Source organism: Streptomyces sp. NPDC096012, from assembly GCF_040426375.1.
Lineage (GTDB): Bacteria > Actinomycetota > Actinomycetes > Streptomycetales > Streptomycetaceae > Streptomyces.
In genome coordinates this window covers 137131-192802 of the sequence record NZ_JBEOTD010000011.1, presented here as the reverse complement: position 1 = coordinate 192802, position 55672 = coordinate 137131, and the positions used below count along the sequence as shown (strand labels likewise).

Annotated in this window: 39 protein-coding genes (1 of these 39 cut by a window edge); 13 read left to right on the top strand and 26 right to left on the bottom strand. The window is 71.2% G+C overall.

What is annotated here, in order from left to right; genetic code table 11:
• Positions 1-211: 211 nt before the first annotated feature.
• Positions 212-1711 carry a type VII secretion integral membrane protein EccD gene (gene eccD / locus ABVB68_RS14475; RefSeq protein WP_353601390.1) on the bottom strand — a complete coding sequence of 500 codons (1500 nt, stop codon included), beginning with the start codon at positions 1709-1711 and terminating at the stop codon, positions 212-214.
• Positions 1712-2011: 300 nt separating this feature from the next.
• Here eccD and eccCa point away from each other — a divergent pair, with 300 nt between their 5' ends.
• The 4 genes from eccCa (at position 2012) to ABVB68_RS14455 (ending at position 8949) form a co-directional block, all read left to right on the top strand.
• Entirely contained in the window at positions 2012-5977 is a 3966-nt protein-coding gene (gene eccCa, locus ABVB68_RS14470; protein ID WP_353601382.1) for a type VII secretion protein EccCa, read from the top strand.
• A 154-nt stretch (positions 5978-6131) separates the two neighbouring features.
• Entirely contained in the window at positions 6132-6602 is a 471-nt protein-coding gene (locus tag ABVB68_RS14465) for a hypothetical protein (protein WP_353601381.1), read from the top strand.
• A gap of 204 nt (positions 6603-6806) precedes the next feature.
• Positions 6807-8291: a hypothetical protein gene (locus ABVB68_RS14460; RefSeq protein WP_353601380.1), complete on the top strand. Its 1485-nt coding sequence runs from the start codon at positions 6807-6809 to the stop codon at positions 8289-8291.
• A gap of 31 nt (positions 8292-8322) precedes the next feature.
• Positions 8323-8949, top strand: coding sequence for a hypothetical protein (locus ABVB68_RS14455; protein ID WP_353601378.1), 627 nt, complete (start codon positions 8323-8325; stop codon positions 8947-8949).
• A gap of 24 nt (positions 8950-8973) precedes the next feature.
• On the opposite strand, the gene ABVB68_RS14450 is transcribed toward ABVB68_RS14455, so the two are convergent.
• The 8 genes from ABVB68_RS14450 to ABVB68_RS14415 form a co-directional block, all read right to left on the bottom strand.
• Complete coding sequence (locus ABVB68_RS14450) at positions 8974-11067, bottom strand: protein kinase domain-containing protein (protein ID WP_353601377.1); 2094 nt, start codon at positions 11065-11067, stop codon at positions 8974-8976.
• A 34-nt stretch (positions 11068-11101) separates the two neighbouring features.
• The gene (locus ABVB68_RS14445; RefSeq protein ID WP_353601376.1) at positions 11102-13327 is read right to left on the bottom strand and encodes a serine/threonine-protein kinase; all 2226 of its coding nucleotides are present in this window, start codon (positions 13325-13327) and stop codon (positions 11102-11104) included.
• Positions 13328-13337: 10 nt separating this feature from the next.
• Complete coding sequence (locus tag ABVB68_RS14440) at positions 13338-14303, bottom strand: serine/threonine-protein kinase (protein ID WP_353601375.1); 966 nt, start codon at positions 14301-14303, stop codon at positions 13338-13340.
• Between the two features lie 141 nt (positions 14304-14444).
• Positions 14445-14747, bottom strand: coding sequence for a WXG100 family type VII secretion target (locus tag ABVB68_RS14435; protein WP_353601374.1), 303 nt, complete (start codon positions 14745-14747; stop codon positions 14445-14447).
• A 37-nt stretch (positions 14748-14784) separates the two neighbouring features.
• Positions 14785-15126 carry a WXG100 family type VII secretion target gene (locus tag ABVB68_RS14430; RefSeq protein ID WP_353601373.1) on the bottom strand — a complete coding sequence of 114 codons (342 nt, stop codon included), beginning with the start codon at positions 15124-15126 and terminating at the stop codon, positions 14785-14787.
• Between the two features lie 112 nt (positions 15127-15238).
• Complete coding sequence (locus ABVB68_RS14425) at positions 15239-16333, bottom strand: S8 family serine peptidase (RefSeq protein ID WP_353601372.1); 1095 nt, start codon at positions 16331-16333, stop codon at positions 15239-15241.
• Positions 16334-16531: 198 nt separating this feature from the next.
• A complete protein-coding gene (locus tag ABVB68_RS14420; RefSeq protein WP_353601371.1) occupies positions 16532-18295 on the bottom strand; it encodes a hypothetical protein in 1764 nt (587 codons plus the stop codon).
• Positions 18292-18753, bottom strand: a complete 462-nt coding sequence (locus ABVB68_RS14415) for a DUF2563 family protein (RefSeq protein WP_353601370.1) — start codon at positions 18751-18753, stop codon at positions 18292-18294. The genes ABVB68_RS14420 and ABVB68_RS14415 overlap by 4 nt, the downstream gene beginning before the upstream one ends.
• Before the next feature lie 504 nt (positions 18754-19257).
• On the opposite strand from ABVB68_RS14415, the gene ABVB68_RS14410 reads away from it, so the two are divergent.
• The 3 genes from ABVB68_RS14410 (at position 19258) to ABVB68_RS14400 (ending at position 22804) form a co-directional block, all read left to right on the top strand.
• Positions 19258-19776, top strand: coding sequence for a hypothetical protein (locus ABVB68_RS14410; protein ID WP_353601369.1), 519 nt, complete (start codon positions 19258-19260; stop codon positions 19774-19776).
• A 72-nt stretch (positions 19777-19848) separates the two neighbouring features.
• Positions 19849-22176 (top strand): hypothetical protein, encoded by a 2328-nt coding sequence (locus ABVB68_RS14405; protein WP_353601368.1) that lies wholly within the window; start codon positions 19849-19851, stop codon positions 22174-22176.
• 4 nt (positions 22177-22180) lie between these two features.
• Positions 22181-22804: a hypothetical protein gene (locus ABVB68_RS14400; protein WP_353601367.1), complete on the top strand. Its 624-nt coding sequence runs from the start codon at positions 22181-22183 to the stop codon at positions 22802-22804.
• Between the two features lie 407 nt (positions 22805-23211).
• On the opposite strand, the gene mycP is transcribed toward ABVB68_RS14400, so the two are convergent.
• Positions 23212-24483 carry a type VII secretion-associated serine protease mycosin gene (gene mycP / locus ABVB68_RS14395; RefSeq protein ID WP_353601366.1) on the bottom strand — a complete coding sequence of 424 codons (1272 nt, stop codon included), beginning with the start codon at positions 24481-24483 and terminating at the stop codon, positions 23212-23214.
• A 32-nt stretch (positions 24484-24515) separates the two neighbouring features.
• Entirely contained in the window at positions 24516-26045 is a 1530-nt protein-coding gene (gene eccB, locus ABVB68_RS14390) for a type VII secretion protein EccB (protein WP_353601365.1), read from the bottom strand.
• Positions 26046-26242: 197 nt separating this feature from the next.
• Here eccB and eccE point away from each other — a divergent pair, with 197 nt between their 5' ends.
• The 3 genes from eccE to ABVB68_RS14375 all read left to right on the top strand — a co-directional run bounded on the left by eccE (position 26243) and on the right by ABVB68_RS14375 (position 32588).
• Entirely contained in the window at positions 26243-27580 is a 1338-nt protein-coding gene (eccE, locus tag ABVB68_RS14385; protein ID WP_353601364.1) for a type VII secretion protein EccE, read from the top strand.
• Positions 27577-28365 carry a hypothetical protein gene (locus tag ABVB68_RS14380; protein ID WP_353601363.1) on the top strand — a complete coding sequence of 263 codons (789 nt, stop codon included), beginning with the start codon at positions 27577-27579 and terminating at the stop codon, positions 28363-28365. The genes eccE and ABVB68_RS14380 overlap by 4 nt, the downstream gene beginning before the upstream one ends.
• A 308-nt stretch (positions 28366-28673) precedes the next feature.
• Entirely contained in the window at positions 28674-32588 is a 3915-nt protein-coding gene (locus ABVB68_RS14375) for an SCO5717 family growth-regulating ATPase (protein ID WP_503006110.1), read from the top strand.
• A gap of 301 nt (positions 32589-32889) precedes the next feature.
• Here ABVB68_RS14375 and ABVB68_RS14370 read toward each other — a convergent pair whose 3' ends face one another.
• From ABVB68_RS14370 to rimP, 9 genes are all read right to left on the bottom strand, one after another.
• A complete protein-coding gene (locus tag ABVB68_RS14370; protein ID WP_353601362.1) occupies positions 32890-33837 on the bottom strand; it encodes a bifunctional riboflavin kinase/FAD synthetase in 948 nt (315 codons plus the stop codon).
• A 377-nt stretch (positions 33838-34214) separates the two neighbouring features.
• The gene (locus ABVB68_RS14365) at positions 34215-38252 is read right to left on the bottom strand and encodes a trypsin-like peptidase domain-containing protein (RefSeq protein ID WP_503006109.1); all 4038 of its coding nucleotides are present in this window, start codon (positions 38250-38252) and stop codon (positions 34215-34217) included.
• A gap of 1031 nt (positions 38253-39283) precedes the next feature.
• Positions 39284-40189 carry a tRNA pseudouridine(55) synthase TruB gene (truB, locus tag ABVB68_RS14360; protein ID WP_353601361.1) on the bottom strand — a complete coding sequence of 302 codons (906 nt, stop codon included), beginning with the start codon at positions 40187-40189 and terminating at the stop codon, positions 39284-39286.
• The gene (gene rbfA, locus ABVB68_RS14355) at positions 40186-40641 is read right to left on the bottom strand and encodes a 30S ribosome-binding factor RbfA (protein WP_353601360.1); all 456 of its coding nucleotides are present in this window, start codon (positions 40639-40641) and stop codon (positions 40186-40188) included. Before rbfA ends, truB begins: the two co-directional genes overlap by 4 nt.
• Positions 40642-40681: 40 nt before the next feature.
• On the bottom strand, positions 40682-40975 hold the full coding sequence (locus ABVB68_RS14350; RefSeq protein ID WP_353601359.1) for a DUF503 domain-containing protein: 294 nt from the start codon (positions 40973-40975) through the stop codon (positions 40682-40684).
• A gap of 187 nt (positions 40976-41162) precedes the next feature.
• The gene (gene infB / locus ABVB68_RS14345; protein WP_353601358.1) at positions 41163-44258 is read right to left on the bottom strand and encodes a translation initiation factor IF-2; all 3096 of its coding nucleotides are present in this window, start codon (positions 44256-44258) and stop codon (positions 41163-41165) included.
• Between the two features lie 145 nt (positions 44259-44403).
• Positions 44404-44700: a YlxR family protein gene (locus ABVB68_RS14340; RefSeq protein ID WP_353601357.1), complete on the bottom strand. Its 297-nt coding sequence runs from the start codon at positions 44698-44700 to the stop codon at positions 44404-44406.
• Positions 44701-44814: 114 nt separating this feature from the next.
• On the bottom strand, positions 44815-45801 hold the full coding sequence (gene nusA / locus ABVB68_RS14335; RefSeq protein ID WP_353601356.1) for a transcription termination factor NusA: 987 nt from the start codon (positions 45799-45801) through the stop codon (positions 44815-44817).
• A 2-nt stretch (positions 45802-45803) separates the two neighbouring features.
• Positions 45804-46313, bottom strand: a complete 510-nt coding sequence (gene rimP / locus ABVB68_RS14330) for a ribosome maturation factor RimP (RefSeq protein WP_353601355.1) — start codon at positions 46311-46313, stop codon at positions 45804-45806.
• A 205-nt stretch (positions 46314-46518) separates the two neighbouring features.
• Here rimP and ABVB68_RS14325 point away from each other — a divergent pair, with 205 nt between their 5' ends.
• From ABVB68_RS14325 to ABVB68_RS14315, 3 genes are all read left to right on the top strand, one after another.
• A complete protein-coding gene (locus ABVB68_RS14325) occupies positions 46519-47016 on the top strand; it encodes a hypothetical protein (RefSeq protein ID WP_353601354.1) in 498 nt (165 codons plus the stop codon).
• Complete coding sequence (locus ABVB68_RS14320) at positions 47013-47507, top strand: ferritin-like domain-containing protein (protein ID WP_353601353.1); 495 nt, start codon at positions 47013-47015, stop codon at positions 47505-47507. The genes ABVB68_RS14325 and ABVB68_RS14320 overlap by 4 nt, the downstream gene beginning before the upstream one ends.
• Before the next feature lie 398 nt (positions 47508-47905).
• Positions 47906-48814, top strand: coding sequence for an aminoglycoside phosphotransferase family protein (locus tag ABVB68_RS14315; RefSeq protein ID WP_353601352.1), 909 nt, complete (start codon positions 47906-47908; stop codon positions 48812-48814).
• A 114-nt stretch (positions 48815-48928) separates the two neighbouring features.
• Here ABVB68_RS14315 and ABVB68_RS14310 read toward each other — a convergent pair whose 3' ends face one another.
• The 6 genes from ABVB68_RS14310 to dxr all read right to left on the bottom strand — a co-directional run.
• Positions 48929-50632, bottom strand: a complete 1704-nt coding sequence (locus ABVB68_RS14310) for a proline--tRNA ligase (protein ID WP_353601351.1) — start codon at positions 50630-50632, stop codon at positions 48929-48931.
• Between the two features lie 125 nt (positions 50633-50757).
• The gene (locus ABVB68_RS14305) at positions 50758-51288 is read right to left on the bottom strand and encodes a GNAT family N-acetyltransferase (RefSeq protein WP_353601350.1); all 531 of its coding nucleotides are present in this window, start codon (positions 51286-51288) and stop codon (positions 50758-50760) included.
• A 20-nt stretch (positions 51289-51308) separates the two neighbouring features.
• The gene (locus ABVB68_RS14300) at positions 51309-52157 is read right to left on the bottom strand and encodes a GNAT family N-acetyltransferase (protein ID WP_353601349.1); all 849 of its coding nucleotides are present in this window, start codon (positions 52155-52157) and stop codon (positions 51309-51311) included.
• A gap of 172 nt (positions 52158-52329) precedes the next feature.
• Positions 52330-53487, bottom strand: a complete 1158-nt coding sequence (gene ispG / locus ABVB68_RS14295; RefSeq protein ID WP_353601348.1) for a flavodoxin-dependent (E)-4-hydroxy-3-methylbut-2-enyl-diphosphate synthase — start codon at positions 53485-53487, stop codon at positions 52330-52332.
• A 169-nt stretch (positions 53488-53656) separates the two neighbouring features.
• Positions 53657-54961 (bottom strand): M50 family metallopeptidase, encoded by a 1305-nt coding sequence (locus tag ABVB68_RS14290; protein ID WP_353601347.1) that lies wholly within the window; start codon positions 54959-54961, stop codon positions 53657-53659.
• Positions 54958-55672 carry the 3' portion of a 1-deoxy-D-xylulose-5-phosphate reductoisomerase gene (dxr, locus tag ABVB68_RS14285; RefSeq protein ID WP_353601346.1) on the bottom strand. It continues 557 nt past the right edge of the window, so 715 of the gene's 1272 nt are visible here — the last part of the coding sequence; the start codon falls outside the window, past its right edge; the stop codon is at positions 54958-54960. Before dxr ends, ABVB68_RS14290 begins: the two co-directional genes overlap by 4 nt.

Below are 55672 nucleotides of genomic sequence, written 5' to 3'. Positions count from 1 at the left end.
AGCTTTGTCCGGCACAAGCCGGTCGTGTGTCTTCAGCTTTGTCCGGCACAAGCCGGTCGTGTGTCTTCAGCTTTGTCCGGCACAAGCCGGTCGTGTGTCTTCAGCTTTGTCCGGCACAAGCCGGTCGTGCTCGCGGGTGCCGAGCCGGTCGTCCTGCCCGGGTGCCGGACCTGTCGTGCCCGCGGCTTCCCGGCCGGTCGTGCCCGCGGGTCTAGCTGGTCATGGCGCGGGCTTTCGCGTACACGTCGAAGACGGCCAAGGTGACCGGGATCAGGGTCAGCAGGACGAAGCCCTCGCAGATCTCCAGGAAGCGTCCCCAGAAGGGGGTCAGTCCGCCGCGCGGCAGGATCAGGCCCAGGGCCGTCACCAGCGCCGTGGCCAGGGCGATGGCCGCCACCATCCAGACGGTACGGACGTCGAGGTCGGTACGGTGGCCGGCCAGCGCCGCGCGCATGATGTGCTGCGGCGGGTTGAGGGCGAGGCCGAGACCGAGCAGGACCAGGGCGGCGAGGCCGGCGACCAGCACGGAGGCGACCTGGGCGGTGTAGCGGAAGAGGCCGGCGCGCATGAGCAAGGCGACTCCGGTGACGAACGCGAGCAGCTGGGCCCAGACGTCGTCGGAGAAGCCCAGCACGGCCGAGGCGCCGACGGCGAGCAGCGCACAGCCGCCGACCAGTCCGACGAGGAGTTCGTGGCCGCGCCGCGCCTGCGCCTCGATGCGCACGATGTCCACCGGCTCGTGCGTCGCGGTCTCGGTGCCGTACGCCGAACGGGGGGCTCCGCCGCTGGGGTTCTCGAAGCCGATCGGCAGCCGGGCGAATCGCATGGACATGCCGGGCAGGAAGGCGAGCGCGCCGACGGCGACCGGTGCGCACAGGCCGGCCATCTCCCTGGGGGCCCAGTCGGTGAGGGTCGCGACGAAGACGACGACCAGGGCGATCGTCGAGGCGAACACGAAGGCGACGAAGGGGCTGTCGCCGTGCGGTGAGCACAGGGCGAGGATCAGGGCGGCGACGAGGACGGCGGCGCACGCCAGGAGGAACTGGAGTCTGCCGACGCCCTCGCCGTCACTCAGCGGCAGCAGCCCGCTGCCCGCGACGCCGATGTTGGGCAGCGCGCCGAGGCCGAGGGCGACGGCCGAGCCACGGTCGTCGTAGACGCGGGCGCGCACCGCGGAGAGCACCACCAGGAGGACGCCGGTGACGGCGGCGAGGATGCCGGCCAGGCCGTGCATGTCGTGCCGCGGGTCGGCCGTCCAGGCGACGAAGGCGAGCAGGGCGGGCAGCACGCCGCCGCCGGCGAGGCCCGCGGCGCGGGTCAGGTCGTCGCTCCACAGCTTGTGCTGCTTGGTGACGGAGGCGGCCACGGCCTCGGCGACGTCGTCGAAGACGGCCGGCGGCAGGGACTCCGCGAACGGGCGCAGGGTGAGGAGTTCGCCGTCGAGGATGCGCTGGGCGGCGAAGGAGCGGGCGCTGTCCAGCACGGTGCCGTCGGTACGGACGAGGTGGTAGCCGACCGGGGCGCCGGCCGATGGGCTCTGCTGGGACAGCCGGAGGATCTCCGGGTAGAGGTCGGCGACCGGAACGTCGTCGGGCAGTGCCACGTCGATACGGCTGTCGGGCGCGACGATGGTGACCCGGCAGAAGCCGAGTCCGGTGCCGGACCCGGAAGGGGCTCCCGTCCCGGGTCCGCCGGTGGCGGCGGCCGTCATGCTCACCTGCTGCTCCCCCTCAGTGGTGGTGGTGCGTCTATGTCGTGAAGGTCCCGTGCCGGTTCGCCCGGGGCGCGGCGGCGCGGGTGCCGCACGGCCGTTTTCCGGGGTCTCACCGCCTCTCTATGGAGGGGTTTGCCCCGGTGTGTCCGGCCTGCTCGGCGTGTGCTCACGCGAACATCCGGCACCCTACCGCTCACCCGCGCCGGACGAACTCAGTAGGATCACGCGGCGGCCTGCGCTCGCCGAACACGGGGCGGCGGGCGGAACGCCTGGGTCGGGCAAGGGAATTGGTGAGCGGTGAGCCAGATTGTCGTAAAGCGCCCCCCCAGGGCGCTTCCGTCCGAAGTGCCCACGGAAGAGGTCGCTGTCCAGCCACCGCCCGAATTGCCGCGGGGGCCCCAGGAGAGCGTGCTGATGCAGCTCCTGCCCACGCTGGGCATGGGCGGTTCCGTGGTCTTCTTCTTCACGAACGGTCAGCCGTTCATGAAGATCATGGGCGTGATCATGATCGCCTCCACGGTGGCGATGTCCGTCGCGATGGTCGTGCGCTTCCGCCGCGGTTCCCAGGGACAGCTGGCCGACATGCGCCGCGACTACCTCAGCTACCTGTCGCAGACGCGCAAGTCCGCCGTGACCACCGCGAGGACGCAGCGGGACGCGCAGTACTACCTGCACCCCTCCCCCGAGCAGCTCTGGGCGCTCGTCGCCGAGGGCAGCCGGGTGTGGGAACGGCGGCCCGGCGACGAGGACTTCGCGCACGTGCGCATCGGCCTGGGCCCGCAGCCGCTGGCGACCCCGCTCATCGCTCCCGAGACGGGTCCCGTCGAGCAGCTGGAACCGCTGACGGCGGGCGCGATGCAGCGTTTCCTCGCCGCCCACGGCACCGTCGGCGACCTGCCGATGGCGGTGTCGCTGCGCGCCTTCTACCACGTCACGGTCAGCGGCGAACCGCAGTCCGTACGGGCCACCGCCCGCGCCCTGGTCGGCTCGCTGGCCTCGTTGCACTCCCCGCAGGACCTGGTCGTCGCGGTGGCCGCGGGCCGGGAGGCGCTGCCCGAGTGGGACTGGGCGAAGTGGCTGCCGCACGTCCAGCTGACCGGGGCGGTGGACGGCGCGGGCTCGCGCCGGCTGATGGGCACCGACCCGCGCGAACTGGAGGACCTGCTGACCGCCCGGCTGTCCGGCCGGCCGCGCTTCCACCCGGGTGCCGCGCCGCTGCTGGACGAGCCGCACATCGTGCTCGTACTGGACGACGTGTCCCTGCTGCCGGACTCGGTGCTCGCCAATCCGGAGGGCCTCCAGGGCGTCACCGTGCTCGAGGTGGTGCCGGGCGAGCTCACGACGACGGGCGGCGACCTGTCCATCGTCGTACAGCCCGGTCTGCTGCGCCTGGAGTCCGGGCACGGCGAGGTGTACGAGGGCAGTCCGGACGTCCTGTCCTACGAGTCCGCCGAGGCGCTCGCCCGGCAGCTGGCGCCGCTGCGCGTGGCGTCGGGCGGTGACGACGACGAACCGCTGCTCGCCAACCTGGAGTTCACCGACCTGCTGGGCCTCGGTGACGCCGCGTCGGTCGACACCAAGCGGACCTGGCGCCCGCGCGCGCTCGCGGAACGCCTGCGGGTGCCGATCGGTCTGGGCGAGGACGGCCGGCCCGTGATGCTCGACCTGAAGGAGGCCGCGCAGGAGGGCATGGGCCCGCACGGCCTGTGCGTCGGCGCGACCGGTTCCGGCAAGTCGGAGCTGCTGCGCACGCTGGTGCTGGGGCTGGCGGTCACCCACTCCTCGGAGACCCTGAACTTCGTCCTCGCGGACTTCAAGGGCGGTGCCACCTTCGCCGGCATGGCCCAGATGCCGCACGTGGCGGCCGTCATCACCAACCTCGCCGACGACCTCACCCTGGTCGACCGCATGGGCGACTCCATCCGCGGTGAGCTCAACCGCCGCCAGGAGATGCTCCGCGACGCCGGCAACTACGCCAACATCCACGACTACGAGAAGGCGCGCGCGGCCGGTGCCCCGCTGCAGCCGATCCCCTCCCTGGTCCTGGTGATCGACGAGTTCAGCGAGCTGCTGACCGCCAAGCCCGACTTCATCGAGATGTTCGTCCAGATCGGCCGTATCGGCCGCTCGCTGGGCGTGCACCTGCTGCTGGCGTCGCAGCGCCTGGAGGAGGGCCGGCTGCGGGGCCTGGAGACGTATCTGTCGTACCGGATCGGTCTGCGGACGTTCTCGGCCGCGGAGTCCCGCGCCGCGCTGGGCGTCCCGGACGCCTACGAGCTGCCGAACGTCCCCGGTTCCGGCTTCCTGAAGTTCGGTACGGACGAGATGGTCCGGTTCAAGGCGGCGTACGTCTCCGGCGTGTACCGCACGGGGGCGCGGCGGACGGCCCTGCCCGGCGGGCAGCTGCCGGTGGACCGGCGACCGGTGCTCTTCACGGCCGCCGAGGTGCCGGTGCAGTACACCGCGATCCCGCAGCAGCGCACCGAGTCCGAGCCCGAGGTGGACGAGGCACTGGCCGACACGGTCCTCGACGTGATCGTGCGCCGGCTGGAGGCGCAGGGACCGGCGGCGCACCAGGTGTGGCTGCCGCCGCTGGAGAGCCCGCCGTCGCTGGACGCGCTGCTGCCGGGACTGGCGGCGGTGCAGGGCCGCGGTCTGACCCAGCCGAACTACGAGGGCGCGGGCCGCCTGGTGGTCCCGGCGGGTCTGGTCGACAAGCCGTACGAGCAGCGCCGCGACCGTCTGATGCTCGACTTCTCGGGCGCGGCCGGCCACATGCAGGTCATCGGCGGTCCCCAGTCCGGCAAGTCCACGTTCCTGCGCACGCTGATCTGCTCCTTCGCACTGACGCACACCCCGCACGAGGTGCAGTTCTACGGCCTCGACTTCGGTGGTGGCGGTATGGCCGCGGTGGACGGCCTGCCCCATGTCGGCGGCGTCGCCTCACGCCTGGACCCGGAGCGCGTACGCCGTACGGTCTCCGAGGTGTACGGCGTCCTGACCCACCGTGAGGAGTACTTCCGCACGGCCGGCATCGCCTCGATCGCCGACTTCCGCGCCCGGCGCGCCCGTGGCGACATCTCCGTCACGGACCAGCCCTGGGGTGACGTCTTCCTCGTCATCGACGGCTGGGGCAACTTCCGTACGGACTACGAGGGTCTGGAGCCGGCGGTCCTGGACATCGCCGCGCGCGGACTCGGCTACGGCATCCACCTCGTTCTGACGGCGTCCCGCTCGATGGAGGTCCGGGCGAACCTCAAGGACCACCTGATGAACCGCCTGGAGCTGCGGCTGGGTGACGTGATGGACTCGGAGATCGACCGCAAGGTGGCGGTGAACGTCCCCGCGGGCGTTCCCGGCCGCGGCCTCTCCCCCCAGAAGCTGCACTTCATGGCGGCGGTGCCGCGTATCGACGGTCTCACCTCCGACACGGACCTGGCCGAGGCGACGGCCGCGCTCACCACCGAGGTGGGGCGCCACTGGCAGGCGCCGGGCGCCCCCAAGGTGCGGCTGCTGCCGCGCCGGCTGGAGGCGGTCGGGCTGCCGCCGGGCGACCGCTTCCGGGAGCGGGGCATCGCCTTCGCGCTGGACGAGGAGAACCTGGAGCCGGTGTTCCTCGACTTCGAGCAGGACCCGTTCTTCCTCGTCTTCGGCGAGAGCGAGTCCGGCAAGTCCAACCTGCTGCGGCTGCTGATCAGGCAGCTGTCGCTGCGGTACACCGGCGACGAGGCGAAGTTCTTCGTGGTCGACAACCGCCGCTCGCTGCTGGACATGACGCCGGCGTCCCATCTGGCGGAGTACATCCCGATGTCGAGCCAGATGGACCACCACATGGCCGCGCTGGCCGACCTCATGCAGCGCCGCACGCCGACGGCCGACGTCACGGCGCAGCAGCTGCGGGACCGGAGCTGGTGGCGGGGCCCGCAGGTCTTCGTCGTCATCGACGACTACGACCTGGTCTCCACCTCCAGCGGCAACCCGCTCAGCGGCCTGACGGAGATGCTGCCGTTCGCCCGCGACGTGGGTGTCCGCTTCATCATCGCCCGCTCCTCCGCGGGCGCGGGGCGTGCCTCCTACGAGCCGTTCATGCAGCGCATGAAGGAACTCGGCGCCCAGGGCCTCGTCATGGCCGGCGACCCGGCCGAGGGCGACGTCCTCGGCGGAGTCCGCCCCCGTCCGATGCCGGCGGGCCGGGGCGTCTTCGTGTCCCGGAAGCGGGGGAAGCCGTTGGTGCAGACGGGGTTGGTGGATGTGGAGTACTGAGGCGTTCTCTGCAACGGCACATCAGGCGTTCCAAGCACTTCCTCCGAGCGCTCGGACGCGACCGAGATCGCCGATGTGCCTTGCGGGTCCGACTCGATACGCCTAGCGTCGATTCCGTTCAGCCGTCTTCGCAGTGCACGGGGGAGAAGCATCCATGGCCTGGGACGAGTGGGAACAACTCAAGCGTCAAGCAGCCGAGGAAAAGTCGCCGCAGATGCGATTGAACCACCTGGCTGACGTCGGCAACGGCAGCGGAAAAGACCTGGTGGTCTATCAGGACGACCTAGGTGCCATCGGCCATGAGGCTTACCGGTTGCACGACTCCCTTCGCAGCCAGGCGGACATTGACGGTATGGGCGCCGGCCCACGGGGGAACGGCTCCACGACGCAGGCCGCAGACGAACTCAAGGGCCAGGGATTCGCCATGGGTTCTGCCCTTTCCCAGACGGTCAGGACCTGGACGGATCAGGTGGACACCCTCCTCCAGGCCTGTGCCAACATCTCCAACCACCTCAATTACTCCCGGAAGACGCACACGCATGACGATGCCGTCATTGCGGCGTCCATGAAGCAGGCAGACGGCTCTGCCGTGCCGACTTCAGCGCTGAACAAGTACTTCAAGTAACGGGGGTCACGGTGTCCGTCATCACGATGACGAACCTGGCAGAAGTCGATCTGGGCAAACTGGCCGCCAGTGTTACCGACTGGAAGTCGGTCGTGGACAAACTCGGCGATCTGGCGACGAGAGCCGAGAGTGGGCTGCAGCGGAAGGCCGACAGTGCGCGATGGGCTGGTGTGAACTCTGAAGCGCCTGGAGCTGACCAAGCAGTTGCAGCGCAACATGGGCGTCTCACTCGCTACGGCAACCGACACGGGTAACAAGCCACATCTCTCGGCTAGTTGGGGAGAAGAGTTCAGGAAGCTGGGAACCAAACAGATCACGCTCTACCCCGACGCCCCGAACCCTCCCTACGGATACCAGATCCTGGGCGGAATGTTGCGTTACGGGAAATATGACCCCACGTTCATTAACCCCATCGCGGAACATATTGTTCAACTCCACCACAAGGACCCCCAGTTCTTCATGGAGAACAAACCCATCACAGGGGGCGCGGACACTGACTGGGGGTTCAATCCGTCAGGCAGGGACGGAGCCGGATACGACCCGCTCACCAGCGTGCTGCAAGGACTCGGACACAGCCCTGAGGCGGTGAAGAAATTCTTCTCCGACGACATGACGCCCAAGGTGTACAACGAGGACGGCACGGTGAAGAAGGGTGCCACCCTCGGCTACACCTACTTCGACGAACTGACGAAGAAGGATTTCGAATGGCCACCGGACAGTCTGGTGGCACCCGGCAGCGACGCCGCCGCGCATGTTCACGACAGCGGCCCGGACGCCCTCGGACACGCCCTCGAAGCGGCCACGTTGGGACACGCCTATGACGACGCCCATCCCGTCCTGAAGCGTGACGACACCTCGGCCGCGATCATGACAAAGGTCGTGGAGGCCTACGGCGACCCGGAGAGGGTCCAGGAGCCCATCTCCGACAGTCTCGGCCGCATGGGAGCCGGATATATCGACGACGTGAACTGGGCGCTGAACAAGAACCGCACGGACAGCCTGTACTACCCCACCCATTCCGATGGTCATGCCCAGTTCGGAGAATCCAATGCGATCAAGTTCCTGAGCGCGGTCGGACAGCATCCGGACGGATATTCCGAGATTTCCACGGCTCAGCAGATCTACGGAACCACAGCGCTGGAAGCACAGGTCCACGACGGTCACGTCAACGAGTCGCACGCGCGGGAGATCGTCCGCACCGGTGGCCAGGTACAGGGGATCATCGACCAGTCTCGGGCAGACCAGGTCAAGGCCGAGGGACTGGCTGCGGACGATGCCTACAACAAGAGCCTGGGCAAGAAAACGGGCTGGATCCAGTTCGGCGCCGGCGTGGGAATCGCCGCCGGGGCCGCTTTCCTCCCCCCGGTGGCCGCGGCCGGCGTGGCCGGCACACTCATCCCCGTGTTCACCGATGCAGGGAAGGGCGCTATCGGACAGCAGATCGCAAACGTGATCGGTGATAGCGCCGAGACGATGCAGCAAGACAGCGCAAACTCGATCCATGAGCAGACGAGCGAAATCTATCGCGCCGGCCAAGAGGCAGCAGGCTCACCCATGGAAAGCTTTATGAGCAAGCACGGAATCCACCACGACAATACCTTCGGGCAGAACCTCGAAGAAGCCTTGGACGACGGCTACTCAAAGGGAACCAATGGAGAGAGCCAGCGTGGTGTACTTCCGAAGGCCTAGCCGGGCCCTTCCGCGCGTGAAAAGCCTGGCCATGGCACCACTGCTCCTCGCAGTGGCGCTCATGGCCACTGGCTGCCAGGACGAGGGGACGAAGCCCAAGGGCCCCTCTGATCAGCACGCCGAGGCATCCTGCGACAAGCTCCTGAGCGCGCAGGCCAAAGCAGCCATGCTGCGGGTCGCCGGCATACCCGCTTCAGCCGAAACGGATTTCCTGGGCAACCCGCGGCGGACTGTCGATCAACTGGCGGAGCAGTATGGGAAGGGTAAGGCCGACAGTCAGGGCTTCACCTTCTGCGGTGCCTACAAGCGCTCATCGGGGCTTGATTCCGTCCGAGTGCAATTTTCGCTGGCCCATGAACTGCCCGAGAAGGGCAAGTCTGCCTCCTTCTTCAAGGAGTACCGCATGGGGAAAGCGGCCCTCGCCGGCACAAAGGTCGCCGTCCTCTACTTCGAGTGCTCCAGCGCACAGTTCTCCGGAACGCCTCAGCTTGTTCGAGGAGAGGTTCGCAGCAGGTACGAGGTGGACGAACCGTCGGCCGCGGCAAGGGAGGACAACCTCCGAATCGTGCACGACTCCAGCCGTGCCCTTTCCGGCCTGCTCAAGTGCAAGGCGGGATCTGGTGTCACCGACTCGTTCCGGATGCCGCCCGCGGCCTAGGCGAAGGCCTCGGGAAGCCGGGAATCAGAACACCGGGAACCCGATCAGATCGCTGTTGGCCGTGGCGAAGGCTCGGTTGCCGTCGGCTCCGAGGCTGACGGCGATCTTGCCGCCCAGGAAGTGGTACAAGTCGTAGGTCCAGACCTCCGAACCGTCCTCGAGGCTCACGGTGCGTATCTTCGTGACGTCGTACTCCTGGTGGACCACCCACGCGCCACTTGCCTGTACCACCACAGGGCCCTCGGCCGAGTCGTAGGACGCCCACCGATGGTCTTGGCCTTTGCGAACATGGCACCGTGTGAGCATGTCGCCGACAATCGAATACACGAAGTCACCGCAGATCTCGGCAGGACCGTATTCCGGCGGGATCTCATATTCGTTCGTCGCTTGCCAGATTTCCTTCCCGTCCGTAATCCTGTGCGCCGACAACGACTTGCCGTTGAGGTACAGGACGCCGTCGCGTGCCACCGGGACAAGCTGCTTCTTCCTCGCCTGGTTGTACAAGGCCCACCGAAAGCGACCGGTCTCCGTGCTGACCGCCAGGGCATGGCCATTTGTGGTCGAGACGACCAACGTTCCACTGTCGGCGGCGCCTTGGCCGTACACGTGCGCCCGAAACGGGGCGGGTATCGACACGGTCCACCGAACTCTCGCATCGGAACGACCCACCGAGCGCAGCCGGTGGTCCTTGGTCACGAGGTACACGGCCTCCTCATCGGCGGTCAGCAGCACCGCGGCGTCGGCCTGCGCCGTCCACTTGGGCTCGCCCGTGGCCGGGACGAAGGTGCGCAGCGTGCCCTCTTTGTCAGCGGTCACGAGCAGACGGTCGGAGAGCGAGAGACAGCGGCTCGCGGCCGCCACAGTCGAGGTCTGCCAGCGGCGTTTGCCGTCGACGACGTTGAACGCCGCGATGCCACCGGCCGGAGCAGCGGCGATGACGACGTCCCGGACCGGCAGCGGAGCCAGGGCATCGGATCCGACGACCCCTTTGTGGTGCCAGAGCGGTTTCACCTGGTCACCGACGATGTAGTCGCCGGCGTCGGCGGACAGGACGCGTGCGGACGGTGTCTGCACCGCGGGGGGAATGGTGAACAGATCCTTCCGGCTCGGGCCACCGTCACGCAGCAGCCACCACCCCGTGCCACCGGTCGCCGCCAGCAGCGTGCCACCCGCCGCGAGCCCGGTCAGCAGTCCTCGCCGACTCGGCGGTGTCCCGGCCTGCGTCGTCAGGAGTGGCGCGGTCAGTTCCCGTACCTCACGCTCCCGCTCCCTGATCGCATCGCCCACAGGTCCACGCCTCCACCCCGTGTCGGACCTCTTGCGCGGCGCGAAGGCCCCGGTGATCTGCTCGGTCGTGGGCCGTGCCGCCGCCTCCTTGGCCAGGCACGGAGCGATCAAGGCGTGCAGTTCGGGTGAGAGGCCGTGCCAGAGCGGTTCGCCGTGAACGACCTCGTACTGAACGGCAGCCACGTGCGTGCCCTCGAACGCCCGCCTGCCGGTGGCCGCGTACACGAGGACGGCGCCGAGGGAGAAGACGTCGGCGGCGGGGGTGACGCGCCGGCCGAGCACCTGCTCGGGGGCACCGTATCCCGGAGTGACCGGGATCTGACCGGTGGTCGTGAGGGTGAGACCGTGCTCCGGGCGGGCGATGCCGAAATCGATGACCCGCGGGCCGGTGGACGTGAGCACGATGTTCGGCGGTTTGAGATCGCGGTGGATGAAGCCGGTGGCATGGATGTCGCGGAGGGTGCAGGCGACGGACAGGGCCAGGCCACGCAGTCTCGCATCGTCCAGCGGGCCGTGCTGGTCCACGATCTGGTCCAGGGTCGGTCCGGCGAGGAATTCGGTGGCGAGCCACGGGCGTCCGCCCTCGGTCTGTGCACCCAGCACGGCGGCCACGCCCGAGCTCCGCACGGCCTGGGCCGCCAGCGCCTCCCGCACGAACCGCTGGGCGTGCCCGGCATCGTGGGCGAGTTCGGGTCGGAGCACCTTGACGGCGGCGACGGTGCGCGCGTGGTCCTGCCCCACGTACACCTTGCCCATGCCGCCCTCGCCCAGCACGCCGAGCAGCCGGTACGGGCCGAGGCGGATCGGGTCGCCGGTCCCCAGGGGTCTCATCGGTCGTCGCCTTCTCTTCTCTGCACCGGTCTGCTCATCGCATGGGGAAGGCCGCGAGGAAGTTGCCACCGAGCGCGATGATCTCCCCTGCCTTCTCATGGATCACGAATTGCTCACCGGTGGTCCGGTAGGAGTGGGCCGGGGCGTGGGAGGAGAGACCCGTGGCCCATAGCCGTGCACCTCGCTTGCTGTACACGTAGCCGGAGCCGACCACCGGCGCGGTCCTCACGTCCGCCTTCGTGGCCTCCCCTGCCCTCTCCTGCCACTTGGCGTGCCCGCTCGCTGCATCGAACGCGACGATCCCGAGGTCCTTCTCGACGGCGTACACGGTGCCGTTCGCGAGCACGGGGAGGCTGTAGGTACGACCCGGCCGCTCGGAGCCGGAGTCCCAGGTCACGCTGCCGTCGCTGAGACGTAGAGCCTTGAGCCGGCCGACGCCCAGGTAAAGGTGCTGCGCGTCGGTGACCAGGGGCTGCCGGAGACTGCCGGCGTCGGCACCGTCCAGCTTGCGATCCCACAGGACGGTGCCCGTGCGGGTGTCGCGTACGACTGCGTGCACAGTGCCGTCGGTGGCTTCCTGCAGCGCCACGAGACGGTTGCCCACGACTTCGGCGGCGAGGACATACAGCTTCGGGGGGTCCTGGCGCCGCGGAGACAACGGTGCCGTCCACAGCAGCCTGCCCGTGCTGACGTCGACCGCGATCACGTACCAGGACTGGGAGGCGAGGAAGCTGAGGGAATACTTGCCCCGCCCCGCGACCGCGTAGGCCACCCCGTCCGCAATGCACAGTGCCTGGTTCAGCGGAAGGTAATCGAGGTCGGTGAACTGAGCGAAGGGTTCCCCGGCCGTGCCGGTGAGGGGATCGATCCAGGCCAGGGCCAGTGGCTTCGCCTTTGAGGTGTCAAGCCCCGAGGAATGGTCGTCCCCCGACGTCACCAGGAGGATGCGCTCCGCGTCGGACGTGGTCTGCCAGGTCCACTTCGTGTCGTCCGACTGCCAGTCGATCTTTCCGGTGCCGGCGACGACACCGTTCAGGTTCATCCCCACCATCAGGGCCACAAGGTCGTCGAGGACGTGCAGTTGCGACGGAAGCGAGCCCATGTCGTCCGTGAAATAAGGGTTGTCCGGATCGGCGACCTGGATCTGCCAGAGGGAGTCCAACTGCTTCTCGGGAAGCAGGCTGTTGCTGGGCCCCGGTGCCGGCTGTGCCTTCTGGTCGCCGGGCCACCCGCCCCACGTCAGCGCTCCCGCCGTCCCGGCCGCGACGGTCACGGCCGCGCCCCCACCGGTGAACAGCAACCGTCGACGGGACCATCGCGCCCGCACCGCCGTCGACTCGATCTCGGGCTCGTCGATCGGGGCCGGCAGCCGCTGCGGGGTGATCCGCCAGACCTCGGAAGCTCGTCTTCCGATGTCGGCCAAGAGGCCGTCAGGCAAATGGTCGGCGAACTCCCCGTTGCCGTCATGAAGTTGTGAGGCCAACCACCTGGTCGTCGGCCGCCGGAAGGGATTCTTGTCCAGGCATTGCGCGAGTACCGGTACCAGGCCGCCGGGCACACCGCTCAGGTCGGGCTCGGCGTACTGCACGCGGTACAGCAGATCCGCCGCCTGGCCGTGACCGAACGGGGGGCGTCCGGTGGCGGCGAAGACGAGCAGACCGGCGAGCGCGAAAACGTCGCCGGCGGCCGTGTGGTCCTGCCCGCTCGCCTGCTCCGGCGACATGAAGGCGGGCGTACCGACCGCGACCCCTACCCGGGTGAGACGGTCGTCGCCGGCCGCACGCGCGATACCGAAGTCGATGACCTTCGGACCGTACGCGGTGATGAGGATGTTGGAGGGCTTGAGGTCGCGGTGCACGACATCGGACGCGTGCAACTGGCCCAGTGCTCCGCACAGCGCCGCCCCGAGTGCCCGTACCGACGTCTCGGGCAGCGGACCACACAGCTCCACGGCCTCGTCCAACGGCGGCCCGAGCACGTACTCGGTGGCGAACCAGGGCGTCTGCGCGCGCGGGTCCGCGTCCACGACCCCGGCGCCGAACCGCTCCCCCACGACCCGGGCCGCGTCGGTCTCCAGTCGGAACCGGGTGCGGAAGGCCGGGTCGGTGGCGATGCGGGCGTGCATCGTCTTCAGCGCGACGGTACGGCCGCCTGCCGTACGGGCGAGGTAGACGGTGCCCATGCCGCCGCTGCCGAGGCGGGCGATGGGGCGGTACGGGCCGAGGGCTTCGGGGTCGTCGTGTGTGAGAGGGGAGGGCATGCGGCCGTCGTCAGTCCGAGTGGGATATGGGGTCTGTGGGCGAAGTCGGCCCGGCCTCGACGGGGATGTCCGCCATGAGGACGGCCGCCGACTGGTGGGCGAGGGCGGCGACCACGCGGCCGGGGAGCCAGCCGGGGCTGCGGAGCGGGGTGGAGGGGTTCTGCGCCTCGGTGTCGGTCGGTACGCCACCGGAGAGGCAGTCGATCAACTCGGCCGGCTGGGGGCGGGTGCTCGGGTCGCGGGAGAGGCACCGGGAGACGACCGAGCGGAAGGGCGGGGGTAGTTCGTCCCGTTCGGGCGTCGTGTATCCGCTGGCCGCATAGGCGAGCGTCGCGCCGAGTGCGTACACGTCCCCGAGTGGACGCGGGCGCCCTCCGGATGCCTGCTCCGGGGGCAGACTGCCCGCTTCCAGCCCCGGCAGCCCTGAGCGGCGTATACCGTCCGGGGCCGCCGCGCGCACGGCGCCGAAGCAGGAGAGGCGAGGGCCGTCGCAGGTGAGGAGGACGGCCGACGGTGAGACACCGGCGAAGGTCAACCCCTGCCCGTGGAGGACGGCCAGGGTCTCGGCGAGGGCCACGCCCATGGCGCGTACGGTCCGCTCGGGCAGCGGGCCGCCGTGAACGGCGAGAGCGGTCGGCAGCGGCACGACGGGCGTGTACGGGCAGGCGTACCAGGCCGGCTCGCCGGGACCGGCGAGGGCCGTGGCGGGGGCCGCGCAGGGGCCGAGGAGATAGCGGGAGGTCTCGGCTTCGGTCAGGAAGCGCTGAGTGTCGGCTCCGGGCAGAGGGAGGGAGAGCAGCACGGTGTGCAGGCCGTCGGCGCTGCGGGCGATGTAGCGGCGCTCGGGGACGGGGGTTTTGGCGCGGGGGTCGTCCAGAGGGGTGATGAGGACGTACGGGCCGACGTGCCGGGATCGTCCGGCGCTGTCCTGACCTCCTGCGCCCACCACGTCCGTGGCGCCACCCGTGGTGTACACGATCCCCTGTCCCGTTGCCTGTCTCCGCTGTTCTCCACGTCTGTCTCGTATACCGGTTCCGGACATGGCAGGGGGGGTGGGCACCTCCCGTGCGTGCCCACCCCGGTACTGCGTCCTGCACGTTCGGCTCTGGTTCGAGCCTTACATGAAGTAGCTGGCGGCCTTCTTGTCGCCGCCCTGGTAGTCACCGCCGGCGGCGTGCACGACGCGGCCGATCGCCATCAGGGCCTCGTGGATGCCCTGGGCCTCCCGGTCCCACGCGGCCTGCTGCTCGGTGTACGTGTGGTAGGCGTCGCCCTCCCACATGCTCGCGACGCCGGCGACCTTCTGCTTGATGGCCTCGAGGCTCTCCTCGAGCCGCTTGGCGTGGTTGGCCAGCTGCGTCGCGGTGTGGTCGAGGTTGTGGTACGAGACTTCGAGGTCGCCGATGTTGTTGGCGCTCATGATTACTCCGTTGTCGAGAAGTGGTGGGCGGGCGGGATCAGAGGCTGGACAGCGCGGAGGTCGAGCCGCCGTAGTTCACGTCGATGCCCTGCACCTGCGAGCGGACCTCGTCTTCGGTGCCGTCCTTGATCTTCCGCGTGGCGCTCATGCCCTCGATGAACTTGGCGAGGATGTTGCCGATCTTCACCATGCGCTCGTTGATCTCGGTCTGCTTGGCGTTGAACGCGCCGGCGCCGATGCCCTTCCAGTGGCCCTCGAGGCTGTCGATGAGGCTCTGCAGTTCCTTGAGCTGGCCCTTGATGTCCTCGAAACGGTGCGCGAGCTCCTTTTCGACGACGATGATGTGACTGTTACTTACCTTCTGACGCCCTGTCGCCATTGCGATGCCTTTCGTTGTGAACTGACCTTGCCCCGCGCTGATTTCTGACGTCAGCACTGAAGGCAAGCGGGCTTCTGCTCACTCGGCGAGGAGCAGGTATTCGGGAGCGCACTCAGGCATTACGGCGTGCTCGCAGCACGGCGAAACCTGCGCCTCCGATGACTAGTACGGCTGCTGCGGCGCCGATGATCACCCAGGTCTGCGTGCTGCCACCGGAGCCGGAGTCCTTCGCGGTGGCGGTGGAGCCGCTGGAGGAGTCGGCGTCCCTGCCCGAGGCCCCGGAAGAGGGCGCGACCGACAGACTCGGAGTGGCCATGACGTCTTCGTCAGCGTCCGTCCCGTTCTCCGCGTACAGAGGATCCTTGTGCGCCGGGCCAGGGTTGATGTTCTTGTTGATCAGCACTCGGCGCGGGCGGATGACGCCGTAGCCGAGGTACGTGCTGGGCTCGTCCTTCCCCCAGGACCGCCCCGCCGTGTCGATGAGGGTTCGCAGGACCTGGTTGGCCGTCCAGTCGGGGTGAACCGACCAGACGAGGGCCGCGGAGGCGGAGGCGAGGGCGGTGGCGGGGCTGGTTCCGTCCGTGTCGCAGTACTCGTTGAACTTGCCGTCACACCAGCCGGGGATGTGCACGCCTGGGGCTGCGAAGTCCACGTAGTCGCTCTTCGTGGAGAACTTGGCCACCGACCCGGACTTGTCTATGGCGGAGACGCCGACGACGTAAGGGTAAGTGGCCGGATATGACGCCTTCCCCTTCGGGCCGTCATTACCGACTCCCGCGAACATCAACTTGCCCTTGGCAGCGGCATACTTGACGGCGTCTTTCTCCGCGGCGTCATAGTACGGGCTGGCGAATGACATGTTGATGATCTTGGCATCACTGTCGGCAGCGGCCCTGATCGCTTCCGCACTCGTGGCCAACTTACCGTCATACTTTCCCTTGATGTACTGGATGTGGATGGGGATGATCTTCACTCCCGGCGCCAGCCCTTTGACGCCTCCGCCCGCTCCCGTGCCGGCAATGACTTCAGCCATGCCCGTACCGTGACCGTCATTGTCCTCAGTTGCCTTGTAGGCGACCGATTTCGGCACTTGATCGGCCAGCACCTGGCCCTTGAGAGTTGAGGTAGCCGAATTCACACCCGAGTCGATAACGGCGACCTTCACCCCCTTGCCGGTGCTGTACTTCCATATCTCGTCGGCGCCCATGGCGTTGAGGTACCACTGCTTCGACTGGATGTCCTGCGCCGCTGCTCCCGGGGCCAGCCCAACCGACGCGACGGCCAATGTGCCCAGCGCCGAACACACTGCTGCCAGACGTCTGACACTGCGCCTCGTCAGAAGGGCAGTAGTTCCGCCGCACCGGCCGGTCCCTGGCTTCATGCCTGTGTACGTCCTCGCTTGTGTTCAGTCGCGATTGTCCGGGACATCACGCCGCTGCTTCTGTTGCGGACGTTGCTGTCGCTTCTCAGCAGGTGCTCCGGCGCCGTCCGTCTCACCGTTTGCGTTCTGGCGGTTCCCGACCGCGCCTCGGCCGAGGGCCGCCTCGCGGGCGCCGCTCGCGGTGTCTCCGGACTTCGAACCGGCGGCATTCCGCGGCGAACCGATCGCGCCCTCGGGGTTGCCCGCCGAACGGAGTACCGACTGGCTTGTGCCGGGTTCCGTCTTGGCCGTGGGCGCGCCGACAACTCCTCGCGCCCCGAGAGCCCCCTTCGGCTGCGTCGAGGAGACGGGCTCCTCGGCGCCGACGACCATACCGCGCGGGACACGAGAGGTGGGCGTCGCTCCCGGGGAACGGCCCGTGACGGGCTTACCGCCCATCACTCCGTTACGGGCCGCACCGGTGGGGCCGGTGGTCCCGGCACGCCCGCCGGGCACGTTGGAGGTCCTCGGTGTCCCGCCGGTGATGCCGCGGCCCACAGGGGAACGTCCGGTCTGCTGATTGGCCCCACGTACAGCCGACTGACCGGCCGGAGTCGTACGCCCCATGGCACGAGCAGCCTGCCCCGTGGGCCCTTGCGGACCGCGGCCACCGGTGACGGTACGACCCGACTGCCCCTCGGGCTCCTGCGGCACTCGTCCGCGCGCGGTGCCGGAAGGTCCGGTCCGCCCTTGCGCCGAAATCGGGAGCCGACTCGTCGGACCATATCCCGTCGTGCGTCCGACGGTCGGCGCGATCGGAGGCGTCATCGGTCCGGGAGGCAGCGGATGGCCTCCGCCACCGGAGGTCGGAAGCGTGGGCGCGGGGGGCCCGGACGGTGCGGTAGGAGCAGGGGGCAGCGTGCTCACCGTGTTGATTTCCGTGCCGACATCGTGGCCTGGATGCCCGCTGGGCTCGTGAACTTGCTTCAGGGGAGGGGCCCCCTCGCCGCCTGTCCCTACTGTTGTTCCGTGGGGAGACTGCGTGGTGCCGTGACTACTCGCCACTCTCTCTCGAACGGTTGCCCGCGGCGTCGACGTCCCCGAGTCGTACCGTCGCCGAGCTTCGTCAATCGACGACGGCTTGGCCACCCCGACATCCGGGATCGCCTGGATCGGCTTCGGCTCCGGGTTCGTGTGCAACCCCGTGGCGGCCACCGAATAGAACGACCCCAGCCGGACCATTTGGTTGATGGCGTCCTGGCGGTTCTTCTCGACCTGCTTGGCGAGGACGAAGTCCGGGTTGCTCTCGACCTGCTTGGCATGGGGCAGCTCGGTGGGCCTCTTCTGCTCACCGGCCGGACGGGTGTCCCTGGGCGGCATGGACTTGCGCACGGAGGCCAGGCCCGTGGCGGCAGTGGAGATCTGGGTGCCGGCGACGTGCGCGTAAGTCTCGAGATCCTTGGCGTAATTGAGGAGCGAGTCGGTCCATGTATGGAACTGTTCGGCGCCGTCGCCCTCCCAGTCGGCCAGGACCGCGCGGATGTTCTTCGTCAGATCCGACGCGGCCCTGCTGACGGCATCACGGGCGTCCCACAGTGCCTTGCCGGCCAGTTCCAGATGCTCGGGGTTGGAGTGCTCGACCAGGTCGATCATGGCGTTGAGGTCGGCGTCGTCGAACTGGGTCGAGCCGAGTGGTGTGCCCCTGAACAGGTTCTTCACGCCGCCGACCGTGTTGGCCACGACGGACTCCACGTTCGCCTGCTCGAGACCGGTCTTGTACTGGGGCTGCTTCTGCCAGTTGTCGCTCACTTGGTGCTCACCCCCGTGTCCGAGTGGTCCGAGTGATGCCTGGTCTCCTTGGGCGGTTGCTTGACCTTGTGCTCGTCCTTGTGCTTCGCCTTGGCGTACTCGTCGTCGAGCTGGGTCTTGATCTTCCAGAACCGGCTCCTCACCTCGTCCTCGGAGCCGTCGTACGTGACATCGGCCGAGTGCGCGGCGAGCGTCATCGCCTCGATCTGCAGGGCAAGGGTCTTGGACAGGTGCATGAGGCGTGTGTGGACGTGCTCGTACTGCAAGTGCAGGTCCTGCGCTTCACCGAACGGGACTTGAGCACCACTGAACGAGTCGCGAGTGAGCGCGTGATCGGCGATCTTGGACGAACTGCCCGGCGATTCCTCGAACTTGTGCAGAGCCTTGTTGATGTCGTCCTTGAACTTGGACAGCACCTCGACGCCGCGCTTCAGATCTGAGCGGCCACCGTCACCCACCGCTACCCCTTCCCCGTTTCCCCGTTTGTACAACTCTCAACAGACCGGGGCAGCGGGCGACCCACCCCCGGATCCATCGCCTACCACTGTAGTCACTGTGTAAATCGCGGCCAACTGAACTCTGCGACGGTTCAGTTGCAATGCCGTCCCCAAGCGACCGGGTTATGGCCAGCAAAGATCGACAAGGTGGTCAATAGTGACAGAACAGACCCGGCATCTGCGCAGAAGTTTCACATGCGCGCGGTGGACGCGACGCCGCGGGCGCTCCGGGGAGGAGCTTTGCAACCACAAAATCTCACCCTCTGGTCAGTCGATCCGTCGTCGCCGAGCAGTTCGGACCCGCGCCAGCCCTTAACCGGAGAGGGCCTGGCCGGCCGGCAAACCCGCCTCCGCCGAATTTTCACGCCCGACAGATCACACATAGCAGACATGGCGCAAATTTTTCCCGGCATTGGTTGCTAGTTTGGCCCGGCAACGGACTCACCACGGGGGAAGGGGCCTTTCATGGCATGGGACGAATGGGAGCAGCTCAAGGCGGACGCTGTCCAGGGGCAGTCGACGCACATGCAGCTCAATCATGTCGACCCGGGTGGTGGCACCTACGGCCCCTACGTGCTGCCGAGCAAGACCGGTGACCTCAAGGTGGGTCACAAGGATCTGGAGAAGATCGGCGGCGCGGCGCACCACCTCTACAACCAGCTCTGGGACAAGGCCCGCGTGGCAACCCCCAGCAGCGACTCCGCGGCCGGCGACCTCTCCAAGCAGGGCTTCGCGCTCGGCGCCGGCCTCCAGCACGTATCGAACCGCTGGGAGGAGCAGTTGAAGTCCCTGATGGACGCCTGCGCCCAGATCTCGAACCACATGCAGACCACGAAGGCCGTGCACGCGAACGACGACCATTACATCCAGAGGCAGATGAGCAGCATCGACGCGCTGGACGACGGGTTCGACGAGAGGGTCGGGGCGCCGGGCAGGGAGAACTCCATCTACGGGGAGAAGGACAAGGGCAAGAAGAAGGAGTAGGGGCACCGGGAGGAAACGACGACACCTCCCCTCGCGTCAGCCGACACCGCTACCCCGAGGACGACGGGCCCCATGGACTTCAACGCTCTGTACCACGCCAACTTCAAGCTGTTCGACGACGCCGTCACCGACTGGTCAACGCTCGTGAAGCACCTGGCGGACCTGAAGAAGGAAGCCGAGGACGACCTGCACAAGGCTGCGCTCAAGGCCGACTGGGTCGGGGTGAACGCGCAGGTGTCCCGAAAGTTCATCGGCAAGACCGCCGGCGAGTTCGGCGACGCCCACACACAGGCCACCACGATCCACAACATCCTGGTCGACACCCAGGGCGAGTTGAAGTCGTTCCACCAGCAGCTCAAGGACGCCGTCTCACGCGGGCAGAAGAAGAACCTGACCGTCGTCGACGACGGCGACGGGAAGTTCTCGGTCATGGGCAACACGCGGCCCGACTGGGCCTCGGACCCGAGCGGCAACAAGAGCGCGACGGACCAGAAGGACGTCGACGACCTCCGCGACGAGATCCAGGGCATACTCAGCAAGGCCACCGAGAGCGACAACTCGGCCAGGACCGTCCTCATGGCGCTGGTCGACCAGGCCGAGATGGGCTTCTCCGACGCCAGCTATGCGAGCCGGGACGCGGCGGCGGACGCCATCAAGGAGGCCGACGAACTGGCGAAGCTCGCCAGGAAGAATCCGGGCGACCTGTCCGTGAAGGACTTCGACCTGCTCAACGCCGGGCTGAAGAAGTACGCGAACGACCCGCTGTTCGCCGAGCGCTTCGCCTCCACACTCGGGCCCCAGAAGACCTTGGAGTTCTGGACCGGGATCAGCGATCCGCACCGGGGCAACTACGAGCTGGGACAGAAGCGCCTCGACCAGTTCGACGACCTGCAGCGGAACCTGGGGCTGACGCTGGCCCACGCCACACAGAGCGATTCCACGGCCATGGCCGAGTGGAAGCGCACGATGATCGACCTCGGCGACAAGCCGGTCTACGGCGACCGGGGCGGCCCCATGGGCTTCCAGGTCATGAGCAACCTCATGCGGTCCGGTGACTATGACGACCAGTTCCTGAAGGACTACGGAACCAAGCTCATGGCCACCGAGCGGAAGCTCACCGGCAACGGTGAGCACGAGAACCTGATGTGGCGGTTCTCGGGCGCGAGTTCGTGGCTGAACCGGATCGGCGACGACAGCGGCAACGATCCGCTCACCGGCTATCTGAAGGGTCTGTCCAACAGCCCCGATGCGGCCACCGACTTCTTCAACGAGCAGTACGTCTCCAAGGACGACCCGGACGACCCCTTCGAACGGGACACGGACGGCAACGGCAAGAAGGGCAAGGTGTCGCTGTCGAACTTCCAGTACCTGTTCGAGGAGCGGGACTGGCCCAAGGAGACGGACGCCCACGGGGAGGATCTGTTCACGGGCCAGAACAATCTGGCACTGGCCCTGGAGGCGGCCACGACGGGACATCCGGCCGGTGAGTTGCCCACGGCGGACACCCCGCCGCACGACGCGGGTCAGGCGAAGCTGGTGGAGGACATCTTCCATTCGGTGTCGGAGAAGCCGGACCGGCTGACCGGTCACGGCTACATGTCGGACAGCATGGGCCAGATCGCCGCGGAGTACATGCCCGACATCCACCGGGGCCTGCACGCGGGCGACGCCAGCGAGAAGACCCTGTTCCCCCTGGCGGGTACGGCGGCCGATCTCGACGAGCGGGACATCAGCCGGTTCCTGTACGCCGTCGGCCAGAACCCCGAAGGCTACGCCGCGGTCAACCTCGGTCAGCACAGCTACACGACGCAGCTCATGCAGCATCACTTCGCGCACCCGACCGCATACGTCGAAGATGCCTCGTTCTCCCAGGCCGACAACCTGAAGCAAGGCGCCGACCACATCGCACGCACAGCGGGCGAGATCGAGGGCCTCATCGGGGCCGGCCGCGCCTACCAGGGCGAGCTCGACGGAGGAGCGAAGGACGCCGAGTACAACGCCGCGATCGAGAGCGCGGGAACCTGGGGCGGCACGGCCATCGGCATCGGCATCGGCATGGCCACGGAGCCGATCACCGGTCCCGGCGGTGCCATCATCGGTGACGTGGCCGGTACCGCGGCCGAAGAAGTCATCGGCAAGATTACCGAAGGAGCCATGCGCGACAGCTCCGGAGAGATCATCTACCGCAATGGCGAGAGCTTCCAGGACACCTCCGACTCGACCTACAAGATGGTGGAGCTGGCCGCCCAGAAGGCGGGGCAGAACACCGGCCACCGCTATCCGATGATCGAGGCGTCGGTGGCCACCTCTGCCCAGGACGGGTTCAACACCTCTGGTCGCCTGGTCCACCAGTACCTCGACGGCGAGGGAATCCCCCGGCAACTCGACACGGAAGACTGAGACGTTGGCATCCACTCGTACCAAGTCCCTGCTCGCGGGAGGAGCGGCGCTGCTGCTCTGCCTTGCCGCCGGTGCCCTCTACGCGCTGGGCCTGCCGCCCTTCAAGGACAAGAAGGGCGAGATCAAGGCGGCGGAGGTGTGCAGGACGCTCGGTTCCCCGTCCAGCAGTGCCGCCGCACTGCAGCGTGTCCTGCCCGACAGGTCCTCCTACGCCTTCCAGGACGCCGTGACCGACCCTCGTCGGGACGACAGGGACTCGAGCTACTCCGCTTCCTGTTTCGTCAACGGCGACGGGAAGCCGCTGGTGGTGGTCACGGCCGAGATGGCGCAGTACGACAAGCCGGACGCCTGGGTGAAGGACGTGGTGGAGAACCATCGGCCGGCCTCCTCGGTGAGGCCCTTCTCCGCCGGCGACAGGGCGATCGCCTCGGACAGGGTCGCCGCCGTCTACCTCCCCTGTGCCGCTCGTGCGTCCGGCCCGCATCTGAGCGTCGTCGCACAGCTCAAGCAGCCGGGCGGCGCCGACGACGATCAGCTGCGGAAGGGACTGATCTCGCTCGTCCGGAATGCCGCGCTCTACGCGCACCAGAACGCGAAGTGCGATGCACCCTCCGAAGTGACGCCGTGACCACTGCCCGGCGAGCCGTGGCAGCCGTCCCGGCGCTCGCGGTGCCCGGCACCACGCGATGAGCGTGTGGACGGCGGCTGCCGGCGCCCGGGCGAATGCCCCGGGTCCGTCTCGGCGGACAACAGCGCTCGGGTTGCTGCGCGGACCTCACACGACGTGAAGGCGCCGGCTGTGCGCGCCCTCGTCGGGGCGACTGCCGTGCCCGGAGCGACGCTCGCCGGACCGCGTCCGTCCGCCGGTCCGGGGCCACCGTCGCGGGTCGGCCGGGCGGGCAGGGGTACCTCCGCCAAACTCTCACGCGTCCTTGCAGGGCGTCCTGAGCACCGGTCGGCCTCCGGACGCCCGCCTCGGAAGTCGTCGTCTCGGGGCCCGGGCCGTGAGGCCCGCGGAGGAGTCCGGCGTGGACTTCACGCCCGGCCCTCCACGGCCCGTCGTCTCCTCCGAGCGTCGCGCAGGGCCACCGCTCCCCCGCCCAGGGCCGCCACCAGGACCGCGACGCCCACGGAGACGTACGTCGCGATGCGGGCGGTGCGTTCCTGCGGGGTCTCGCCGAGGGTGAGTTCGGCGGGCGTGGGGGCCTCCGCGTGGGTGAGGCCCGAGTCGGGGCGGGGGGACTCGATCGGGTGATCGTCCTCCGTGAGGGCGCGGACCGGGTCCACCACTCCCCAGCCGACCAGGCGGTCATTGCCGGGGATGGCGCGTTCGGCGGTCTGTTCGATCTGGGCCACGATCTCGCGCGGCGTCCAGTCCTTGTGCTTGGCCTTGATCAGCGCGGCGACGCCGGCCACGTAGGGGGCGGAGAAGCTCGTGCCGTTGTCCGAGCAGTGGCCGCCCTTCGGGACCGTGGAGATCATGTCGACGCCGGGGGCCGCGACGCCGACGAAGTCGCCGGGCTGGGAGAAGGGCGCGCGTTCGTTGTTGCGGTCGGAGGCGGCCACGGCGAGGACACCGGGGTAGGACGCCGGGTAGGTGTCCTGGTTCTTGCCGTTCAGGCCGTTGTTGCCCGCCGAGGCGACGACGACGACGCCCGCGCCGAGTGCCTCGTCGACCGCCCTGTGCAGGCCCTCGTCCGGGGCAGCGCCGGTCGTGTCCTGGGAGATGTTGATGACGTCGGCCTTCTCCTTGATCGCGTGCCGGATGGCCGTGACGAGGGTGGCGGCCGTGCCGTGGCCCTCCGCGTCGTTCTGCTTGATCGGGATGATCGTGGCCTCGGGGGCGAGGCCGACGAAGCCCGTGCCCTCCATGGGGCGGGCCGCGATGATGCCCGCTACGCGCGTGCCGTGTCCGACCGTGTCCGTCGTGCCCTTGTCGTTGCCGCGGTCCTCGATGGGCTGCCCCTTCGTGTCCTTCCGCGGCAGGAAGTTGGCGCCCAGGGACGCGTTCACGGCGCCGGTGAGCTGCGGGTTGGCCGTGTCGACGCCGGTGTCGATGACGGCGACCCTGACGCCCTTGCCCTTCGACTCGCTCCACAGCTCGTCGAGGTTGACGCGCTGCAACGCCCAGGGGGTGCTGGAGTACTTGTGGTTCGTCTTCGAGAACGTGCACTGATCGGAAGCGGTGTCCGCCGTGGCCGCCGGGGCCGCCAGAAGGGTGGCGGACACGGCCGCGGCCACGGTCAGGGTGGTGCGGCGACAGGTCAGGGGCGTCAGGGTGGTGCGGCGGCGGAGCGGGGGCGTCATCGGTGTAGGCCTCGGGAGCATCGTCGTACCCCTCAGGAACCCTGCGGCTGGCGGGCCGCCGCGGTCGACAGGCGGGGGCCGGTCGGCAGGAACTCCGACCAGGGGGCGGGGATCGGCGCGGGGCTGACGTCGGCGTAACCGAGGCGGGTCTGTGCCAGCTTGGCCTCCTGCTGGAGTTGCTTGCGCTTCGGGTCCGACATGCCGACGCCCTTGTCGTCGCCCGCGCTGTCGTCGTTGGACTGGAGGGCGTAGCGCAAGCCGGTGTCGGTCACCAGGAACACCCCGCCGACGGTGGTCTTGGTGCCCTGGAACTGCCGGTAGAGCTGGCCGGAGCCGGCGGTGACGTACGCGCTGGAGGAGCCGGTGGGCAGGACTGCCGGGAAGTCGGTGCCGGCCCAGGTGCTCAGGGTGGTCTCGCCGTTGTCGGGGTCGACGTGGTTCAGGACGTTGCAGATGGTGTTGCGGCTGCCGCCGGCCGTGGAGGGGCTGTTGACCGCCTTGGGCTTCTCGGTGGGCCACTTGTGCTCGGCGGCGAAGGGCTCGCCCCGGGTGATGGCGCCCGCGCTGACCTCCAGTGCGTGTCCGGCCTGGCCGAGCCTCACGAGGTTCTCGCTGGTGAGGAGGAGCTCGGCGACGAAGTCGGAGACGGGGGCGACCCGGCCGGGCAGTACGACGAAGTGCTGCTCCTGGCCGTTGACCGGCGCCCGGAGCACCATGCCGACACGGTTGGCCTTCTCGTCCAGCTGGCCGGGGGCGTGGGCGGCGGTGGCGGGGACACCGGTGATCGGCGGGAAGGTGATCGCGTCGCCCTCGTGCAGGGTCGCGATCCACTCCTTGGTCACCTGCTGCGGGGTGCGGTCGGCGCCCACGAGGGTCTGGAGGAGCAGACTGTTGCCGGCGGCCACCGGGTAGGCCCAGCCGTGGGCGTCGACGACGTACCGCTTCTTGTCCGGGGTGGCGACGTAGAGGAGTTCGCCGCCGTGCAGCTTCTCCTTGGGCCCCGTGAGCCTGTCCTGGTCCCGCTCGGCGAGGACGAAGGCGGCCTTCTGGATGGAGCTGCCGCTGCCGCTGGGGCGTTCGCACACGGCCCACTCCTTGGCCGCGCCGGCCTCCTTGTCGGAGGGCAGCCGGTCGGGGGCGTAGGGGATGCCGATGGTGACGCCGTGCGGGATCTTGCCGTTGTCGAGGATCGACTCGTCGACGGTGACGACGTCCACGCCGCTCTGGGTGTCGAGGACGAGCTTGGCCGATGCCATGTTCAGGACCGGGTGGAGCTGGACCTTGTGCTTCGTCTCCAGCACGACGTACCGGGTGGTGGACTTGCTGGCGATGATCACCTTCTGCCCCGGCTTGTCCCAGTCCTGCGGGGCCGTCGGCTTGAACATGCCCCAGGCTCCGAAGGCCGCCAGGACGACCACACCGAGGATGGCGCTGGGGACGATCGCGCGCAGCGGCCGGGGCGCCCCCTCGTCGGAGCCATCCGGTGACGACTGCACGAACGACGCGAGCATGCGGCGCTTCGCGAAGGTGTAGGCGTTGAGTTGGTCCCGCCGAGATGCCATCTGTGCCTGTTTCTCCCCGTGTCTCACGCGGAGCGCGCCCGGGGACCACGCTCCCCCGCCCTCCGTTGTCGGACCCGGCCCCTACTATGCCTGGTACGGAGCCGGTCTCGTGGAGCGGGTAGGGTACCTGGGCCCTCAAGGGCCTTGTTCGGTGGCCTGGTTCCAGTGAGTTGTGAGCAAATCGGGGGGATGGAGTGATGGCTTCCGGAACGCGGACGCGTACGCGCGGCCGGACGGCGGCACGAGGCGGCGCCACCGGGTCCGGGACGCCGCCGCGGGGAAGGTCCGCCGGGCACGGCGGCGAGCGGCAGCAGGTCGCCCTCGGCCTCAGGCAACGGCCGGGCCGGCCCGGGTCGTTCCGTTTGCAACGGCTCATGCTGGTGGAGCTGGCGGCGGCCGTACTGCTCGTCGGCTGGGCCCTCGGCATGGCGGCCCTGGTGCCGGCCGCGGTGGTCGCACTGCTGCTGGTCCTGCTGGCCTTCGCACGGCGGCGCGGGCGGTCCCTGCCGGAGTGGCTTGCCACCGCGCGGGAGATGCGGGCCCGGCAGAAGCGGGCCGAGAACACCTCGATACCGCCGGGCACGGAGCCCGGACTGGTGCCGGCGGTGGAGTGCGAGCCGGCCCTGCGCACGTACTCGTACGGCGCGCGTGACCGGCGGCCGGTCGGCATCGTCGGGGACGGCACCTTCGTCACGGCCGTGCTCCAGGTGGAGGCCGACGCGACCGCGCTGCGGGCCGAGCGGAGCCGCCAGCCGCTGCCGCTGGGCCTGGTGCGGGACGCGCTGGAGGTGGACGGGATCCGCCTGGAGTCCGCCCAGATCGTGCTGCACACGCAGCCCGCACCCGCGCTGCACCTGCCCCAGCAGTCCGTGGCCGTCGCCAACTACCTTCCGCTCCAGGAGCAGACCGGTGCCCCGGCGGTCCGTATCACCTGGATCGCGCTCAAGCTCGATCCCGAGCTGTGCGCGGAGGCCGTGGCCGCGCGCGGCGGCGGGCTGACGGGGGCGCAGAAGTGCGTCGTCAGGGCCGCGGACCATCTGGCGAGCCGGCTGACCGGCGCCGGGTTCCGGGCGCGGGTGCTGGACGAGGAGGAACTGGTCGCCGCGCTCGCCACCTCGGCCTGCGCCAATCCACTGGTCACCGCCGAGGCCGGACGCAGTGAGACCCGGGAGCGGCGCACGGAGGAGTCGGGCCGCAGCTGGCGCTGTGACAACCGGCGGCACACGACGTACTGGGTGCGGCGCTGGCCCCAGCTGGGCGCCGGCCGGGCCGGGTCCCTGCCGCAGTTCGTGGCCGGGGTCACGGCGGTACCCGCCCTGGCGACGACCTTCAGCCTGACGCTCGCGCGCGGGGAGCGGCAGGAGGTGTCGCTGTGCGGGCACCTGCGGGTGACCGGACGCAGCGACGACGAACTCGTGGCGGCGCGCCGCGCGTTGGAGGGTGCGGCCCGGCAGGCCGGGGCCGGTCTGGCCCGGCTCGACCGCGAGCAGCTGCCCGGCATGCTGGCCACTCTGCCCCTCGGAGGTGCGCGATGACGACGATTCCGACGACCGCCCCGGCGGCGGGCACGCCGGTGCAGGGGGCGCGGGAGGCGTCCGTGCCGCGGCGGGCGGTCGAGCGGCTGCGGCACGGGCTCGGACTGGTCGGGCCCCGGCACGGCCGGCACGGAGTGTCCGTGCAGCAACTGGACGCGCTCGCGCTGCCCATCGGTGACGACGGCGTGGTGGCCGGCGTGGACGCCGAGGGCCAGCCGGCCGTACTGGGCATCAACCGGCCCACGCCGTACGACGTCGTCCTGATCGGCGGTCTGTGGACCGCGCAGGTGCTGGCGCTGCGCGCCGCGGCCACCGGTGCCCGGGTCGCCGTGGAGACCGGCCGGCCGCAGTCGTGGATGCAGATGGTGCATGCCATGGGCGGCGGGCAGAACGGACTGTCCGTGTACGACGTCGGGCGGGTCCCGCCGCAGGGCGCCTCTGCCGGTACGCCGGTGCTCGTGGTGCGGGACTGCGGTATGCGGCCCCCGCGCGGCCGGGTGGTGTCCGGGCCCTGGCAGTCGGTGCTGACCCTGCTGCCGTATCTCAGCCCCGTCGCGCCCCGACTGCTCAGACAGGCCCGGCTCACCGGCATCCAGCGGGTCTCGCCGGACGAGGCGGCGGAACTGGGGCGCACGATGGGGCTGTCGCGGACCGAGGTGGAGTCGCTGCCGGCGCTACCCGACGGTGTCACCCTGTGGTGCACCGACCGTGACCGGCAGTACGTGCTGACGCAACCCACCGACGCCGAGATCGGATTGTTGGGTACACCCCGCCGGATGGACTGAACTGCCCTCGTCCGCCCCTTTTGTTCAGGCTGTCATGGGGGGTGGTACGGGGGTGGCCGGGAGCTCCGGCCGTTTGGTGACCAGCTGGGCGAGTGCGCGGAAGCGGACGGCCCTGCCACGGTGTGCCTCGTGGTGATTAGGCTGGGAGCGGGCGCGATGGCGGGAACGTGGAAGGACCGGGCGTCGGTGTCCCGGGGGAAGAGGGTCCGGTGCGTCGGACCGCCCCGAACGACTACGGACGACTCGGTACGACACGACATGGTCGCCCCGGCACCGCATGAGGGTGCTCGACCACACCAGGAGGAACTGTGAGCAGCGATCGGGACGGGATGCGCGGGGGCTGGGACACACCCGGCGATGACCAGCCCGACGCGGAGGCCGTCGAGACCACCGGTGAGTTCACCATCGACTACGCCCCGCCTGCCTGGTACACGCAGAACGCGTCCGGTACCGCGGGGGGCTCCGGCACTCCCGCGGGTTCCGGAGGCATGAGCGGTTTCGGCGGGCCGGGCGGCTCCGGTGCCGTCGGCGACCCGGGTGCTCCGGCCGCCTCCGGGGTGCCGTCGTTCCCTGCCGCCCCACCGGTCCCGGGCCCGAAGCCGCCGACCGCGCAGCCGCTGGGCACGCCGCCGCAGGGCACTCCCTTCAGCGCGTCGCAGGACACTCCGTTCAGCGCGTCGCAGGGTGCTCCGTTCACCCCGTCGCAGGGTGCTCCGTTCACCCCGCCGCAGGGTGCTCCGTTCACCCCGCCGCAGGGGACCGCCTACGCGCCGCCCGGGCCCGTGCAGGGCTCCCCGTCCACTCCACCGCAGGGGGCGCCGTACGCGCCGCCCGCGCCACCGGTCGGCGATCCCGCCCCGGTGCCGCGGCTGCCCGAGGGCTTCGAGCCGCAGCAGCCTCAGCCGGGCCCGCAGGAGGCACCGGCCGTCTCGGCCGCGGCGGGGCCGGAGACGGACAACGGCGATCTGGAGAGCGGGGCGACCATGCGGTTCTCCGCCGTCGCCCTGAAGCGCCAGATGGCCGAGATCGCCGAGCGCACATCACCTCCGGGGACGCCGGAGGAGTTCGCGGGCGGGGGCTCGACGGGCGACCCGGCGGAGGATTCCAGTTCGGTGGGCCGGGAAGAGACCGGAGCCGTCTCCGGTACGACAGGCTCCGCCGGTTCCTCGGACACCTCGGGTTCCACGACCGGCTCCGGCACCTCGGACGTCCCCGGTGCGGAGGACCCCGCCGGCGCCGGTTCCTCGGCCGCCGGGAGCGCCTCCGGTGCCGGGGGCACCGACGCTGGTGTCGTCACCGGGGGGTTGGGGGACGACGCCGCCGCGCAGGACGACGTGGTGACGGAGGCCGCCGTCTCGGGGGGCTCCGCCTCCGACGGGGACGAGGAGCGGGTCGGGGACGGCCCGAGTGACGCGGCCGAGGGATCGGCCGCACCGGGTGCCGTGGAGCCGGTCGCGGCGGAGGCGGGGGTCCCCGAGACGTCCGCGTCCGAGGCAGGGGTACCGGAGACGTCCGCAGCCGGGGCAGGAATCCCGGAGACATCCGCCGCCGAGGCGGGAGCCGCCGAGGCCGTGCGTCCGGGCGGGCCGGACGGCTCCACCGGCGCCGCGCCGACCGACGCCCCGCAGTCCTCGGACACCGCGGCGGCGAACGGGGGCTCCGGGAACGCCGTGGCCCCGGGCAGTGTGCCTCAGCAGCGCCCGTCGACGGACAGCACCCCGGGTGACGGCACTCCGGCCGGCGGCACTCCGACCGACGGTGCCTCGGACGACACCGCGCCTGCGGCAGCCGCGCACCACGCGGACGCCGAGCAGGCGGGCACCCCGCAGACGGGCGCCGCCCAGCCGGGCGGCTACGGCTTCCCGCACCCCTCCGCAGCGCAGCCCGTCACGGCCCACGCGGGAACGACGGAACCCGGTACCCCGCAGACGGGCGCCCCCCAGCCGGGCGGCTACGGCTTCCCCCCGCCTGCCGTGGCGCACCCCGGAACTCCTGGGCACGGTGCCCCGGGAGCCGGTGCCGTCCAGACCGGCCCCGGCGCCCCGCCGCCCGTTCCCCCGGCCCCGCAGGGCACCCAGCCCGGCTGGGCCCCGCAGAACGGGCTGCCCCCGCTGCCGCCCTCGTACCAGCCCGCCGCCCCGGCGCCCGCGGCGCAGTGGCCCGCCCAGACCGGGCAGCCCACCCCTCCGGCCCCGCAGCAGCCCGGACCGCTGCCCGGCGACCAGCCGCGGCCAGCCGGGCCGGGTCCGGCCGGCGGTGCCGGTGGGCCCGGTCCGCAGCCACCGTTCCAGCCGCAGGCACCGCAGCCCGCGCCCGCCGCGTGGAACCAGCCGCAGCAGCCCACCGCGCCGGCAGCCGGTCAGCAGCCGGCGCCCAACGGCCCGACGCCGCCCGGCGGCTACGGCTTCCCTCAGCCCGGCGCACCCAACTCACCCGCCCAGCCCGACGGTTTCGGCGTCCACCCAGCCCCGGCGCAGATCCCGGCCCAGGCACAGGTTCCTGCCCAGGCCCCGGCTCCCCTGCCGAACCCGAACGGTCCCGCACCGTCAGGCGGTTACGGCTTCCCTCAGCCCGGAATGCCCAACCCACCGGCCCAGTCGGGCGGTTACGGATTCCCGCACCAGGGAGGCCCCAACCCGCAGCCGCAGCCCGGTGGATACGGGTTCCCCCCGCCTCCGCAGGCCCCGGACGGCGGTCCCGCCGCCATGTCCGACGCGTCGCAGACGGCCCCCCAGGCCCCGGTCGACCCCCGCTCCGGTGCGGCGTGGCCGCAGCCCATCCAGCATGACCAGCGGCAGCCGACCAACCCCGGTGCCGCGCCGCTGGGTTACACCGCCGCCGTCGAACTGTCCGCGGACCGGCTGCTGAACAACCGGCGGCAGAAGGCGAGGAGCGGCCGGCCCACGGCGGCGGCGTCGCGGTTCAAGCTGGGCGGCAGGAAGGAGGAGGCCGAGCGGCAGCGCAAGCTGGAGCTGATCCGCACGCCGGTGCTGTCGTGCTACCGGATAGCGGTCATCAGCCTCAAGGGCGGCGTCGGCAAGACGACCACGACCACCGCGCTCGGCTCCACCCTGGCCACCGAGCGGCAGGACAAGATCCTCGCCATCGACGCCAACCCCGACGCCGGTACGCTCGGCCGCCGGGTGCGCCGCGAGACCGGGGCGACCATCCGCGACCTGGTCCAGGCGATCCCGTACCTGAACTCGTACATGGACATCCGCCGGTTCACCTCCCAGGCGCCCTCGGGTCTGGAGATCATCGCCAACGACGTGGACCCGGCCGTCTCCACGACGTTCAACGACGAGGACTACCGGCGCGCGATCGACGTGCTCGGCCGGCAGTACCCGATCATCCTGACCGACTCGGGCACGGGTCTGCTCTACAGCGCGATGCGCGGCGTGCTCGACCTCGCCGACCAGCTCATCATCATCTCGACGCCTTCGGTGGACGGCGCGAGCAGCGCCAGTACGACCCTGGACTGGCTGTCCGCGCACGGATACGCGGACCTGGTCTCGCGATCGCTCACGGTGATCTCGGGTGTCCGGGAGACCGGCAAGATGATCAAGGTCGAGGACATCGTCTCCCACTTCGAGACGCGGACCCGCGGAGTGGTGGTCGTGCCCTTCGACGAGCATCTGGCCGCCGGTGCGGAGGTCGATCTCGACATGATGCGGCCCCGGACGCGCGAGGCGTACTTCAACCTCGCCGCCATGATCGCCGAGGACTTCGTACGGCACCAGCAGGCACACGGGCTGTGGACCAGCGACGGCAACCCGCCGCCGGTGGCCGCGCCGCCGATGCCCGGCCAGTCCGTGCCCGGCCAGCCCATGCCGGGTCAGCCGATGCCCGGCCAGCCCATGCCGGGTCAGCCGATGCCTGGCCAGCCCATGCCTGGCCAGCCGCCGATGGGCCAGCCGTACGCCGGTGGCCAGCCCTACCCGCAGGCACCGCAGGCTGCGCAGCCCCATCCGCAGGGCCAGCAGGCGTACCCGCAGGGGCAGCAGCCGTACCCGCCCCAGCAGGGACAGCAGCCCTACCCGCAGGCCGCTCCCGGGCAGCCGTACCCGCCGCAGCAGGCGCAGCAGGCGCAGCAGGCCTACCCTCCCCAGCAGGCGCACCAGCCGTATCCGCCGCAGCCCGGTCATCCGCAGCAGCAGGAGCCGCCGCAGGCCCAGCACCCGCAGGAGGGACAGCAGCCGCCTCAGGCACCGCCGCAGCAGTAGGCGGCAGCCGGCAGTCGGCAGTCGGCAGTCGGCAGTCGGCAGCAGTTCGGCATGCCGGGGCGGTCGCAAACATCTGCGACGGCTGGCCGAGGCGGCCGCAGCCGGCAGCGGACCGCTGCGGACCGCGCAGACCGCTGCAGACCGCTGCAGACCGCGAACGAGCGGTACGACGAAGGGCGGCCGGTGCTCACCGCACCGGCCGCCCCTTCGCGTCGTGGAACTGGTGTAACTCCTGGAACCCGCGTAACTCCTGCAACCTGCGCGACTCGTGCAACCCGCGGCGGCCCTCGGGGGGGGGGGGCTACGCGTCCGCCGCCACGATCTCCCGGCACCGCTTCACGTCCGCCGCCATCTGCTCCAGCAATGCCTCCAGCGACTCGAACTTCGCCTGGCCGCGCACGTACGCGAGGAAGTCGACGGCGACGTGCAGGCCGTAGAGGTCCAGGCCGACGCGGTCGATCGCGTACGCCTCGACCGTGCGCTCGGTGCCGTCGAACTGCGGGTTCGTGCCGACGGAAATCGCGGCCGGCATGGCCTCGCCGTCGACGTGCAGATAGCCGGCGTACACACCGTCGGCGGGGATCGCGGTGTGCGGGAGCGTCTCGACGTTGGCCGTCGGGAAGCCCAGTTCGCGGCCGCGCTGGGCACCACGGACGACGATGCCCTCCACCCGGTGCGGGCGGCCCAGGATCTCCCTGGCCCCTTGGACGTCGCCCTCGGCGACCAGGCGGCGGGTCAGGGTCGAGGAGAACGCCTCGCCGCCGCCGGCCTCGCCGGTGACGTACAGGTCGACGACCTCGACCTCGAAGTCGTAGATCTTGCCCTGCTCGGTGAGGAACTCGACGTTGCCCGCCGCCTTGTGGCCGAAGCGGAAGTTCGGGCCCTCCACGACCGCCTTGGCGTGCAGCTTGTCCACCAGGACCTTCACGACGAAGTCGGCGGGCGACAGCTTCGAGAACTCGGTGGTGAAGGGGAGGATCAGGACGGCGTCGACGCCCAGCTCGGCCATGAGTTCGGCGCGGCGGTGGTGCGGGGCGAGCAGGGGCGGGTGGCTGCCGGGACGGACGACCTCGCTGGGGTGCGGGTCGAAGGTGACGACCACGGCCGGCACGCCCAGCTCGCGGGCGCGGTCGACGGCGTGCTTGATGATCAGCTGGTGACCACGGTGGACGCCGTCGTAGGAACCGATGGTGACGACGCTGCGCCCCCAGTCCTGGGGGATGTCCTCCAAGCCACGCCAGCGCTGCACTGTGACCGCTCCTCGAACCCGTGTCCGTGTCTACCTGACTCTTGTGCAGGTCTAAGGGTGCCATGCCGGGTGGCCGGCTCCGGCATCGGCATGGAGCCTGTGACGGGTCGCACGCTCAGGGTGGCGCTTCACCCGGCCCGCAGCCTCCGCGCCGCTCATGCCGGCCGTGCCGAGGGCACCACTCACGCCGCCCGCGTCACCCAGTCCGCCCAGGCCACCGGCACTGCCCCGGCCACTCACTCCGCCCGGGCCACCACCACTTCCGCCGGCCGCTCACCCCACCACACCGCCGCTTCCGCCGGCCGCTCACTCCGCCCAGGCCACCGCCACAGCTCCGGCACTCCCCCCGCTCACGCCACTCAGGCCCCTCATGCCGCTCATGCCGGAACACGTACGCCCGCCAGGTTCTCGAGCATGCGGCGGGTGCTGGGGCCGACCACGGCGGCCCAGTCGTCCGGGGCGTCGGTCAGCCAGCGGGTCATGAGGGCGGCGAATCCCGGCACGTGCCGGCCCAGGTCGACCAGGCCCCGGTCGAAGCGGGTGGCTCCCTCGGGGGTGCGGACGAGGAGCAGGCCGGTGCGGTGGACCAGTCCGCGCACCTCCTCGTCCTGCCGGCCGCACCCGTCTCCGGCCGCCGCGTGCAGGACGGCGTCCAGGACCGACGGCTCCCGCTCGTGCGTGAACACGACCTCCAGGAGTTCGCGGCGCAGTGGCCGCGAGGCGGGCGTGCCCGCGGCTGCGAGGACGAGGGCGAGGGCCGCCCGGACCTGTTCGGGGCCGCCGTCGAGCAGACCCGTGACGAGGGGCAGCAGTACGGGCCGGACGGTGGGCCCCTGCTCCAGCCGCCGGTCGACGTAGGCGGCGACGTGCCCGGCGGTCTCCGGGCGCAGCCGCACCACCTCACCGACGAGGGCGGCGACGCGGCGGGCCAGGGCCGGGGTGGTGACGTCGGCGAGGGTGCGCAGGGTGTCCCCGGCGTCCGGGCCGAGCAGGCGGGCGCGGAAGGTCTCCAGTACCGGTTCGGGGTGGGTGGTCAGGGCGGGGACCAGAGCGCCGGCCGGGACATGCGGGTCGCCGTCGGCGAAGTGGCGCAGGACCGCGGCGAGGTGCTGGTCGCGGGTGTCCGGGTCGCGGACCAGAAGGGCCAGGGCGCCGCCGTGCAGCGTGCAGTCGGCGGGGCGGGCGAGGAGGGCGAGTGCGGCGTGGCGCAGCAGTTCGCGGTCGGCCGCCGAGCGGACGTGGGGGGCCGCGCGCAGTCCGAACGTCACCGCCGCGACCCGGCGGGCGGGGCGCTCGTCGTGTGCCCAGCGGGTCACGGCCCGGCAGAGCGCGGACGGCTCGTCCTCGGCGAGGGTGGCGAGCAGTTCGTCGGCACGCCGGTGCGCGCTGCGCACCAGCACCTCGACGAGTTCGTCCAGGGCGGCGTGCCGGTGGGTGTGCAGCAGCGCCTGCGCGGCGGTGGCCACGGTGGCGTGCGGGGTCGCGGGCAGCGGCCGCTCGTCGTCGAACCAGTGGGTCAACTGCCGCTGTACGGCGACGGGCTGGGCGGCGAGCAGCCGGGCGGCGGCGTCGAGGTAGCGCTCGCCCGGCGTCGGCGGCGCCAGGTCCGCCAGGACGAGCCGGCGCAGCAGGTCGAGCCGCTCGGCGTCGCAGACGGGCACGGCGGTCCAGAAGGCCGGCCCCAACTCGGCGGGTACGGGCCGCCGTTCGCGCCGCCAGGCGACGATGCGGTCGGCGAGCGGGCGCAGTACCTCGGTGTACGGCGTCGCGTCCGGCACCTGGAGCAGGGTCCGGGCGAGCAGCCGGGCGGCCCACCAGGAGCCCGGATCGCGGTCCAGGACCTCGGCGAAGTCACTTAGCCGTACGGAGAGTTGCCGGTGGCCGTGCTGACGGGCGAGGAGGAGCAGAGCCTGGACGACCGGCCCGACGCGGTGACGGGGCACGGGGACGGGGTGGGCCTCCCCGGCGCCGCGGGGGCGGTGGACGAGGGCGTGCAGGGCTTCGTCCAGGTCGAGGTGGAGGCCCTGGATCCAGTCGGCCAGCTCCTCGTGGGCGAAGCGGTAGCCGTCGCCGGCCGGGACGAGGAGGCCTTCGGCCAGGACGGCGGAGGCCCAGCCGGTGCCGCCGCCCAGCCGGGCCGGGGCGGGCCCCCAGGGGAAGACCTCCTCGAACGACGCCTGGTCGAGCCCGCCCTGGCCGGGGCCGAGACTGCGCCGGGCGGCCTCGTGCACCTGTCCGGCCACCCGTGCCGCGAGCCGTCGTACGGCCGTGCCGCGCAGCCCGTTCTCGGCGGCGATCCGGACCGCGGTGCGCAGGCACATCAGGTCGAGGTGGGCGGCGAACACGTCGTGCCGGTCGACGGGGCCGGCGGCGGCCGGGGTGTCCGGTGCGGCGGCGAGGATCTCGGAGAGCAGCCGCAGGGTGAGCGGGTGCCGGGCGTCCCGGTCGCCGAGCGCACCGTCGGGGATGCCGTAGCGGGCGCGGGCCAGGCGCGCCTCGTCGTCGCCGAGTTCGGCGAGCCACACACAGGGCGGCAGCGGCTCGAACCGGCCGCCGGCGACAGCGGCATCGCCAGCGCCTGCGCCTGCGCCTGCGCCAGCGGCGTCGCCAACGCCTGCGGTATCGGCGGCGCCTGCGACCAGGGCGTAGGGCAGGCCTGCCGGCACGCCGAGAGGATCGGCTCGCCCGTCCGGCGCGGGAGAGAGACCCGCGTTACCGGCCGGAGCGCGCGACGAACCCGCGTGCCCCGCCGGCTCGGGAGACGAACCCGCGTCATCCGTCAGAGCGCGCGACGAACCCGCGTCATCCGCCGGCTCGGGAGACGCCGTCGGCGCAGGGGACTCACTCGCCGCAGAGGACGCACTCGGTGCGGAAGACGGGCCCAAGGACGGACTGGGCCCATAAGCCGGACCCGAGGACGGACTCGGCCCATAAGACGGCCCCGGAGACGGACTCGGCGCAGGGGTCGGACTCGGGTCCACGGGCGGCGGTGTCGGATGGGGCCGTGAAGTGCAGAGCAGGTCCGCCGGCGAGCGGGCCCCGGTCCGGTCCCAGCCGTGCGGGATGTGCAGCAGGTCCGCCGGGAACTGGGCGCCGGCCCGCTCCCAGTACTCCTCCCGGCAGGCCACCACCAGCCGCGCCCCGGTCTCCCGCAGCCAGTCGGCGGTCGCCCGGGCCCACTCGGGCAGCCGGTGGGCCAGGATCGGGGGCATCTCCTCGGGGCCGTCGAGGAGCAGCAGCAACCGGCGGCCGGCGCGGACGGCGAGACGGGCCAGGCGTTCGGGGGTGACGTCGCCGAGGTCCTCGCCGTGCCCCGGGCGGGAGGCGGAGACGATCCGGGCCGCCCGTTCCAGGGCGCGGCCCGCGGCGTCGGCCACGGACGCGTCGGTGTCCTCGAGGTCGGCGCCGCGCAGCCACAGCGTGGGGGCGGCACACTCGCCCCGGCCCCGGCGGGCCGCGAGGGCCGCGAGTTCCGTCGTACGGCCGCTGCCCGGGGCGCCGACGAGTCCCAGCACGCTCCGGTCGCCGTCGGCGAATGCCGTCAACTCCCTGGCCACTTCGACCCGTTCGACGGGCTCCACCGTGCCGGTGCGGGTGCCGTGCGGGCCGTCCTGGGGCATCGAGGTGGCGGTCAGCTCCTGGATGCCGGCGAGGTTCAGATCGGCGCCGTAGGCCGGGACGGTGGCCGCGTTGCGGACGAGGAGGTCCGCGAGGGGGCCGTCGGCGGGCCGCAGGGGTACCGCGAAGCCCGCGTCGCGCTGGGCGGTGTGCAGGGCCGTGCCGAGGACTCCGAGGACGGCGCCGGTACGGGCGTCGAGCACCGGCCCTCCGGCCGCCCCGCCGCCGAGCCGGAGCGCGTCCCGCCCGGCGGTGCCGATCGCCAGCTCCAAGGCGTCGTCGAGGAGGTGGAAGCGGTCCGTGGCGGTGTACGAGGCCTGGGTGGCGGCCAGCACCCGGGCCTCGCGCCAGCAGCCCGCGGCGACCCGCACATAGGTGCCGGCGTCGATCCGCTCCCGCACGGTCAGCGGCAGCGGCTCCACGCCCAGGCCCTCGGTGCGCACCAGGGCCAGGTTGCGTTCGGGCAGCGGGATGACGGCGTCGGCGCCGACCACGCAGGTGCGGTCACCGGCCGCGTGCAGCACCAGCCGGGGCAGGCCGTCGACCGCCTCGTGGCTGGTGAGAAGGGTGCCCTCGTGGTCCGCGAGGAAGCCGGTGCCGCGGGGCCGGCCGGCCAGGTCACGGACGCGGACGAGACCCGCGCCGGCCGGGCAGCCCGTGCCGTCGGCGAGATCGGCCTCGCTCTCCTCACCCCGCAGGCCCCACGTGCCCTCGGCGGACCACCCGGCACCATCGCGGCCGCCCTCGGCGAACCCACCGGCCTCGCCACGTCCGCGACCGGCACGGTGGCCGGACACACCGGCACCGCCTCGTACGCCCCACGCACCCTCAGCGGCCCCACCGCGCACACCGTGGCCGACCCCACTGACCACGTCACGCACGCCACCGGCACCGGCACCCTCACCGGACACACCGGCACCACCGCGCACCCCTTGGCCGAACCCACTGGCCTCATCACGCACGCCACCGGCCCCACCGCGCACACCGTGGCCGACCCCACTGACCACGTCACGCACGCCACCGGCACCGGCACCGGACACACCGGCACCACCCCACGCGCCCCCGGCCGACCCACCGGTACCGCCGCAGACATCCCACGCGCTCTCGGCCAGCCCACCCGTACCGTGTGTCGTCTCGTGCGTGCCGTTCACACTCGTGTCGTCCGGCGTCGCCCGGTGCCCGAATCCGGTGCGCGGGCCCCGTCCCGCCATCGCCGTACCTCCCGTCCGTCCACCTAACCTGCCCCGACGGTAGGTGCGTGGTGATCGACGGGACAGATCGCGCGGTGAACGCGCCCCCTTCCGCTCCCCTGGTTCACTCCGAGCGCCTGCCCGGACGGGTGAATAGGGGCGGGCCGCTGGATAACCCTAGGGGTGGGGGAACCGAGGGGGGGACCGTGGAGCGGCGGCAGGGGTTCACCCCCGTGGCCCGGCCGCCGCTCCACGGACAACGCTTGTGCGGGTGCCCTCGGTCACCACCACTCCACAGGCAAGCCGTCCATGCAGGTGCTCCGCCACCCCCGCGGGTGCCCCCGGCCGCCGCTCCACAGACAGGCCGTCCATGCAGGTGCCAACGGCCACCCCGTAGCTCCCCCCGGCCACGACTCCGCAGGCAAGCCACCCACCCAGGTGCCCCGGCCACCGCTCCACAGACAAGAACCACCCAGATGCCCCGGCCACGACTCCCCAGGCAAGCCGCCCACCCAGCTCCCCCCGGCCACGACTCCCCAGGCAAGCCGCCCACGCCGGTGCCACCCGGCCACCCCGTAGCTCCGCCGGCCCCGCTCCACAGGCAGCAGTCCGCGCGAGTGCTCGGGGGCCGCGATGCCTCAGCCGAAGACGGCCAGGCTCTTCGCCTTGCCCTTGTGTTCCTCGACGAGGGCGAGGAAGCGGCCCTCGGGGTCGAACACGGCGATGGGGCCGGCGCCCGCGTACTCGCCGGGCATCTCCAGCCGGACGCCGTTCAGCAGCAGCCGCGCGCGCCGCTCGTCGACCTCCCAGCGTGGGAAGGCGGCCGTGGCGGCCTCGGCGATCGGCAGCACGGTCAGCTCCTTCTGGAGCTGGTCCAGCGTGTGCGCCGCGTCGAGCTTGTACGGCCCGACCCGGGTCCGGCGCAGCGCGGTGAGGTGGCCGCCGACGCCCAGGTCGGCGCCCAGGTCGCGGGCGATGGCGCGGATGTAGGTGCCGGACGAGCAGACCACGGACACGACCAGGTCGAGGACCTGGGTGCCGTCCTCGGCGACGGCGTCGCGCACGTCGTACACCGTGAAGGAGGAGATCGTCACCGGCCGGGCGGGGATCTCGAAGTCCTCGCCCTCGCGGGCCCGCTTGTACGAGCGCACGCCGTCGATCTTGATGGCGCTGACCTTGGACGGCACCTGCATGATGTCGCCGGTCATCTTGGCGATGCCGGCGTCGATGGCCTCCCGGGTCACCCTGGAGGCGTCGGTGGACGAGGTGATCTCGCCCTCGGCGTCGTCGGTGAGGGTGTTCTGGCCCAGGCGGATGGTGCCGAGGTACTCCTTCTCGGTGAGCGCGAGGTGCCCGAGGAGCTTGGTGGCGCGCTCGATGCCGAGGACCAGGACGCCGGTCGCCATCGGGTCCAGGGTGCCCGCGTGGCCGACGCGGCGGGTCCTGGCGATCCCCCGCATCTTGGCGACCACGTCGTGCGAAGTGAAGCCCGACGGCTTGTCGACGATGACGAGGCCGTCGGGCGGGGTGGGCTTGCTGGTCATTCGGCGGCGTCGTCCGTCTCGTCGTCTTCCTCGCCCGGCTTGCGGTACGGGTCCGCGTCACCGGCGTACTTGGCGCCCGCGGACACCTCGCGCACCTTCTCGTCGGACTGGCGTGCCTTGTCGAGCAGGTCCTCGATGGTCCGGGCGGTGTCCGGGAGGGCGTCCGCCACGAAGGTCAGGGTCGGCGTGAACTTCACACCGGCGGCGGCGCCGACGGCCGAGCGGAGGACGCCCTTGGCGCTCTCCAGTCCGGCGGCGGCCGCCTGCCGCTCCTCGTCGTCGCCGTAGACCGTGTAGAAGACGGTCGCCTCCCGCAGGTCGCCCGTGACCCTGGTGTCCGTGATGGTGACGTGCGAGCCGAGCCGCGGGTCCTTGATCCCGCGCTGCAGCTTCTGGGCCACCACCTCCCGGATGAGGTCCGCCAGCCTTTTCGCCCGCGCGTTGTCGGCCACTGGTCCGTCTCCCGTTCTTTCTCTTGCTTGCGTTTCGTGGTCAGTCGTCGTCGCCGTGGAAGCGCCGTCGCACGGACAGCAGCTCCACCTCGGGGCGGCCGGCGACCAGCCGTTCGCACCGGTCCAGGACGTCGGTGATGTGCGCCGCGTCGCCGGAGACCATGGCCAGGCCGATGATCGTGCGCCGGTGGAGGTCCATGTGCTCCACCTCGGCCGCGCTCACCGCGTACTTCCGCTGGAGTTCGGCGACGATCGGGCGGACGACGGAGCGCTTCTCCTTCAGCGAGTGGACGTCGCCGAGGAGCAGGTCGAAGGACAGAGTCCCCACGTACATGTGTGTAACCGGTTCACCCGCCGGTACGGGATCGATGGCCCCGGGTCCGTGTGGGTCGGGGACATCAAGAACGGTACCGCGAACCCGTCGATGGCTCGACAGGGTTTCCCGGCACCGTCGGTTCGGGAAAAGCCGTGCTGGCCGGCGGAACCGGGGTTCCGCCGGCCAGCATCAGGACCGTGGGCCGTTACGCCCGCGGCTTCTCGCGCATCTCGTACGTCGCGATGACGTCGTCGACCTTGATGTCGTTGAAGTTTCCGAGGTTGATACCACCCTCGAAGCCTTCGCGGATCTCGGTGACGTCGTCCTTGAAGCGACGCAGGCCCTCGATGTTGAGGTTCTCCGCGATGACCTTGCCGTCGCGGATGAGGCGCGCCTTGGTGTTGCGGCGGACCTCGCCGGAGCGGATGAGCACACCCGCGATGTTGCCCAGCTTGGACGAACGGAAGACCTCGCGGATCTCCGCCGTGCCGAGCTCGACCTCCTCGTACTCCGGCTTCAGCATGCCCTTCAGGGCCGCCTCGATCTCCTCGATCGCCTGGTAGATGACCGAGTAGTACCGGACGTCCACACCTTCGCGCTCGGCCATCTGCGCCGCGCGGCCTGCCGCACGGACGTTGAAGCCGATCACGATGGCGTCGGAACCCATCGCCAGGTCGATGTCGGACTCCGTGACCGCACCGACGCCGCGGTGCAGGACGCGGATGTCGACCTCTTCGCCGACGTCCAGCTGGAGCAGCGAGGACTCGAGGGCCTCGACGGAACCAGAGGCGTCACCCTTGATGATCAGGTTCAGCTGCTGGACCTCGCCGGCCTTGAGCACCTTGTCCAGGTCCTCCAGCGACACGCGGCGCGTGCGCTTGGCGAACGCGGCGTTGCGCTCACGGGCGGCGCGCTTCTCGGCGATCTGACGGGCCGTACGGTCCTCGTCCACCACCAGGAAGTTGTCGCCCGCACCCGGGACGTTGGTCAGGCCCAGGACCTGGACCGGCGTCGACGGGCCCGCCTCGGCGACGTTGTTGCCGTTGTCGTCGAGCATGGCGCGCACACGGCCGTAGGCGTCGCCCACCACCATCGTGTCGCCGACCCGCAGCGTGCCTCGCTGGACGAGGACCGTCGCCACGGCACCGCGGCCGCGGTCGAGACGGGACTCGATCGAGATGCCCTGCGCGTCCTGGTGCGGGTTGGCCCGCAGGTCGAGCGAGGCGTCGGCCGTGAGGACCACGGCCTCAAGCAGCGAGTCGATGTGCAGACCCTGCTTGGCGGAGATGTCGACGAACATGGTGTCGCCGCCGTACTCCTCGGCCACCAGGCCGTACTCGGTCAGCTGACCGCGCACCTTGGTCGGGTCGGCGCCCTCGACGTCGATCTTGTTGACCGCGACCACGATCGGCACGTCGGCCGCCTTGGCGTGGTTGAGCGCCTCGACCGTCTGCGGCATGACGCCGTCGTTGGCCGCGACGACCAGGATCGCGATGTCGGTCGACTTCGCACCACGGGCACGCATGGCGGTGAACGCCTCGTGACCCGGGGTGTCGATGAAGGTGATCCTGCGCTCTTCGTCGTTGACCTCGGTCGAGACCTGGTAGGCACCGATGTGCTGGGTGATGCCACCGGCCTCGCCGGCGATGACGTTCGTCTTGCGGATCGCGTCGAGCAGGCGGGTCTTACCGTGGTCGACGTGACCCATGACGGTCACGACCGGCGGACGGACGACCAGGTCCTCCTCGGAGCCCTCGTCCTCACCGAACTCGATGTCGAAGGACTCGAGCAGCTCGCGGTCCTCCTCCTCGGGGCTGACGATCTGAACCGTGTAGTTCATCTCGCCGGCGAGGAGCTCCAGCGTCTCGTCGGACACGGACTGGGTCGCCGTGACCATCTCGCCGAGGTTCAACATGACCGCGACGAGCGACGCCGGGTTGGCGTTGATCTTCTCCGCGAAGTCGGTGAGGGACGCACCGCGCGACAGGCGAATGGCTTCGCCGTTGCCGCGAGGCAGCATCACGCCGCCGACCGACGGGGCCTGCATGGCCTCGTACTCCTGGCGCCTCTGCCGCTTCGACTTGCGGCCACGACGCGCGGGACCGCCGGGACGGCCGAAGGCGCCCTGCGTGCCACCACGGCCACCGGGACCACCGGGACGGCCACCGAAGCCGGGACGGCCACCGCCGCCACCGCCGGGACCACCGGGACGGCCGGCGAAACCGCCACCGCCACCGCCGGGACCACCGGGACGGCCGGCGAAGCCGCCACCGCCACCGCCACCCGGACGGCCGGCGAAGCCGCCGCCACCGGGACGACCGCCGCCGCCACCGCCGGGACGACCGCCGCCACCGGGACCGCGGCCGCCGGGGCCACCGCCGCCGGGACGCGGGCCGGCAGCCGGACGCTGCGGCATCATGCCGGGGTTCGGACGCGGGCCGCCGGCCGGGCCGGGACGCGGGCCGCCCTGCGGGCGGGGCATGCCGGACGGCGACGGGCGGGAACCGCCGGGACCCTGGGGACGCGGACCGCCGCCCTGGGCGCCGGGCGCCTGCGGACGGGGACCGGCGCCGGGGGCACCGGGACCGCCGGGACGCGGTCCGCCCTGCGGGCGCGGAGCCTGCGGGCGGGCCATGCCGGTGGAGCCACCGGAGGTGAAGGGGTTGTTGCCCGGACGGGGACCGGCCGGACGGGAGCCCGGACGCTGGCCCTGGCCACCGGAGCGCGGAGCGCCCTGGCCCGGACGGGACGCCTGGCCCTGACCGGGAGCCGGACGGCCACCGGGCTTGGGGGCACCCGGACGGGCGCCGGGACGCGGACCCTGGGCGGCCGGAGCCTGCGGGGTCTGGGCGGCCGGAGCCTGCGGGGTCTGCGCGGCCGGGGCGGCCGGCGGAGCGGTGAACTCCGGGGCGGCCGGAGCCGGACGCGGCGCGGGCTTGGGGCCCGGGACCGGACGCGGACCCGAGGCGGGCGCCGAGGACGCCGCCGGGGCGGCGGGCTGCTGCGCGGCCGGAGCCTGCGGAGCCGCCTTGGGGGCCGGCGGCCTCGGGGCAGCCGGACGTGCCGCCTGCACCGGGGAGGGCGCGGCGGGCTTGGGGGATGCCTTGCGCGGGGCGGGCTTACCGGCGGACTTGCCGTTGCCACCACCCTGGAAGGCGTCGGTCAGCTTACGTACAACCGGCGCTTCGATGGTCGAAGACGCCGAACGGACGAATTCACCGAGTTCCTGGAGCTTGGCCATGACGACCTTGCTCTCGACACCGAACTCCTTGGCGAGTTCGTATACCCGGACCTTAGCCACTTCGCTCCTTTGAGGTCCGGGTTGAAGCCGGACCGTCGCTAGTTCATGGGCGTACTCATCGCGTACTCATCGAGTGCTCATCGCAATCTCGACCTGCTTTCGACTCGCGAGGTACCAGGCCGCACGGGGTTCCGTACGGCACGTCTTACGGTGTTGCCTGCTCGGCAACTGTTGTCTGCTCGACGTATCGGCGCAACGCCTTTGTGTCGAGCGCTCCCGGGACGCGCAGTGCCCGCGGGAACGCCCGGCGGCGGACCGCCAGGTCGAGACAGACCAGGGCGGGGTGCACATAGACACCCCGGCCGGGCAGCGTACCGCGAGGATCGGGGACGCAGGCGCCCTCGATCTCCACGATCCGCAAAAGATCGTTCTTGGCCGCTCGCTCCCGGCACCCGACACAGGTGCGTTCCGGGCATGCTCGGGCGTGCGTCCGGCCAGACACGGTTAAGTCTACCTCCCCGTTCCGACCTCATCCCTACCGGGTAAAGATCGAACGGTTGTTGTCGTAAACGAAGCGACCCGCGGCCGGGATCTATTCCCCGCCCGCGACCAGGCCCTAGTCCTCAGCCTGCTCGGTGTCGGGCCTGATGTCGATCCGCCAGCCGGTGAGCCGGGCCGCCAGGCGGGCGTTCTGGCCCTCCTTGCCGATCGCCAGCGACAGCTGGTAGTCCGGCACGGTCACCCGGGCGGAGCGGGCGGCCAGGTCGACGACGTCCACCTTGCTCACCCGAGCGGGTGACAGCGCGTTCGCCACCATCTCGGCCGGGTCGTCCGACCAGTCGACGATGTCGATCTTCTCGCCGTTCAGTTCGCCCATGACGTTGCGCACCCGGCCGCCCATGGGGCCGATGCACGCGCCCTTGGCGTTCAGACCCGAACGGGTGGACCGTACGGCGATCTTCGTGCGGTGACCGGCCTCACGGGCGATCGCCGCGATCTCCACCGAGCCGTCGGCGATCTCCGGCACCTCCAGGGCGAAGAGCTTCTTCACCAGGTTGGGGTGCGTGCGCGAGAGGGTCACCGAGGGACCGCGCACGCCCTTGGCGACGCGGACGACGTACGACCGCAGCCGCAGGCCGTGCGGGTACGTCTCGCCGGGCACCTGCTCCTGCACCGGCAGGATCGCCTCGAGCTTGCCGATGTCCACGAGCACGTTCTTCGGGTCGCGGCCCTGCTGGACCACGCCGGTGACGATGTCGCCCTCGCGGCCGGCGTACTCGCCGAGCGTCGCGTCGTCCTCGGCGTCGCGCAGCCGCTGCAGGATCACCTGCTTGGCGGTGGTGGCGGCGATACGGCCGAAGCCGGACGGGGTGTCGTCGAACTCGCGGACCTCCTGGCCCTCCTCGAGGTCCTCCGGGTCCTCCTTCGCCCACACGGTCACGTGCCCGGTCTCCCGGTTGAGCTCCACGCGCGCGTGCCGGCGGCTTCCCTCGGTGCGGTGGTAGGCGATGAGGAGGGCCGACTCGATCGCCTCGACCAGCAGGTCGAAGGAGATCTCCTTCTCCCGCACCAAGCCCCGCAGGGCGCTCATGTCGATGTCCACGGCTACGCCTCCTCCTCTTCCTTCATGTCCTTCTTGTCCTTGCGGTTGAACTCGACCTGCACGCGCGCCCGGTCGATCTCCGGGAAGCCGAGCCGGCGAGTGGTGGCCTTGCGGCCCTTGACCCCGGGCACCTCGACCTCGAGGCCGTCGTCGTCGACGGTGAGGATCCGCGCGACCAGTTCGCCGCCCTCGGTCAGCTGGAATCTCACGAGCCGGTCGATGGCGCGCACGAAGTGCCGGTGCTCGCTGAGGAGGCGCTCCGCGCCGGGGGTCCCGACCTCCAGGTCGTACGCCGCGTCACCCATCGCGTCGGTCTCGTCGAGCTTCGCCGAGAGCGCACGGCTCACATCGGCGATGGCGTCCAGATCCGCCCCGGTGTCGGAGTCGACGACCACGCGCAGCACCCGCTTGCGTCCGACGGAGTCGACAGCGATCTCTTCGAGATCCAGCCCCTGGGAGGTGACGAGCGGTTCGAGCAGCTCTCGCAGCCTCTCGCTCTGGGTGGTGCTCATCCGGGTGACTCCTCGGCCGCGTGTGCTGTTGTGGGATGGGTCGCGTGTCTGGTCAAAGGGTATCCGGTCGCGAGAGGTGTTGCCGTCCACCTGTGTACGGGCGGTGCCGGTGAGTGGTGCGCGGGGGGCGCGCGGGTACGGTGATCACGGGCGTGCCGCCCGAAGCCGTACTTCCCCTGTCACGAGTTCCCCGAGGACGTCCGCAGTGCCGTACTCCCCACCACCGCGCACCCCCTCGGGGCCGCGCAGAAGATCACTGCTCGCCTCGGCCGCGGGTGCCGCCCTGCTGGTGGGCTGCTCGGCCGATCCCGGCTCCGGCGGCGACGGGCCGTCCGCCACCGCCGAGGCACGCGCGCGTGCCGCGCGGGACAGCCGCGGGCTGCTGGAGCGGTACGACGCCGTGCTGGCGGCCCATCCCGGGCTGGCCGGGCGGCTGCGCCCGCTGCGCGACCAGGTCGCGGCACACGTCCAGGCGTTCGGGGGCGGTGCGACGCCCACGCCGGCGGCGTCCTCGGCCTCCCCCGCCCCGGTCCCGGCCGCCGAGCGGGACGCGGTCGCCGCGCTGGCCGCCGCCGAGCGCGCTCTGGCCGACCGGCGGGCCGCGGACCTGCTGGAGGTGCCGGGCGAGCAGGCGCGGCTGCTGGCCTCGGCCGCGGCGGCCGGAGCGGCGCACGCCTACCTGCTGACGGAGGGGGCGAAGTGAGCGGACAGGTGAGCGAGGCCGAGCTGACCGCGCTGCAGGCGGCGCTGGCGGCGGAGCACGCGGCGGTGTACGGGTACGGCGTCGTCGGCGGCCGCATCGGCGAACGGGGGCGCGCCGAGGCGCTGGCCGCGTACGACGGCCACCGGGCGCGCCGGGACGCGCTGGTGCGCGAGGTGCGCGATCTGGGCGGCGAGCCGGTCGCGGCGAGCGCCGCGTACGCGCTGCCGTTCCAGGTGTCCGACGCGGCGGCCGCGGCACGGCTGGCCGCCGGGCTCGAGGACCGGGTGGCCGGGGTGTACGCGGACCTGGTGCGGGCGGCGACGGGCACGCGGCGCGGCTCGGCGGCCGCGGCGCTGCGCGAGTCCGCGGTGCGGGCGGTGCGCTGGGGCGGGAGGAGCGTAGCCTTCCCTGGGCTCGCCGAGCGGTCCTCCGGCGAGGGCACCGGTGCCGCCGGCACGGCCCCGTCGGCCTCCGCCTCGGTGCCCGGATAGGCACGGGACGGGACGGACCGGGCGGTAGGGCCGGCCCCGGCCGGGCCCGGCGCGACGGGACCGGTGCGGCGGGTCCCGCCCGCAGGACCCGTGACGGGGCTCGTGGGACGGATCCCGACGGGACCCGGTGACCGGTGCGCGTCCGCCAGGGCCTGACGACCCGGTCTCGTGGACCGGGCCCGTACGACCGGTGCCGTAAGTCCGGACCCTTACGGCAGGTCGCGTACGGCAGGTCTCGGGCAGCCGTCCCGGGCGGCGGCGGGCACGGGAGATCCCGCCCGGGAGGCCTCGCACGACGGGGGTCCTGGGGCGGGGCGCGACGGCAGGGCCCGGACGGCATGGGCCGCGACGACAGGATCCGTGAGAGCGGGATCCGTGGAGAAGGGAACGACTCGCGCATGGCTTTCGAACCGCCGCAGCGCCTGGTGCGCGCGCTCGGTGAGACCGCACCGGCCGGGGACGACTGGCTGGCGCGGCTGCCCGAGGCGGCCGAGCGGGCCGTCACCCGGCGCGGGTCGACCGTCGAGCGGGTCCAGGTGCCGGGGGGCCGCAGCAGCCTGGTCGTGCTGATCCGGCGGGCGGACGGCAGCCCGGCGGTCCTGAAACTGGCCCCGCCACGGGCCCGGCCCGAGAGCGAACGGGCGGCGCTGGCGCACTGGGCCGGACTGGGCGCCGTACAGCTGCTGGACGCGGATCCGGAGGACGTCGCGGAGGGTGTGCTGCTGCTGGAGCGGCTGCATCCGGACGTGTCGGTGCGGTCGCTGCCGGAGGCGAAGGCGCTGCTGGAGGCGGCGGGGACGCTGCGCCGGCTGTGGGTGGAGCCGCCGGCCGGTCATGTCTTCGAGACCGTCGGGGAGCGCACCGGGCGGCAGGCGGCGGCCATGCGGGCGGGCGCCGAGGCCGATCCCGGGACGGCGCCGCTGGTCGACGCGGCGCTCGCGGCCCGTGAGGAGCTGCTGGCCGGGCCGCCGGAGCAGCGGTTGCTGCATGGCACGTTCCGGCAGAGCAAGGTGCTCTCCGGAGATCGGATGCCGTGGCTCGCGGTGGGCCCGGACCCGGTGGTCGGCGAGTCCGCCTTCGACCTGGCGCGGCTGGTGCGGGACCGGGTGGAGGACCTGATCGCCGCGCCGTCCGGCCCCTCGACCACACGGCGCCGCATCAAGCGGCTCGCGGAGTCGCTCGAGGTGGATCAGGAACGGCTGCGGGGCTGGACGCTGTTCCGGGCGGTGGAGTCGGGCGTCCGCGCACTGCGGGTGGGCCGGCCGAAGGACGGGGAACTACTGCTGGAGTTCGCAAGCTGGCTCTAGCGGCTCCGGGGATGCCGGGCCGGGCCGGCCGCGTGTCCGGCAGAGCGCCGTGCCCGCGGGAGCGTGGCGACGCCCTCGGCGGTGTGTGCCGAGGGCGTCGTCAGGCGGTGGGGCTCAGGCCGACAGCCGGGCGATCGCTTCCTCGACCGTCAGTTCCTCGCGCTCACCGGTCCTGCGGTCCTTCAGCTCCAGCACGCCCTCGCCGGAGCGGCGGCCGGCCACCAGGATCTGCGGTACGCCGATCAGCTCGGCGTCGGTGAACTTCACGCCCGGGGAGACCCCGGCCCGGTCGTCCACCAGGACCCGGACGCCCGCGGCGGCGAGCTTCCCGGCGACGTCCAGGGCCAGCTCGGTCTGCAGCGCCTTGCCGGCGGCGACGACGTGCACGTCGGCCGGGGCGACCTCCTTGGACCACACCAGGCCCTTGTCGTCGGCGGTCTGCTCGGCCAGCGCGGCGACGGCGCGGGAGACGCCGATGCCGTACGAGCCCATGGTGACGCGGACCGGCTTGCCGTTCTGTCCGAGGACGTCGAGCTTGAGGGCGTCGGTGTACTTGCGGCCCAGCTGGAAGATGTGGCCGATCTCGATGGCACGGTCCAGCTTCAGGCCGGTGCCGCACTTGGGGCAGGGGTCGCCGTCCTGGACGACCACGACGTCCACGTACGCGTCGACCTCGAAGTCGCGGCCGGCCACGACGTTCCTGGCGTGCGTGTGCTCCTTGTTGGCGCCGGTGATCCAGGAGGTGCCGGGGGCCACCCGCGGGTCGGCGATGTACGTGACCTTCTCGCCCAGGCCCTGCGGGCCGACGTAGCCGCGGACCAGGTCGGGGCGGCCGACGAAGTCCTCGGCGGTGACCAGTTCGACGGCGGCCGGCGCGAAGTGCGCCTCCACCTTGCCCAGGTCCACCTCGCGGTCGCCGGGCACGCCGACCGCGACGATCTCGCCGTCCACCTTGACCAGCAGGTTCTTCAGCGTGGCGGAGGCCGGGACGCCGAGGGAGGCGGCGAGGGTCTCGATGGTCGGGGTGTCGGGGGTGGGGATCTCCTCGAGCGCGGGCACGGCCGAGCCGTCGACCGGCTTGAGCTCGTAGGTGATCGCCTCGGTGTTGGCGGCGAAGTCGCAGTTCGGGCAGTCCGCGAAGGTGTCCTCGCCGGCCTCGGCCGGGGCCAGGAACTCCTCCGACTTCGAGCCGCCCATGGCGCCGGCGGTGGCCGCGCAGATGCGGTAGTCGAGGCCGAGGCGCTCGAAGATCCGCTGGTAGGCCTGGCGGTGCAGGGCGTAGGACTTCGCGAGGCCCTCGTCGTCCAGGTCGAAGGAGTAGGAGTCCTTCATCAGGAACTCGCGGCCGCGCAGGATGCCGGCGCGCGGGCGGGCCTCGTCGCGGAACTTGGTCTGGATCTGGTAGAGGGTCACGGGCAGGTCCTTGTAGGACGTGCACTGGTCCTTGACCAGGAGGGTGAAGATCTCCTCGTGGGTGGGGCCGAGGAGGTAGTCGCCGCCCTTGCGGTCCTTCAGCCGGAACAGCTCCTGGCCGTACTCGTCCCAGCGGCCGGTCGCCTCGTAGGGTTCGCGCGGCAGCAGGGCGGGGAGGGACACCTCCTGGGCGCCGATGCCGTCCATCTCCTCGCGGACGATGCGCTCCACGTTGGCGAGGACCTTCTTGCCGAGGGGCAGCCAGGACCAGATGCCGGCGGCGGTGCGGCGGACGTAGCCGGCGCGGACGAGGAGCTTGTGGCTGAGGACCTCGGCGTCGGCCGGGTCGTCGCGCAGCGTCTTCGCCATCAACTGGGACATGCGCTGGACCGGTGCGTTCGCCATGGTTCTCGTACTCCTGCCGGATGGGGGTCCCCCGCTCGGCCGGGGCCGGGAACGAGGGAGGGTGTTGGCACAGGAGGTTAGCCGGGCCTGCTGCGCCGGTGGAAATCGGATATGGGCGACCGGCCCTACTTGCGGCGCAGCGGCAGGGGGGCGCCCATCACGGCGTACGGCCTGGATGCGCTCGGGAAGTGGACCTGGCGGGCGAGGTCGACGTAGCCGAGGGAGTGGTAGAGGCCGCGGGCCGGGCTGTCGGTGTCGATCGCGGAGAGGATCGAGCGGGGCTCGGCGGCGGTGTCGGTGATGGCGGTGATCAGCCCCCGGCCGATGCCGCGGTTCTGGTGGCCGGGGTGGACGTGCAGTTCGGTGATGACGAAGGAGTCGTCGAGCCAGCGGTCGTTGTCCTGGGCCCGCAGGTAGGGCTCCACGACGGTGGACCACCAGTGGGTGCGCGAGTTGGGCATGCCGTAGACGAAGCCCACGAGGTGGTCGCCGACGGTCGCGCCGAGGGCCCTCGCGCCCTGGTACTGCATGTGGCGCTGGACGATCTGCCGGCGCACGGCGACCTCGTCGGGGCCGAGCCCGAAGGCCACGGCTTGGACGGCGAGGGCCTCGTCGACGTGGGCTACGAGGTCCAGGGGGCCGATCACGAGGTCCATGCCGGGAGCGTACAGGGGCTTCAGAAGAGCACACTCATGAAGGCGCCCACCTCTTGGAAGCCCACCCTGCGGTACGTCCTGCGCGCCGCCGTGTTGAAGTCGTTCACGTACAGGCTGGCCACCGGGGCCACGTCCATGAGGGCGTAGCGCAGGACCGCCGCCATGCCGGGGGCCGCGAGGCCGGTGCCCCGGTACTCGGGGGCCACCCAGACGCCCTGGATCTGGCAGGCCTGGGAGGTCGCCGCGCCGATCTCGGCCTTGAAGGCGACCTTGCCGTGCTCGTCGAGGCGGGCGAAGGAGCGGCCGGCGCCGACGAGTTCGGCGACCCGGGCCTGGTACAGCAGGCCGCCGTCGCCGGCCATCGGGGAGACGCCGACCTCCTCGGTGAACATCGCCACGCACGCCGGCATGATCGTCTCCAACTCGTCCTTGCGGACGCGGCGGACGTAGGGGTCCGGGACGATGTCGGCGGGCATGCGGTCGGTGACCATGAGCGGCTGCCGGCAGCGGACCTCGCGGGCCGGGCCCCAGTGGGGTTCGAGCAGGCGCCACAGCTGGGCGGTGGACTCGGCGGGGCCGACGACGGAGGAGCAGCGGCGGCCGGCCCGGCGGGCGCGGTCGGCGAAGGCGCGGACGGCGCGCGGAGTGGCGCAGATCGGGACCAGGTTGGCGCCCGCGTAGCACAGGGACGTGAGCATGCCGTCCTCGTACCAGCCCCACATCTCGCCGCCCAGGCGCCACGGGTCGAGGCCGGCGATCTGGACCCGGGAGGTCACGAAGGCGTTGGCCACCGGGTCTCGGTCGAGGACGGCGAGCGCGGCGTCCAGGTCGCTCGGTTCGAGGACCCGGGAGGTGGTCTGGGTCAGCACGGGCGGGGCCTCACGGTGGGGTTTGCCTGATCCCCGCACTGTACCTGCCGAGATTCCACCGCGCCGCCCCGTGGTCCCGCACGGTAGGGGCCCTGGCCGCGGCCGTCCGGCCACGCCGTGGTCCGGAGGGCGGACGGCCGGGCGGACGGGGCGCCGTTCGGTGTCCGCGCGGTCAGTCGGTCACCGACACGGACGGCTCGCCGGAGGTGACGCCCTCGGCCTCCATCTGCTCGGCGAGCTTCATGGCCTCCTCGATGAGGGTCTCCACGATCTTGGACTCGGGGACGGTCTTGATGACCTCTCCCTTGACGAAGATCTGGCCCTTGCCGTTGCCGGAGGCGACCCCGAGGTCGGCCTCGCGGGCCTCGCCCGGGCCGTTCACCACGCAGCCCATGACGGCGACGCGCAGCGGGACCTCCATGCCCGTGAGGCCGGCGGTGACCTCCTCGGCGAGCTTGTAGACGTCGACCTGGGCGCGGCCGCAGGACGGGCAGGAGACGATCTCCAGGCCACGCTGCTTGAGGTTCAGCGACTCCAGGATCTGGAGGCCGACCTTGACCTCCTCGGCGGGCGGCGCCGACAGGGAGACGCGGATGGTGTCGCCGATGCCCTGGGAGAGCAGCGCGCCGAAGGCGACCGCCGACTTGATCGTGCCCTGGAAGGCCGGGCCCGCCTCGGTGACGCCGAGGTGCAGCGGGTAGTCGCACTGGGCGGCGAGCTGGCGGTAGGCCTCGATCATCACGACCGGGTCGTTGTGCTTGACGGAGATCTTGATGTCGCGGAAGTCGTGCTCCTCGAAGAGGGAGGCCTCCCACAGGGCGCTCTCGACCAGCGCCTCGGGGGTCGCCTTGCCGTACTTCTGCAGCAGGCGGCGGTCCAGGGAGCCGGCGTTGACCCCGATGCGGATCGGGGTGCCGTGGTCCTTGGCGGCCTGGGCGATCTCCTTGACCTTGTCGTCGAACTGCTTGATGTTGCCCGGGTTGACCCGGACCGCGGCGCAGCCGGCCTCGATGGCCGCGAAGACGTACTTGGGCTGGAAGTGGATGTCCGCGATGACCGGGATCTGCGACTTGCGGGCGATGGTCGCGAGAGCGTCGGCGTCGTCCTGGGTGGGGCAGGCCACCCGGACGATCTGGCAGCCCGAGGCGGTCAGCTCGGCGATCTGCTGCAGGGTGGCGCCGATGTCGGACGTACGGGTCGTGGTCATCGACTGGACCGAGACGGGCGCGTCTCCACCGACCGCCACGGTTCCGACCTGGATCTGCCGGCTCTTCCGGCGCTCGGCGAGCTTGGTCGGAACGGACGGCATGCCGAGAGAAAACGCAGTCATCTGCTGTGCAACCCCAAGTCGTCTATCAAGGTCCGGTCCCGTGGACGGCGGCTCCAGGCTTCGAGATTACGTCACCGGCCCCGGCGCGGGCACATCCCACCCGGCAAACCCACCCGATGGAAGGCGGCCGGGAACCACGGGGTCCCCGGCCGCACCGGACATCGCGTGGCTAGGAGATCTTCACCGGGTTCACGACGTCCGCGATGAGCACCAGGACGGTGAAGCAGACGAAGATCCCGGCCACCACGTAGGCCACCGGCATCAGCTTGGCCACGTCGAACGGACCGGGGTCCGGGCGGCGCAGCACCCGGGCGAGGTTGCGCCGCAGGGACTCCCACAGGGCGCCCGCGATGTGCCCGCCGTCGAGCGGGAGCAGCGGGAGCATGTTGAACAGGAACAGTGAGAGGTTGAAGCCGGCGAGCAGCATCACGAACCCGGCCACCTGCTGGGAGGCGGGGATGTCCAGGGTGGCGATCTCGCCGGTGATGCGGGCCGCGCCGACGATGCCCATCGGCGAGTCCGGTTCGCGCGGGCCGTCGCCGAAGGCGGCGTCCCACAGGGCGGGGATCTTGCCGGGCAGGGCGGCGAGCGAGTCGACGGCGTCGCCGACCCGGTCGGTCATCCAGGTCACGGAGTCGCCGAAGTCCAGCTTCACCACGCCGGTGGCGGAGCTGAAGCCGAGGAAGCCGGCCTCGACGAACTTGCCCTGGACGTAGGCGCCGCTGGAGTCCTTCTTGGCGACCTGGTTGGTGGCGATCTTCGCGTGCAGGGTCAGCTGCCTGCCGTCGCGGTCCACGACGATCGGCACGGTCTTGCCGGCGCTGTCGCGGATCAGGTCAGAGAGGGTGTTCCAGTCCTTCGTGGCCTTTCCGTCGAAGGAGACGATTCTGTCGCGCTGCCGCATGCCGGCGGCCTGGGCCGGGGAGGCCGGGTCGGACTTCTTGCAGCTGTCGCGGTGCTCGCTCTGGTCGATGACGCAGGGCGAGACGGAGGCGACGGTGGTGGTCTGCTGCTGGATGCCGAAGCCCATGAGCGAGACGAAGAACAGGCCGATCGCGAGGACCAGGTTCATGAAGGGGCCCGCGAACATGACGATGACCCGCTTCCACGGCTTGCGCGTGTAGAACATGCGCGTCTCGTCACCCGGCTTGAGCTCCTCGAAGGCCGCCGAGCGGGCGTCCTCGATCATGCCGCGCCACGGGGAGGTGGAGCGGGCGGAGATCCGGCCGGCGTCGTCGGGCGGGAACATGCCGATCATGCGGATGTAGCCGCCGAGCGGGATGGCCTTGATGCCGTACTCGGTGTCGCCCTTGTTCCGCGACCAGATGGTGGGGCCGAAGCCGACCATGTACTGCGGGACGCGGATGCCGAAGAGCTTGGCCGTGGACAGGTGTCCCAGCTCGTGCCACGCGATCGAGACGAGCAGGCCCACCGCGAAGACCACTATGCCGAGGATGAACATCAGGGTCGTCATGCACGCGCCTCCGCGGTCGCCGTCGTGGCTGTGAGTTCGCGGGCCCGGGCTCGTGCCCAGGCCTCCGCTTCGAGGACGTCCGACACCGTGAGCGAAGTTCCCGCGAGCGGGGTGCCGTGCTCCTCGACCACCCGGGTCACGGTCTCCATGATCCCGTTGAAGGGCAGCGCGCCGCCCAGGAAGGCCTCGACGCACTCCTCGTTGGCCGCATTGAACACCGCCGGAGCCGTCCCCGCGAGCTGCCCCACGTGCCGGGCCAGGTCCACCGAGGGGAAGGCCTCGTCGTCCAGGGGGAAGAACTGCCAGGTGGAGGCCTTGCTCCAGTCGAAGGCGGGCGCCGCGTCCGGGACCCGTTCGGGCCAGCCCAGACCGATGGCGATCGGCCCGCGCATGTCGGGGGGCGTCGCCTGGGCGATCGTGGAACCGTCGGTGAACTCGACCATCGAGTGGACATACGACTGCGGATGCACGACCACCTCAATGCGGTCGAAGGGAATGTCGTAGAGGAGGTGGGCCTCGATGACTTCCAGTCCCTTGTTGACCAGGGTCGCCGAGTTGATCGTGATCACCGGGCCCATCGCCCAGGTGGGGTGGGCGAGGGCGTCCTGGACGGTGACGTCCGCCAGTTCCGCCTTGGTCCGGCCGCGGAAGGGGCCGCCGGAGGCGGTGACGACCAGCTTGCGCACGTCGGCGCGGGTGCCGCAGGCCAGG

Excerpts from the sequence above, each read along its gene's own strand:
- ABVB68_RS14290 (WP_353601347.1), bottom strand. The coding sequence starts at position 54,961 with ATGACGACCCTGATGTTCATCCTCGGCATAGTGGTCTTCGCGGTGGGC.
- ABVB68_RS14430 (WP_353601373.1), bottom strand. The coding sequence starts at position 15,126 with ATGGCGACAGGGCGTCAGAAGGTAAGTAACAGTCACATCATCGTCGTC.
- ABVB68_RS14405 (WP_353601368.1), top strand. The coding sequence starts at position 19,849 with ATGGACTTCAACGCTCTGTACCACGCCAACTTCAAGCTGTTCGACGAC.
- eccD (WP_353601390.1), bottom strand. The coding sequence starts at position 1,711 with ATGACGGCCGCCGCCACCGGCGGACCCGGGACGGGAGCCCCTTCCGGG.
- ABVB68_RS14380 (WP_353601363.1), top strand. The coding sequence starts at position 27,577 with ATGACGACGATTCCGACGACCGCCCCGGCGGCGGGCACGCCGGTGCAG.
- ABVB68_RS14310 (WP_353601351.1), bottom strand. The coding sequence starts at position 50,632 with ATGGCGAACGCACCGGTCCAGCGCATGTCCCAGTTGATGGCGAAGACG.
- mycP (WP_353601366.1), bottom strand. The coding sequence starts at position 24,483 with ATGACGCCCCCGCTCCGCCGCCGCACCACCCTGACGCCCCTGACCTGT.
- ABVB68_RS14350 (WP_353601359.1), bottom strand. The coding sequence starts at position 40,975 with ATGTACGTGGGGACTCTGTCCTTCGACCTGCTCCTCGGCGACGTCCAC.
- ABVB68_RS14455 (WP_353601378.1), top strand. The coding sequence starts at position 8,323 with ATGGCACCACTGCTCCTCGCAGTGGCGCTCATGGCCACTGGCTGCCAG.
- ABVB68_RS14450 (WP_353601377.1), bottom strand. The coding sequence starts at position 11,067 with ATGAGACCCCTGGGGACCGGCGACCCGATCCGCCTCGGCCCGTACCGG.
- eccE (WP_353601364.1), top strand. The coding sequence starts at position 26,243 with ATGGCTTCCGGAACGCGGACGCGTACGCGCGGCCGGACGGCGGCACGA.
- ABVB68_RS14315 (WP_353601352.1), top strand. The coding sequence starts at position 47,906 with ATGGCTTTCGAACCGCCGCAGCGCCTGGTGCGCGCGCTCGGTGAGACC.
- truB (WP_353601361.1), bottom strand. The coding sequence starts at position 40,189 with ATGACCAGCAAGCCCACCCCGCCCGACGGCCTCGTCATCGTCGACAAG.
- ABVB68_RS14410 (WP_353601369.1), top strand. The coding sequence starts at position 19,258 with ATGGCATGGGACGAATGGGAGCAGCTCAAGGCGGACGCTGTCCAGGGG.
- rimP (WP_353601355.1), bottom strand. The coding sequence starts at position 46,313 with ATGAGCACCACCCAGAGCGAGAGGCTGCGAGAGCTGCTCGAACCGCTC.
- ispG (WP_353601348.1), bottom strand. The coding sequence starts at position 53,487 with ATGACTGCGTTTTCTCTCGGCATGCCGTCCGTTCCGACCAAGCTCGCC.
- ABVB68_RS14435 (WP_353601374.1), bottom strand. The coding sequence starts at position 14,747 with ATGAGCGCCAACAACATCGGCGACCTCGAAGTCTCGTACCACAACCTC.
- ABVB68_RS14425 (WP_353601372.1), bottom strand. The coding sequence starts at position 16,333 with ATGGGCGCCGACGAGATATGGAAGTACAGCACCGGCAAGGGGGTGAAG.
- ABVB68_RS14465 (WP_353601381.1), top strand. The coding sequence starts at position 6,132 with ATGGCCTGGGACGAGTGGGAACAACTCAAGCGTCAAGCAGCCGAGGAA.
- ABVB68_RS14305 (WP_353601350.1), bottom strand. The coding sequence starts at position 51,288 with ATGGACCTCGTGATCGGCCCCCTGGACCTCGTAGCCCACGTCGACGAG.
- eccB (WP_353601365.1), bottom strand. The coding sequence starts at position 26,045 with ATGGCATCTCGGCGGGACCAACTCAACGCCTACACCTTCGCGAAGCGC.
- ABVB68_RS14445 (WP_353601376.1), bottom strand. The coding sequence starts at position 13,327 with ATGCCCTCCCCTCTCACACACGACGACCCCGAAGCCCTCGGCCCGTAC.